The sequence below is a fragment of the Micromonospora rosaria genome, assembly GCF_001567585.1.
GTDB classification, from domain to species: Bacteria; Actinomycetota; Actinomycetes; order Mycobacteriales; family Micromonosporaceae; genus Micromonospora; species Micromonospora rosaria.
Genome location: NZ_LRQV01000028.1, coordinates 1 through 57671, shown reverse-complemented (window position 1 = coordinate 57671; position 57671 = coordinate 1). Strand labels below are relative to the sequence as shown.

50 protein-coding genes (1 of these 50 running past the window's edge) are annotated in these 57671 nt (G+C 74.2%); 17 read left to right on the top strand and 33 right to left on the bottom strand.

All coding sequences use genetic code 11. The features are described 5' to 3' along the window. The 6 genes from AWW66_RS10760 to AWW66_RS10735 form a co-directional block, all read right to left on the bottom strand. Positions 1-202: the 5' end (the start) of a nucleoside/nucleotide kinase family protein gene (locus tag AWW66_RS10760; RefSeq protein ID WP_067363617.1), read on the bottom strand. The gene continues 437 nt to the left of window position 1, outside the view; 202 of the gene's 639 nt are visible here — the first part of the coding sequence; the start codon lies at positions 200-202; its stop codon lies beyond the left edge, outside the window. Positions 203-331: 129 nt separating this feature from the next. Then, positions 332-940: a winged helix-turn-helix domain-containing protein gene (locus tag AWW66_RS10755; protein WP_067363579.1), complete on the bottom strand. Its 609-nt coding sequence runs from the start codon at positions 938-940 to the stop codon at positions 332-334. 310 nt (positions 941-1250) lie between these two features. Further along, positions 1251-1841 carry a winged helix-turn-helix domain-containing protein gene (locus AWW66_RS10750; protein ID WP_067363577.1) on the bottom strand — a complete coding sequence of 197 codons (591 nt, stop codon included), beginning with the start codon at positions 1839-1841 and terminating at the stop codon, positions 1251-1253. Positions 1842-1894: 53 nt separating this feature from the next. Further along, positions 1895-2389: a rhodanese-like domain-containing protein gene (locus AWW66_RS10745; RefSeq protein ID WP_211271908.1), complete on the bottom strand. Its 495-nt coding sequence runs from the start codon at positions 2387-2389 to the stop codon at positions 1895-1897. A gap of 53 nt (positions 2390-2442) precedes the next feature. Next, positions 2443-2904, bottom strand: coding sequence for a cysteine dioxygenase (locus AWW66_RS10740; RefSeq protein WP_067363574.1), 462 nt, complete (start codon positions 2902-2904; stop codon positions 2443-2445). Between the two features lie 190 nt (positions 2905-3094). Then, positions 3095-3475 (bottom strand): cupin domain-containing protein, encoded by a 381-nt coding sequence (locus AWW66_RS10735; RefSeq protein WP_067363571.1) that lies wholly within the window; start codon positions 3473-3475, stop codon positions 3095-3097. Positions 3476-3526: 51 nt separating this feature from the next. Between AWW66_RS10735 and AWW66_RS10730 the strand changes: the two genes are divergently transcribed. Beyond that, positions 3527-3919, top strand: a complete 393-nt coding sequence (locus tag AWW66_RS10730; protein WP_067363568.1) for an ankyrin repeat domain-containing protein — start codon at positions 3527-3529, stop codon at positions 3917-3919. Between the two features lie 105 nt (positions 3920-4024). Further along, on the top strand, positions 4025-4972 hold the full coding sequence (locus AWW66_RS10725; protein ID WP_067363565.1) for a DUF3500 domain-containing protein: 948 nt from the start codon (positions 4025-4027) through the stop codon (positions 4970-4972). 113 nt (positions 4973-5085) lie between these two features. On the opposite strand, the gene AWW66_RS10720 is transcribed toward AWW66_RS10725, so the two are convergent. The 5 genes from AWW66_RS10720 to AWW66_RS10700 form a co-directional block, all read right to left on the bottom strand. After that, positions 5086-5583, bottom strand: a complete 498-nt coding sequence (locus tag AWW66_RS10720; RefSeq protein WP_067363562.1) for a DUF2231 domain-containing protein — start codon at positions 5581-5583, stop codon at positions 5086-5088. 169 nt (positions 5584-5752) lie between these two features. Further along, positions 5753-6493 carry a GAF and ANTAR domain-containing protein gene (locus AWW66_RS10715; RefSeq protein WP_067363612.1) on the bottom strand — a complete coding sequence of 247 codons (741 nt, stop codon included), beginning with the start codon at positions 6491-6493 and terminating at the stop codon, positions 5753-5755. A gap of 191 nt (positions 6494-6684) precedes the next feature. Beyond that, positions 6685-8976, bottom strand: a complete 2292-nt coding sequence (gene secA2 / locus AWW66_RS10710) for an accessory Sec system translocase SecA2 (RefSeq protein ID WP_067363559.1) — start codon at positions 8974-8976, stop codon at positions 6685-6687. Positions 8977-9092: 116 nt separating this feature from the next. Further along, the gene (locus tag AWW66_RS10705; RefSeq protein WP_067363556.1) at positions 9093-10181 is read right to left on the bottom strand and encodes a zinc-binding dehydrogenase; all 1089 of its coding nucleotides are present in this window, start codon (positions 10179-10181) and stop codon (positions 9093-9095) included. Next, entirely contained in the window at positions 10174-11184 is a 1011-nt protein-coding gene (locus tag AWW66_RS10700) for a Gfo/Idh/MocA family protein (protein WP_067363553.1), read from the bottom strand. The genes AWW66_RS10705 and AWW66_RS10700 overlap by 8 nt, the downstream gene beginning before the upstream one ends. A 247-nt stretch (positions 11185-11431) precedes the next feature. Between AWW66_RS10700 and AWW66_RS10695 the strand changes: the two genes are divergently transcribed. From AWW66_RS10695 to ctaD, 5 genes are all read left to right on the top strand, one after another. Continuing rightward, positions 11432-12412 carry a glucosyl-3-phosphoglycerate synthase gene (locus tag AWW66_RS10695; RefSeq protein ID WP_245648152.1) on the top strand — a complete coding sequence of 327 codons (981 nt, stop codon included), beginning with the start codon at positions 11432-11434 and terminating at the stop codon, positions 12410-12412. Positions 12413-12449: 37 nt separating this feature from the next. Next, positions 12450-13610 carry a glycosyltransferase gene (locus tag AWW66_RS10690; protein ID WP_067363547.1) on the top strand — a complete coding sequence of 387 codons (1161 nt, stop codon included), beginning with the start codon at positions 12450-12452 and terminating at the stop codon, positions 13608-13610. Positions 13611-13774: 164 nt separating this feature from the next. After that, positions 13775-14263, top strand: coding sequence for a DUF4383 domain-containing protein (locus AWW66_RS10685; RefSeq protein ID WP_067363544.1), 489 nt, complete (start codon positions 13775-13777; stop codon positions 14261-14263). Positions 14264-14415: 152 nt separating this feature from the next. Continuing rightward, on the top strand, positions 14416-15144 hold the full coding sequence (locus tag AWW66_RS10680) for an ATP-binding protein (protein ID WP_067363541.1): 729 nt from the start codon (positions 14416-14418) through the stop codon (positions 15142-15144). A gap of 95 nt (positions 15145-15239) precedes the next feature. Beyond that, a complete protein-coding gene (ctaD, locus tag AWW66_RS10675; protein ID WP_067363538.1) occupies positions 15240-17243 on the top strand; it encodes an aa3-type cytochrome oxidase subunit I in 2004 nt (667 codons plus the stop codon). A gap of 101 nt (positions 17244-17344) precedes the next feature. Here the strand turns inward: ctaD and AWW66_RS10670 are convergent, their stop codons facing one another. From AWW66_RS10670 to AWW66_RS10660, 3 genes are all read right to left on the bottom strand, one after another. Next, a complete protein-coding gene (locus AWW66_RS10670; RefSeq protein WP_067363535.1) occupies positions 17345-18217 on the bottom strand; it encodes a SigB/SigF/SigG family RNA polymerase sigma factor in 873 nt (290 codons plus the stop codon). A 273-nt stretch (positions 18218-18490) separates the two neighbouring features. Then, positions 18491-19882 (bottom strand): hypothetical protein, encoded by a 1392-nt coding sequence (locus AWW66_RS10665; protein ID WP_067363609.1) that lies wholly within the window; start codon positions 19880-19882, stop codon positions 18491-18493. 281 nt (positions 19883-20163) lie between these two features. After that, complete coding sequence (locus AWW66_RS10660) at positions 20164-21279, bottom strand: baeRF2 domain-containing protein (RefSeq protein WP_067363532.1); 1116 nt, start codon at positions 21277-21279, stop codon at positions 20164-20166. A gap of 271 nt (positions 21280-21550) precedes the next feature. Here AWW66_RS10660 and AWW66_RS10655 point away from each other — a divergent pair, with 271 nt between their 5' ends. Next, positions 21551-22099 carry a hypothetical protein gene (locus AWW66_RS10655; protein WP_067363529.1) on the top strand — a complete coding sequence of 183 codons (549 nt, stop codon included), beginning with the start codon at positions 21551-21553 and terminating at the stop codon, positions 22097-22099. 19 nt (positions 22100-22118) lie between these two features. Here the strand turns inward: AWW66_RS10655 and AWW66_RS10650 are convergent, their stop codons facing one another. The 3 genes from AWW66_RS10650 to AWW66_RS10640 all read right to left on the bottom strand — a co-directional run bounded on the left by AWW66_RS10650 (position 22119) and on the right by AWW66_RS10640 (position 26926). Next, positions 22119-22706, bottom strand: a complete 588-nt coding sequence (locus AWW66_RS10650; protein ID WP_157527363.1) for a hypothetical protein — start codon at positions 22704-22706, stop codon at positions 22119-22121. Positions 22707-22763: 57 nt separating this feature from the next. Continuing rightward, positions 22764-26480 (bottom strand): hypothetical protein, encoded by a 3717-nt coding sequence (locus AWW66_RS10645; protein ID WP_067363523.1) that lies wholly within the window; start codon positions 26478-26480, stop codon positions 22764-22766. A 104-nt stretch (positions 26481-26584) separates the two neighbouring features. Continuing rightward, positions 26585-26926 carry a DUF3817 domain-containing protein gene (locus AWW66_RS10640; protein WP_067363606.1) on the bottom strand — a complete coding sequence of 114 codons (342 nt, stop codon included), beginning with the start codon at positions 26924-26926 and terminating at the stop codon, positions 26585-26587. A gap of 177 nt (positions 26927-27103) precedes the next feature. Here AWW66_RS10640 and AWW66_RS10635 point away from each other — a divergent pair, with 177 nt between their 5' ends. Both AWW66_RS10635 and AWW66_RS10630 read left to right on the top strand, forming a co-directional pair. Beyond that, the gene (locus AWW66_RS10635) at positions 27104-28582 is read left to right on the top strand and encodes a glutamate-cysteine ligase family protein (RefSeq protein ID WP_067363603.1); all 1479 of its coding nucleotides are present in this window, start codon (positions 27104-27106) and stop codon (positions 28580-28582) included. 36 nt (positions 28583-28618) lie between these two features. Further along, entirely contained in the window at positions 28619-29041 is a 423-nt protein-coding gene (locus AWW66_RS10630) for an SUKH-4 family immunity protein (protein ID WP_169807092.1), read from the top strand. Here AWW66_RS10630 and bla read toward each other — a convergent pair. From bla to glgX, 5 genes are read right to left on the bottom strand one after another with little or no spacing between them, the layout of a single operon-like run. After that, complete coding sequence (gene bla, locus AWW66_RS10625; RefSeq protein ID WP_067363521.1) at positions 29026-30015, bottom strand: class A beta-lactamase; 990 nt, start codon at positions 30013-30015, stop codon at positions 29026-29028. The two genes, AWW66_RS10630 and bla, sit on opposite strands and share 16 nt — an antisense overlap. Positions 30016-30073: 58 nt before the next feature. Next, on the bottom strand, positions 30074-30820 hold the full coding sequence (locus AWW66_RS10620) for a class I SAM-dependent DNA methyltransferase (protein ID WP_245648148.1): 747 nt from the start codon (positions 30818-30820) through the stop codon (positions 30074-30076). Between the two features lie 53 nt (positions 30821-30873). After that, on the bottom strand, positions 30874-32607 hold the full coding sequence (gene treZ / locus AWW66_RS10615; protein ID WP_067363518.1) for a malto-oligosyltrehalose trehalohydrolase: 1734 nt from the start codon (positions 32605-32607) through the stop codon (positions 30874-30876). Further along, positions 32604-34946: a malto-oligosyltrehalose synthase gene (gene treY / locus AWW66_RS10610; RefSeq protein WP_067363515.1), complete on the bottom strand. Its 2343-nt coding sequence runs from the start codon at positions 34944-34946 to the stop codon at positions 32604-32606. Before treY ends, treZ begins: the two co-directional genes overlap by 4 nt. Then, positions 34943-37090: a glycogen debranching protein GlgX gene (glgX, locus tag AWW66_RS10605; protein WP_067363512.1), complete on the bottom strand. Its 2148-nt coding sequence runs from the start codon at positions 37088-37090 to the stop codon at positions 34943-34945. The genes treY and glgX overlap by 4 nt, the downstream gene beginning before the upstream one ends. Before the next feature lie 305 nt (positions 37091-37395). Between glgX and AWW66_RS10600 the strand changes: the two genes are divergently transcribed. From AWW66_RS10600 to AWW66_RS10585, 4 genes are all read left to right on the top strand, one after another. Then, positions 37396-38802, top strand: a complete 1407-nt coding sequence (locus AWW66_RS10600; protein WP_067363509.1) for a glycosyltransferase family 4 protein — start codon at positions 37396-37398, stop codon at positions 38800-38802. A 256-nt stretch (positions 38803-39058) separates the two neighbouring features. Beyond that, a complete protein-coding gene (locus AWW66_RS10595) occupies positions 39059-39715 on the top strand; it encodes a response regulator transcription factor (protein WP_067363505.1) in 657 nt (218 codons plus the stop codon). A 151-nt stretch (positions 39716-39866) separates the two neighbouring features. Next, entirely contained in the window at positions 39867-41987 is a 2121-nt protein-coding gene (locus AWW66_RS10590; protein ID WP_067363502.1) for a M14 family zinc carboxypeptidase, read from the top strand. Positions 41988-42075: 88 nt separating this feature from the next. Continuing rightward, positions 42076-42768, top strand: a complete 693-nt coding sequence (locus AWW66_RS10585; protein WP_157527359.1) for a fasciclin domain-containing protein — start codon at positions 42076-42078, stop codon at positions 42766-42768. 286 nt (positions 42769-43054) lie between these two features. On the opposite strand, the gene AWW66_RS10580 is transcribed toward AWW66_RS10585, so the two are convergent. The 6 genes from AWW66_RS10580 to AWW66_RS10560 form a co-directional block, all read right to left on the bottom strand. Next, positions 43055-44338, bottom strand: a complete 1284-nt coding sequence (locus tag AWW66_RS10580; RefSeq protein ID WP_067363496.1) for a citrate synthase — start codon at positions 44336-44338, stop codon at positions 43055-43057. A gap of 348 nt (positions 44339-44686) precedes the next feature. Beyond that, positions 44687-46777: a sulfatase-like hydrolase/transferase gene (locus tag AWW66_RS10575; RefSeq protein ID WP_342671917.1), complete on the bottom strand. Its 2091-nt coding sequence runs from the start codon at positions 46775-46777 to the stop codon at positions 44687-44689. Continuing rightward, positions 46770-48194, bottom strand: a complete 1425-nt coding sequence (locus AWW66_RS10570) for a class I SAM-dependent methyltransferase (protein WP_067363493.1) — start codon at positions 48192-48194, stop codon at positions 46770-46772. The genes AWW66_RS10575 and AWW66_RS10570 overlap by 8 nt, the downstream gene beginning before the upstream one ends. A gap of 17 nt (positions 48195-48211) precedes the next feature. Further along, on the bottom strand, positions 48212-48361 hold the full coding sequence (locus tag AWW66_RS34340; RefSeq protein WP_169807091.1) for a hypothetical protein: 150 nt from the start codon (positions 48359-48361) through the stop codon (positions 48212-48214). A 306-nt stretch (positions 48362-48667) separates the two neighbouring features. After that, on the bottom strand, positions 48668-50110 hold the full coding sequence (locus AWW66_RS10565; protein WP_067363594.1) for a sensor histidine kinase: 1443 nt from the start codon (positions 50108-50110) through the stop codon (positions 48668-48670). Between the two features lie 67 nt (positions 50111-50177). Beyond that, positions 50178-50924, bottom strand: a complete 747-nt coding sequence (locus AWW66_RS10560; protein WP_067363490.1) for a response regulator transcription factor — start codon at positions 50922-50924, stop codon at positions 50178-50180. A gap of 225 nt (positions 50925-51149) precedes the next feature. On the opposite strand from AWW66_RS10560, the gene AWW66_RS10555 reads away from it, so the two are divergent. The 3 genes from AWW66_RS10555 to AWW66_RS10545 all read left to right on the top strand — a co-directional run bounded on the left by AWW66_RS10555 (position 51150) and on the right by AWW66_RS10545 (position 53755). Then, positions 51150-52091: a serine/threonine-protein kinase gene (locus tag AWW66_RS10555; protein WP_067363486.1), complete on the top strand. Its 942-nt coding sequence runs from the start codon at positions 51150-51152 to the stop codon at positions 52089-52091. Between the two features lie 75 nt (positions 52092-52166). Continuing rightward, positions 52167-52592 (top strand): OsmC family protein, encoded by a 426-nt coding sequence (locus tag AWW66_RS10550; protein ID WP_067363483.1) that lies wholly within the window; start codon positions 52167-52169, stop codon positions 52590-52592. A gap of 290 nt (positions 52593-52882) precedes the next feature. Then, positions 52883-53755, top strand: coding sequence for a hypothetical protein (locus AWW66_RS10545; RefSeq protein WP_067363480.1), 873 nt, complete (start codon positions 52883-52885; stop codon positions 53753-53755). Positions 53756-53787: 32 nt separating this feature from the next. Here AWW66_RS10545 and AWW66_RS10540 read toward each other — a convergent pair whose 3' ends face one another. The 5 genes from AWW66_RS10540 to AWW66_RS10520 all read right to left on the bottom strand — a co-directional run. Continuing rightward, positions 53788-54312, bottom strand: a complete 525-nt coding sequence (locus tag AWW66_RS10540) for an ATPase (protein WP_067363478.1) — start codon at positions 54310-54312, stop codon at positions 53788-53790. 147 nt (positions 54313-54459) lie between these two features. Further along, positions 54460-54906, bottom strand: a complete 447-nt coding sequence (locus AWW66_RS10535; protein ID WP_067363475.1) for a response regulator — start codon at positions 54904-54906, stop codon at positions 54460-54462. Positions 54907-54976: 70 nt separating this feature from the next. Then, on the bottom strand, positions 54977-55324 hold the full coding sequence (locus AWW66_RS10530) for an STAS domain-containing protein (RefSeq protein ID WP_067363472.1): 348 nt from the start codon (positions 55322-55324) through the stop codon (positions 54977-54979). A gap of 88 nt (positions 55325-55412) precedes the next feature. Further along, positions 55413-56462 (bottom strand): cobalamin B12-binding domain-containing protein, encoded by a 1050-nt coding sequence (locus tag AWW66_RS10525; RefSeq protein WP_067363469.1) that lies wholly within the window; start codon positions 56460-56462, stop codon positions 55413-55415. Continuing rightward, positions 56459-57671, bottom strand: a 1213-nt coding sequence (locus AWW66_RS10520) for a PP2C family protein-serine/threonine phosphatase (RefSeq protein WP_067363466.1), incomplete at its 5' end; no start/stop codon positions are given. The genes AWW66_RS10525 and AWW66_RS10520, both read right to left, overlap by 4 nt.

Genomic DNA, 57671 nt, shown 5'->3' with positions numbered 1-57671 from the left:
GCAGGAAGTCGGCGGTGCGCACGTGCAGCACCGGGCGGCCCCGGGCCCGCAGCGGGTCGACCAGGGCGGCGGCGAGCCGCTCCGGCTCGGCGGCGGGAGCGCCGTCGACGGCCACCCGCAGCCGTCCGGGCACTGTCGTGTCGGCGAGCCGGTCGGTCAGCTCGGCGACGAGCCGGTCGGGCGAGATCGGACGTACGCGCATGACGGCCATGGTGCCCGGCACACCGTGCGTGCGGCGGGCCGGTCGGTGCGGCCGGGTCGGTTGTGGCGGCCGGCCCAGGGGATGCGGCGGGCTCAGCCCGCTGCGGTCGGCCCAGCCGGTACGGCGGGCTCAGCCGGTGCGGTCGATGGTGACCCGGGCGTCGTCGGCCAGCCGGTACCCGACGCCGTAGACGGTGGTGACCAGGGGCACGTCCACGCCCACCTTGCCGCGCAGCCGGCGCACGTGCACGTCGACCGTGCGCACCCCGGCGTGCTCGTACCCCCAGACGGCGTTGAGCAGTTGCAGCCGGGTGAAGACCCGACGGGGGTGGGCGACCAGGTGCAGCAGCAGGTCGAACTCCAGCCGGGTCAGCGGCAGCGGCTCGTTGTCGCGCAGCACGGAGCGGGACGAGGCGAGGATGTGCAGGGCCGGGGTAGCCGGGGTGAGCGGGCGGGCGCCGGACCGGCTGGCGGGCACCGTCTCGGCCCGCCGGTCGGCGGCGGCGCCGCTGCTGGTGACGGTGCACTCGCCCCGCTCCATCAGCTCCCGGGCCGCCTCGATCAGCCGACGGGCCGGCCCGGTCAGCGACTCCTCGTTGGCCAGGGGAATGGAGAACGTGAGGGTGAGCACGGGAGCCGAACTGGTGGCCGGGCGGCGCTGGCCGCCGGGGGGACGGCCCGGTACCGCGGGTTGGGACGTATGCCATCCGGCGCGCGACGAAGCGGGGCTGACCGACATGGTCCTCCTTGGCTGGTGCGGGTTATCTCCCCACGGCCCGGGACGCCGCTGCATCGATGCTTCCCGGCGCCCGTGCGAGGGTCAAGTGCCGGCTACGTTGCATGACTGTGACAATTGACGAACACACCGGAGCCGACTGCTCGCTCTGCGTACGAGGCCAGATGATTACAGCAGAGTCGTCAACGTGAACGGACCGGGGGGTACCCCCACGCCGTGGAACCCCCCGCCCACCAGGTGAGACACCGGTCGGGACACGGGTGGGCGCCCCGGAACCGGTGGCTCCGGAACGCCCACGACGTGCCGCCGACTGTCACATCCGACGGTCGATACTGATCCGCGCCTCGTCGGCGATGCGGTAGCCGACCCCGTGCACGGTGGTGACCAACGGGGTGTCCCCGCCGAGCTTCGCCCGCAGCCGGCGCACGTGCACGTCCACGGTGCGGGCCACGGCGTGCTCGTAGCCCCAGACGTTGCTCAGCAACTGCAACCGGGTGAAGACCCGACGGGGGTGCTCGGCGAGGAAGAGCAGCAGGTCGAACTCGATCCGGGTGAGCGAGACCTCCCGCCCGCCCTGGTACACGGTGCGCAGTCCGACCTGGATGCGCAGCGCGTCGGGGTGCTCGACGGCCGGTTCCGGCCCGGCCTGCGCCGGCCGGGGGCCGGGCAGGGCCGGCGCGACGGGCGGCGGCTCGGTGGCGGCCGGCACGCCCGTCGTCGCCTCCCCGGCGGCGGCCAGCTCGTGCAGCAACTCGACGAGCCGGGCCAACCCCGGGCTCAGCGGGCCGGGTGTCAGGTTCACGGTGACGGTGAGCGTCGAGGTGGACCGGGGCCGCACCGCCGCGACCCGGTCGGTGCGACGGCCCGGTGACTGCGGGCGCGACGAGATGGCGACGACGGACATGGAGCCTCCTGGAGATGGCGGTGCCGTCCGCCACGCCCGGTGAAGCGTGGCGGTCAGCGGCGGAACGCCGGACCGGCGGTCACCGGCGACGCGACAGACGGGGAGCGGTGGACCGGGGCGGGGCCGAGGGCGGGCAGCCCGGCGATCCGCCAGGCGACGAAGCCACCGACCACGTCGGTGGCGCGGTGCAGGCCGAGGTCCTGGAGCGCGGCGGCGGCCAGGGACGAGGTGTAGCCCTCCTGGCAGATGATCACCACGGCCAGGTCGTAGTCGGTCACGTTCGGCAGCCGGGCGGAGCAGCGCGGGTCGAACCGCCACTCCAGCACGTTGCGCTCGACGATCAGCGAGCCCGGCACGGTGCCGTGCGCGGCGCGCTGGGCGGCGGGGCGGATGTCGACGAGCACCGCCCCGCCCCGGTACGCCAGATGGGCCTGCTCGGGGTCGAGCCGGCGCAGCCGGGTGCGGGCGGCGGCGAGGATCTGGTCGATCCCCCGGGAACCTGGTGGCGGTGGACAGGAGGCCGCAGGGGTGTCGGTGTGCGTCATCATCGGATCCTTTCCTGACGGCGGGTGGGGCGCTCCGGCGGGTGCGGGTGGTCGGCTCACCACGCCACGCCCGCCTCGGCCACCTCCGCGACCCGCAGCCGGCCGTCGGCGAGGTGGTAGCGGGTCATCCGGCGCAGCGCGGGGCGGTAGACGTGCACGCTCACCGCCGGCTCGTCGCCCCGGTTGGTCACCAGGTGGACGTGCCGGGGGCCGAAGCGCCGGCCCGCGCCGGCGGCGAGCCGGTGCGGACGCAGCACCCCGCCGCCGACCGTCTCCTCGGTGAGCACTCCGGAGACCACGAGGAAGGCGCCCGACGATCCGCCGTGGTCGTGCAGGTCGGTGCCCTGACCGGGCAGCCAGCTCAACGCCCACACCTCGTGGTCGTCGGCGACCGCCAGCCGGGAGTACCACCGCTGCACCGGGTCGTAGCACACCGGTGTCGGCCAGGTGTGCGGCGCGGCGGCGTACCGGCGGGCGATGGCGAGCAGGTCGGGGTCACGCTGGCGGATGCTGATCATGTCGGTCCTCGCGGAGCGGAGCTGTGCTTGCCGCACCAGCTTAGTGGGCAAAACCTATAGACTTAGTAGGGAATACCACATGCCGGGACGACTGTCCAGTCGACACGACGGGCGGCGCGGCGGCCCCGGAGCCCGCCCCGGGCCGCGCCGCCGCCCCGGCGCACCGGTCACGGGCCCGCCGGGGCCCTGGTCAGGCCCGGACGACCGGCGGCCCCACCCGGTACCCGGGCACCGACGGCCAGCGCACGGTGAGCAGCACCGACTCCCGTTCCGCGTACCAGGTGTGGTCCACCCCACGGCCCCAGACGACGTAGTCGCCGGCGGCGGCGAGCAGCACCGTCCGGTCCGGCAACTCCACCCGGAACCGTCCACTGACCAGCACCAGCAGCGTGGTACGCCGCTCCCCCGTCGCCCAGCGTTCCCGGGACTCGCCGGCCCGGTGCACGCCCCACTTCACCTCGACGTCGGCGCTGTGTCGCACCTCACCGGCGGGCATGAAGTGGCCGAGCAACCAGCCGCCGTTCGTCGCGCCGTCCACTCCGGCGTTGCCGACGTACACCGTCTCGTCCATGATCCTCCCGGCTTCCGGGCTGGGACCGTACCAGGGGACTAGCCTGGGTCGGTGAGCGACGAACTCGACACTGAGGCGCTGGCCTTCGCCCACCGGATGTTCGACCTGGCCCGCGCCGGCAGCACCGGTGAACTGGCCGGGCAGATCGATGCCGGCCTGCCCGTCGACCTGACCAACGACAAGGGCGACACGCTGCTGATCCTGGCGGCGTACCACGCCCGTCCGGACACTGTCGCGGCGCTGCTGGCCCGCGGCGCGGACCCGCGCCGAATCAACGACCGGGGGCAGAGCGCGCTGGCCGCCGCGGTCTTCCGGCGCGACGCCGAGGCGGTGCGGGCCCTGCTGGCCGCCGGCGCGGACCCGGAGCACGGCGACCCGTCCGCCGTCGACACCGCCCGCTTCTTCGACCTGCCGGAGATGCTCGCCCTGCTCCGCGCCGGCTGACCGCCGCCCGGCGGGTCGCGCCGCACCCGGTCCGCGCGCCCGTGCCCCGGCCGGTCCGCGCGGCGGTCGCCGGTGGACGGGGCCGGTCTCCGGTATACAGAGTGCGTGGAGGATCCCGTACCGGAGCAGATGCGCGCCGCCGGCACAGCGCTGCTGGCGGCGGTGGACGGCCCCGCCGGCGAGCGCGCCCGGTACGCCTTCACCGACGACGCCGCCCGACGCTGGCTGGAGTACCGGCCCCGGCCCCGGCCCGGGGTCTGCCTGGCCGACCTGGACCCGGCCGGGCGCAAGGCCGCCCACCGGTTGCTGGCCACCGCGCTGAGCCCGGCCGCGTACGCCCAGGCGATGGCGGTCGTCGCGCTGGAGGAGGTGCTGGACCGGGCGGAGGGCTGGCGACGCGGCCGGCACAGCGGCGACTACTGGGTGGCCGTCTTCGGTGACCCCGCGCGCGACGACCGCTGGGCCTGGCGGTTCGAGGGGCACCACCTGTCGGTGAGCATGACCGTGGTGGACGACCAGGTCTCCCCCGCCCCGATCTTCCTCGGCGCGAACCCGGCCACGGTCCGGCACGGCGGCCGAACGGTGCTGCGTCCTCTGGGCCCCGAGGAGGACCTGGCCCGCACCCTGCTGGAGACGATGGGCCCGGCCGGACGGGCCGCCGCGATCGTCGCCGACGAGGCCCCGGCGGACATCGTCAGCGCCACCCGACCGACGGCGCCCGGCCCGATCGAACCGCTCGGGGTGCCGGCGACCCGCCTCACGCCGGGCGGGCGGGCCCTGCTCACCCACCTGGTCGCGCTCTACCTGGACCGGCTGCCCGTGGAGCTGGCGCAGCGGGAGGCCGCCCGGATCGACGGCGGCGAGCTGCACTTCGCCTGGGCCGGGTCGGAGGCGCCCGGGCGGCGGCACTACTACCGGGTACAGGGTGACGACCTGCTGATCGAGTACGACAACACCAGCCCCGACGGCAACCACGCGCACACCGTCCTGCGCCGCCCGGCCAGCGACTTCGGCGCCGACGTCCTCGCCGAGCACCGGGCCGCGGCCCACTGACCCGCGCCGCACCGACGGGGTCGCACGCAACCGGTGGCCCCGCGCGGATGGTGCGGTCAGAGCCGGATGGTGCGGTCAGCGGTGGTGGGTGTGGTCAGCGGCGGTGGGTGCGGTCAGAGGCGGTGGGTGCTCAGCTCCACGGTGGCGTCGACCCCGCCGATCGCCTCGAACGTGCCCGCCTCGGCCCGCCCGGACTCGAACTGCCGGACCAGCCGCGAGCCCAGCCCGACACCCACCGCGCCGACGGCGAGGGCGACCAGTTCGACGGCGAGCAGCGTCCCGGAGGCCCCCCGGTTCGACGCCTCCGCCCGGATCAGACAGGCCAGCAGGAAGAGGCCGGCCATCGCGGCGTTGACCAGGTTGAAGGTGACCGCGGTGCGCCGGGTGCGCCCGCCGGGCACGTCCCACAGGTCGACCATGCCGGCGACCGTGGCCAACGCGGCGGCGACCAGCGCGGCGACGGCGGTCCAGTAGCCCACCTCGCCGAGGAAGACCGGGCCGCCGGCGAGGTCGGCCAGGTCGAAGACGGTCGCACTGACGAAGAGCCCGAACGGGAACGTCACCAGCATCGGTTGGATCGGATGGCCGTGCACCCGCAGCCGGCTCTCCATCGTGTACCTCCCCAGGTATCGTCTCAGCCCACGACCTCTGGTGCTACCCGGGCACCGGATGGCGAAAACCGTGCCGGACCACCCCGACCAGGCCGACCGGACGGCCGGCGGGCCACGACAGCCGGCAGCGCGGACGGCCGGACACGGCCGGCGGCGCGGACCGGCCCGGTCAGCTCTCCCGGGGTCGGGAGACCGTGGCGACCAGCCGCTCGGCGACCTCGCGCAGCGGGATGTCCAGCGAGGAGGCGGCGCTGCGCAGCACCTCGAGGGCCTCGGGCGCGGGGCAGCCCCGCTGGGTCATGATCACCCCGATCGCCTGCCCCACCACCCCCTCGGTGAGCAGGGCCGCGTCGCTCTCCCCGGTCCGGGCGCTCTGCCGGGCCCGGTCCCGGACCGCCGCCAGGAGCAGACCGGCGTGCTCGGCGAGGAGCATCGCGGTGAGCTGCCGGCGCGCGGTCAGCACGTGCGGCCGGTCGGCGTACAGGTTGACCGCGCCGATCACGTGGTCGTCGACGTCCACCGGCGCGGCGACCACCCCGTGCACGCCCAGCGCCCGTGCCCGCCGGGTCCAGGCCGGCCAGCGGTCCTCGGCGGCGAGGTCGGCGGAGAGCACCATCTCCCGGCGGCGGATCGCGCTCATCGCCGGCGTGTCCGGCCCGTGTCGCAGGTCGTCGAGTTCGGCCAGCCTCGGCTCGGACCCGGCCACCCCGGCCGGCTCCCCGGCCCGCAGGGTGGTGAAGCCGCACCAGGTGACCCCCGGTACCGCGTCGCGGGCGACGCGGACCAGTCGGGTCAACGCCTCGTCGAAGTCGGTCACGGCGATCAGGCCGGCGGTCAGCTCGCGCAACAGCGCGGCCGTCTCCAACACGCCGAGGTTCTCCTCGAGCGGTTCTCGGATGTCCAGGTTCACCGCGCCGCGGCCCCCCACGTCACCGCGCTCCGCGCGGTACCGGCGTACGTTGCCCAGACCTGTGTCATGTCCCGCTCTCTTTCCCGACTGCTCGGACCCGGCCTACTACCCTCGCAGACATCGGTCGAAACAGTGGTAAAAGGGGCCCCGACCTGGCGGGAATGCGCTAGGTCGGGGCCCCGACGAGCAGATCAGCGGGCGGCGCTGAGCCGCCGGCCGACCGAGGCGATGAGCCGGTCGAGCTCGGAGCCGAACGGGTTGTCGTGCACCAGGTACGTCCAGGTGGCGCTCGGACGGACCAGCTTGGCGGCGTCCGGCTCCCAGTCCTCGTCGAACTCGGTCTCGGTGAAGGTCTCGATGGTCCGGCGTTCGATCTCCGGGACCAGGTTGTTGAAGGCGGGCACCGCCGCCCGGTGGAACTCGTCGAGCGGGTCCAGGCGGCCCAGCGCGCGCAGGTGCACGCCCTCCCGGACCTCGGAGAGCTCGGCCAGGTGCTCCGCCCAGAGCCGGTCGAGGTGGAACAGGGCGATCGACCGGGCCACCCGGGCGAGCAGGTCCTCGTCCATCTCGCCGGCCTTCTCCGGCTGACGGTCCAGCAGCATCAGCGCGGCCACGTCGCTGGTCAGCAGCCGCTCGCGGCGCTCGGCCAGGGCCTTGCGCTGCTGCTCGATCACCACGCTGTACCGCCAGGTGTTGCGGTGGATCTCGTGGTTGACGCCCTCGGCCACCCGCTGGGCGTGCTCTACCGCGTAGTCCACCTGGCTGTCGGTGACCAGGCCGTCGGCGTTCATCCGGGGTGAGGCCGGCACGGTGTCGCCGGCGTGCCGGACGACCAGGTCGTCCTCCAGGCTGACGAAGAAGACCGACCCGCCCGGATCGCCCTGCCGGCCGGCCCGGCCGCGGAGCTGGTCGTCGACCCGGCGGCTGTCGTGCCGGCCGCTGCCGATGACGTACAGGCCGCCGAGGTCGGCCACCCGTTCGCGGTCGGCCTGGTCGCTGCCGCCGAGGCGGATGTCCACGCCCCGGCCGGCCATCTGGGTGGAGACGGTGACCGCGCCGTACGCGCCGGCCTCGGCGATGATCGCCGCCTCCTCGTCGTCGTTCTTGGCGTTGAGCACCACGCTGGGCACCCCGGCGGTCTCCAGCGCGGCGGCCAGCCCTTCCGACTCCTTGACGTCGAGGGTGCCGACGAGCACCGGGCGGCCCGCCTCGTGGCAGCGCCGGATCTCGTCGACCAGCGCCTCCTCCTTCTCCGCCCGGGTGGCGTAGATGCGGTCCGGCTCGTCCTCCCGGATGCACGGGGTGTTCGGCGGGATCACCGCCACTTCCAGGGAGAAGAACTCCCGGAGCTGGTCACCGACGAGCACCGCGGTCGCGGTCATCCCGCACTTGCGCGGGTAGAGCCCGATGTACGCCTGCACCGCGACGGTGCCCAGCACCTCCCCCTCGGCGGTGGCGTCGAGCCCCTCCTTGGCCTCCACGGCCGCTTGGAGGCCGTCCGGCCAGCGGCGGCGCTGGGCGACCCGGCCGCGCATCTCGTCGATCAGCTCGACGGAGCCGTCCCGCACGATGTAGTCGACGTCGCGGTGCAGCAGGGCGTGCGCGTGCAGCGCCACGTTCACCGCGGAGAGCTGCGCGACGTGCTCCTCGGCGTACAGGTCGATGTCGCCCAGCTTGGCCTCGACGGCGGCCAGGCCGGCGCTGGTGAGCGCGGCGCTGCGGCCGTCCTCGGCGACGGTGTAGTGCGGGCCCTTGCGCAGCCCGCGCACCAGCGCGGCGGCGGCGTGCACCGGGTCCTGCTCACCGGCGACCGCGCCGGCGAGGACCATCGGCACCCGGGCCTCGTCGATGAGGATGGAGTCGGCCTCGTCGACGATGGCGGTGGACAGCGGCGGCTGGACCCGGTCGGCCAGGTCGGTGACGAGCTGGTCGCGGAGGAAGTCGAAGCCGGCCTCGCTGACCGCGACGTAGGTGACGTCCCGGGCGTACGCCTCCCGCCGCTCCTGCGGGGTGGACGCCTCGTTGACCCAGCCCACGGTGAGCCCGAGCAGGGTGTAGACCGGCTCCATCCACTCGGCGTCCCGGCGGGCCAGGTAGTCGTTGACGGTGAGCACGTGCACCGGCCCGTTGCCGAGCCGCACGTGCCCGTACGCGGCGATCGCGGCGGTGAGCGTCTTGCCCTCACCGGTGGCCATCTCGGCGACCTTGCCGGAGAGCAGCGCCATCGCGCCGAGCAGCTGCACGTCGTACGGGCGCTGGTCCAGACCCCGGCGGGCGGCCTCCCGGCCGATCGCGCAGATCTCCGGGTACCGCTCGGCCCGGCCGGCGGCCTCGGTCAACTCGGCGTCGTCGAGCGCGACGAGATCGTCCTCGCGCGCCTCGATCGCCGGCAGCAGCTTCTCCAGCGGGGCCAGGTCGACCGTGGTCCCCGGGCGCTGGAGGAACCGGCGGAACCTGGACTTCAACCGTTGCGACACACCCATGAGCCGCAACGGTACGCGACCCACGCCGGTTGTCACGCCCCCGACCGGACACGATTGGAAGGAAGGACCCCTTGTTAACCGTATGCGTTAACAAGGGGCCCTTCCTTCCCCGCAGCTCAGGGGGTGAGGACGACCTGGAGTTCCTGGCGGCGGCGCTGCGCCAGATCGGTCAGGAGGGCCGGCGCCTGGGCGAACGGGACCACCGCCGACACCAGGTGCGCGCGGATCAGGTCCCCGTGGGCGCGGAGCAGGTCGACGGTCTCGGCGCTGAGCCGGTCCCGGTCCCAGGTCGGGGCCAGCCCGCGCGGCACCCGGCCGATCTGGGCGCAGCGCAGCGACAGCCCGTTGTGGTGGAACTCCTCACCGAGCCGGACCCGCTCCGCGCCGCCCTGGTAGAAGGCCAGGTCGACCACGGTGCCCTGGGGGCGCAGCAGGCGCAGCGCGAGGTGCAGCGCCCAGTCCTGGCCCCGGCACTGGAAGACCACGTCCGCGCCGCGGTCGCCGGGGTGGTGCGCCCAGCGGCTCTTGAGCAGCACGGCGGGGTCGGCCGCGTCCGGGTCGAGGGTCTGCAGGCCGAGCGCCTCGGCCGCCGCGCGCCGCCCGGGGGTCGGGTCGACCACCACCACCGAGGCGGCCCCGTGGTGGCGGGCGAACAGGGCGGTGAGCAGCGCGACCACCCCGGCGCCGACCACCGCGACCCGACGGCCGCGGACCCCGTCGCCGAGCGTGCGCACCCCGGCGCCGTACAGGTCGGCGGCGGCGTGCAGCAGCCCGTTGGCGCAGATCGGGCCCAGGTGCGCCACGTAGACGCCGAGCAACGGGTCGAGGTCGGCGGGGAGCGGGACGAACCGGTCGGCGACGGCGTCGGCCAGGTACCCGGTGCGGTGGCCGTAGGTCAGGGCGCCGACCGTGCCCACCGCCACGGCCGGGGTGGCGCTCGCCACGACCCGGGCGACCTGCATGTACCCCAGCCGGGTGACCGGGTACGCGGGGTCCGCCCGGCCCGGCCGGAACAACCCCAGGTCGGCGTCCCAGGTGCCGGTCAGGTACGGGTTGGTGCCCTTGACGTAGCTCAGCTCGGTGCCGGTGGAGACCCCGCTGTACAGCGTCTCCACCCGGAAGGTCCCGGGGCGGGGCGCGGCGGCGTCCTGCTCGACCAGTTCCACCCGGCCCGGCCCGGCGACCACCACCACCCGGTCACGCATCGCCGACCGGTCCCGCCCCGGCCAGCGCCGCCGGACCGGTCGGCAGGGACACGGCCCGCCCGGTCCGGGCCGACTCGGCCACGGCCAGGGCGAGCCGCTGGGTCCGCAGCGCCTCGGCGTACGGCACCCGGACGTCGTCGCCGACGCCCCGGACCGCGTCGACGAAGGCCCGGTCCACGGCGACCCGGGCGCCGTCCGGGTCGGCGGCCAGGTACCGCTCGCCGGTGGCGTCCCGGACCAGCAGGCCGTCCTCGGCCAGCGACAGCGCCAGCCCGTCGGCGAGGATCTCCAGGCCGGCACGGTGCTTCCAGGTCAGCACGCACGCGGCGGCGAGGGTGCCGACCGCCCCGCTGGTGAAGCGCAGGGTGGCGGCGGTGACCGCGTCGATGTCGGCCCCCTCGACCGCCGCCGGCGGCGCGCCGTCGCCGTACGCGGTCACCTCGGCCACCTCCCCGGCCAGCACCCGGACCAGGTCGAGCACGTGGGCGGCCTGTTCGACGACGGGCCCGCCGGAGCGGTCCCGCCGGGGCCACCACGGCACCGGCGGGACCCGGTCCAGCCAGGCGCCGTTGACCATGCGGACCGGGCGGTCGGCGAGCAGGTCCCGGGCCCGCCGTACGACGTGCAGGTACCGCCAGTGGTGCCCGACGGCGGTGAGCAGACCCCGTCGCCGGACCAGGTCGGCGATCCGCTCGGCGGTGTCCAGGTCCACCGCGACGGGCTTCTCCACGAACATGGGCACCCCGGCGTCGACCACCGTCTCCTCCACCGGCCCGTGCGCGAACGGCGGCACGCAGACGTACACCGCGTCCGGGCCGGCGGCGAGCAGGTCCGCCACGTCGACGAAGGTCCGGCAGCCGTACCCGGCGGCGAGGTCGGCCGCCGCCGACGCGGCCACGTCGGTCACCCCGAGCAGTTCGACGTCGTCGAACCCGGCCAGCACGCGGGCGTGCCGGGCGGCCACCCCGCCGGCCCCCACCAGTCCCACCCGGCACGTCCGCATCAGCTCCGCCCCTCGTCCCGACCCGGCCCCTCTCGTCCCGACCCGGCCCCTGCGGCACAGCACTGCCCGGCAGGCGCGCAACCAAACGTTCACCACCCGGGAATGCGGGGGGTGCCCCCGCCGTGATCAAGTTGGCGTCGGGTATCCGGTTAACGAGGGGGGCGGGCTGGGAACACTGGCTCCGCTCGTTCCGAGCAAATCTGGGGGTGTGCCAGTGCGGGACACAGTGTCGAACGTCTCCCCGGTGGTGGAGGCGTGGGCCACCTATCGGACCACGGCGGCGACGCGGTGGACGCCGCGCCGGCTGCTGCGGGCCAAGGGGGAGAGCCGGGTCAGCGTGGTGCTGCCGGCCCGCAACGAGGAGGCCACCGTCGGCGCGATCGTGTCGACGATCCGGGAACACCTGGTCGACCGGGTGCCGCTGGTCGACGAGCTGATCGTGGTGGACTCCCGCTCCACCGACCGCACCGCCCGGGTGGCCCGCGCCGCCGGGGCCGAGGTGGTCAGCCAGGACGAGATGACCCGGGGACTGCCCCGGCTGACCGGCAAGGGCGACGCGCTGTGGGCGGGGCTGGCCGCCGCCGAGGGCGACGTCGTCGCGTTCGTCGACGCCGACCTGCGGGAGTTCCGGCCGCACTTCGTGACCGGGCTGCTCGGCCCGCTGCTGACCGACCCGTCGGTGGACTTCGTCAAGGGCTTCTACCACCGGCCGCTGGTGGGCACGACCGGGGTCGAGCCCGACGGGGGCGGCCGGGTGACCGAGCTGATGGCCCGCCCCCTGCTCAACCTCTTCTGGCCGGAGCTGGCCGGTTTCGTGCAGCCCCTCGCCGGGGAGTACGCCGGCCGCCGGGAGGTGCTGGCGAGGGTGCCGTTCGTCTCCGGGTACGGGGTGGAGACGGCGATGCTGATCGACCTGCTGGAGCTGGTCGGCCTGGACGCGCTGGCCCAGGTGGACCTCGGCGAGCGCAAGCACCGGCACCAGGACACCGCCGCGCTGGGCCGGATGTCCGCGCAGATCATGCTCACCGCCTGGTCCCGGTTGCAGCGGCGCGGCTGGGCCCTGCCCGGGACCGTGCCGACGCCGCTGCTGACCCAGTTCCGCCGGGGCGGGTCGGACGCGCTGCCCAACCTGGACCGCGAGATCGTGGTCAGCGACGTGGCCGTCGAGGAGCGCCCGCCCCTGGCGGAGCTGCGGCACCGGCTGCCCCGGCGGCGGGTGGCGGCATGACCGGCAGCGACCCGGTCGACCGGGAAAGCCCGGCGCCGTGGGCCTGACCGTTTTGATGAACGCCGGCCCGTGGCTGCCCGTGCCACCCCCCGGCTACGGCGGCATCGAGAACGTGGTCGCCACGCTGGTACCGGAGCTGCGCCGGCTCGGCGTCCGGGTGGTGCTCGCCTCGGTGGAGACCAGCACCCTGCCGGTGGACGAGCGGATCTCGGTCTTCGGCGACGGGCAGTTCCCGGCCCTGCAACGGCCGTACAACCAGGTGTGCGGGATCGCCCAGGCGCACCTGGCCGGGGTGGTCCGGGCGCTGCGCGCCCGCGACGACATCGACCTGGTGCACGACCACGTGGAGGCGGTCGGGCTGGCCACCCTCGCCGCGATGGGCCCGGACGCGCCGCCGGCCCTGCACACCCTGCACTGGGACCTGGCCAAGCACCCGGCCCTCTACGGCCACCTCGACGGCGGTCACCGGGTCCGGGTCAACGGGGTGTCCGCCGCGCAGTTGGCCCGGGCGCCCCGGAGGTTGCGGGAGCACGCCGTCGGTCACGTGCACCTGGCCACGCCGCTGGCCGTCGACGCCGACCGCCGGCCGCCGACGCCCAAGGGCGACCACGTGGTGGTGCTGGGCCGGATCAACCCGGGCAAGGGACAGGACGTGGGGGCCCGGCTGGCCCGCCGGCTGGGCGTGCCGCTGGTGCTGGCCGGTCCGGTCGGGCCGTACCACCGGCCGGCGGACCTGGCCGCCGCCGGGGCCGAGGCGCGGCAGAACCCGGACGTCCGGTTCTTCCACGAGGAGGTGGCTCCACACCTCGACGGGCACCTGGTCCGCTGGGTGGGCACGGTCGCCGGGCAGGAACGCGACGACCTGCTGGCCGGGGCGCGGGCCGCGCTGTTCCCGTTGCGCTGGGAGGAGCCCGGTGGCACCGCCGTGGTGGAGTCGCTGGCCCTGGGTACGCCGGTGGTGGCGACCGGGCGGGGCTGCCTGCCGGAGCTGGTCGAGCACGGCCGGACCGGGCTGCTGGCCGCCGACGAGGAGGAGCTGGGTGACCTGCTGCTGGCCGCCAGCGTGCTGGACCCCCGGGAGTGCCGCCGGGAGGCGGCCGTCCGGTTCACCCCGGCGGTGATGGCCCGCCGGTACGTCGAGTTGTACGAGCGGGTCCGCACCCCCGCCGCCCCGGTCGGCGACCTCCAGCCGGCCTGACCGCCGTACCCGCCGGGTCCCGTCCTCCGGTCCGACGCCGCCGGCGCCCGCGGTCGGTGGCCGGGGGCGAGCAGGAGCGTCCGGCGCGGGCGGTGAGGTTACTCGGCGCGGAGGCGGGGAACGCGGCGCCCGACGAGCCAGCCGGTGGCGAGGAGGGCGGGGCGATGACGGGGTCGACGGCGCACGCGCGGGCCCGACGCAACCCGGCCGACGGCCAGCCCCCGGTACGGCGGGCGGCCCGGGTGGTCGCGGTGGTCTTCCTGCTCGTCGGGGTGCTCGGTTTCGTGCCCGGTGTGACCAGCGACTTCGGTGACCTGCGGTTCGCCGGCCACGGCTCCGGCGCCCGGCTGCTCGGTGTCTTCCAGGTCTCCGTGCTGCACAACGTCGTGCACCTGCTGTTCGGGCTGGCCGGACTGGCGCTGGCCCGGACCGTCGCCGGCGCCCGGGGGTACCTGGTCGGTGGCGGCGCGATCTACCTGGTGCTCTGGGTGTACGGCCTGGCGGTCGACCACGCCAGCACGGCGAACGTCCTGCCGGTCAACGACGCCGACAACTGGCTGCACCTGGGGCTGGGCGTGGGCATGCTCCTGCTCGGCCTGCTCGCCGCCCGCGCCGCGCCCCGGCACCTGGCCCGCAACCCTCGCCAACGGTGACGCCCGGGTGACCGTGTCCGGTCCCAGCGCGGGTGTGTGTCGCCCTCCCGACGTCCGGTTTCACCCCGCCGGACGTCGGGTAGTTCGCAGGCCTCCGACGAGGGCAGTCGGGTAGTTCGCAGGCCACCGACGAGGGCGATAGCGAGGGCACGATGTCGAGCCGGATCACCTGCACGGTCCACGACGAGTCACCGGTGACCGTGGTCCGGCTCCGCGGCGACCTCGACGTGGACACCATGCGGTCGGTGCACACCGTGTTGACGCGCTGCCTCGCCACGCAGCCGGACGCCCTCGTCGTCGACCTGGCCCGGGTCCGGGTCGCCGACCGGCTGGCGCTGTCGGTCTTCGCGGCGATCTGCCGGCAGGCCGCCGACTGGCCGGCCGTGCCGATGGTGCTCTGCTCCCCGCCCCCGGCGGCGGCGACCTGGCTGGCGGAGTCGACCACCTGTCGGGTGGTGCCGGTCCGCCCGAACTGCGCGGCGGCGACCCGGATGGCCGGCGCCGAGGCGTCACCGCGGCTGCGGGCCCGGCTGGAGCCGGTGACCGGCGCCTGCCGACGGGCCCGGGAGCTGGTCGGCGAGGCCTGCGGCCGGTGGAACCTGCCGGAGCTGGTCGGCCCGGCCTCCCTGGTGCTCAGCGAGCTGGTGGGCAACGTGGTGCGGCACGCCGGCACGTCGATGCAGGTCACGCTGACCCTGCGGCGGCCGTACCTGCACGTCGCGGTCTCCGACGGCAGCCGGCTGGCGGCCCGGCCCGGCCGGCCCGACCTGCGGGCCGAGGGCGGCCGGGGGTTGCTGCTGGTCCGCGAGCTGGCCCAGCGGTGGGGCAGTTCGCCAGTACCGGACGGCAAGGTGGTCTGGGCGATACTGCCCACCGGCTGACGATATGCGCCAATTTTCGGCTCTCGCCTGGTTTCATGGGCAGAGGGGCGGGTAGGCACGCCCGTCCGTTCTGTCTCCACGACGGGGTGAGAGCCATGCCGAAGCGGGTAACCACGGAACCCGGACAGGACCGGGGCCCGGCGATCCTGGCGCCGGCCCGGTTCGGCGGCTTCCCCGGCCCGGTCCGCCCGGCGCTGCCCGGCAACCACCTGGCCAAACTGCTCCGCACCACCGACGCGAAGCAGATCGGGCTGCTCTACCTGACCACCTCGTTCGTCTTCTTCCTCATCGGCGGCGTGCTGGCGCTGCTGGTCCGGGCCGAGCTGGGCCGCCCCCGCATGCAGTTCCTCTCCCCCGAGCAGTACAATCAGGCGTTCACCATGCACGGCACGATCATGCTGCTGCTCTTCGCCACCCCGCTGGTGTTCGCCTTCGGCAACTACATCGTCCCGTTGCAGATCGGCGCGCCCGACGTGGCGTTCCCCCGGCTGAACGCGCTCGCGTACTGGTTGTACCTGTTCGGCGGGACCATCGTCACCGCCGGCTTCTTCACCCCCGGCGGCGCGGCCGACTTCGGCTGGTTCGCGTACACGCCGCTGAGTCTGTCGCAGCACAGTCCGGGCGTCGGTGGCAACATGTGGATCGTCGGCCTGGTCATCTCCGGGTTGGGCACCATCCTCGGCGCGGTCAACCTGATCACCACGACGCTCACCCTGCGCGCCCCCGGCATGACCATGTTCCGGATGCCGATCTTCACCTGGAACCTGCTGCTGACCAGCGTCCTGGTGATCCTGGTCTTCCCGCTGCTGGCCGCCGCGCTGATGGCGCTGCTCGCCGACCGGATCCTGCACGCCCAGGTGTACGACGCGGCGACCGGCGGACCGTTGCTCTGGCAGCACCTGTTCTGGTTCTTCGGCCATCCCGAGGTGTACATCGTCGCGCTGCCGTTCTTCGGCATCATCACCGAGATCATCCCGGTCTTCGCGCGCAAGCCGATCTTCGGGTACACCGGCCTGGTGCTCGCCACCATCGCGATCACCGTCCTGTCGATGAGCGTGTGGGCGCACCACATGTTCGGCACCGGCCAGGTGCTGCTGCCGTTCTTCAGCTTCCTCAGCTACCTGATCGCGGTGCCCACCGGGGTGAAGTTCTTCAACTGGATCGGGACGATGTGGAAGGGGCAGCTCACCTTCGAGACCCCGATGCTGTTCGCCGTCGGCTTCCTGGTCACCTTCCTGCTCGGTGGCCTCACCGGCGTGCTGCTGGCCAGCCCGCCGGTGGACTTCCAGGTCACCGACTCGTACTTCGTGGTGGCCCACTTCCACTACGTGCTCTTCGGCACCATCGTCTTCGCCGCCTTCGGCGGGGTGTACTTCTGGTTCCCGAAGATGACCGGGCGGCTGCTCGACGAGCGGCTGGGCAAGGCGCACTTCTGGACGATGTTCGTCGGTTTCCACGCCACCTTCCTGGTGCAGCACTGGCTGGGGGCGGAGGGGATGCCCCGCCGCTACGCCGACTACCTGGAGAGCGACGGCTGGACCGTACTCAACATGATCTCCACGGTCGGGTCCTTCGTGCTCGGCCTCTCCACCCTGTTCTTCATGTACAACGTGTGGCGGTCGTGGCGGTACGGGGCGATGGTGTCGGTGGACGACCCGTGGGGTTTCGGCAACTCGCTGGAGTGGGCCACCACCTGCCCGCCGCCGCTGCGCAACTTCGACCGGATGCCCCGGATCCGCTCCGAGCGGCCCGCCTTCGACGCCAAGTACGGCCCGCTCGTCGCCGACCTGGGCCGGGACCTGCCGCAACGCACCACCCTCCCGCCCCAGGAGTTCCACGAGGAGTTCCACCGGGAACGGCACGCACCGGAGTCCCCGGCCGCCGAGGGGGCGCACGGCGCCCGGGAGGCGGTGGCGTACCACCCCGCGCCCCAGTCCGGCGCCCGGCCGGTGGAGGTACCGGAACCGGAGGAGGTCCGCCGGCCCAGCTTCGAGCAGACCGACGAGCCGGAGGTGGGGGCGCTGGGCGCGGAGCGCGAGCCGCAGCCCAACGAGCGCTGGCGTCACCCGCACAGCCGGGGCGACACCCCCGAGCACTGAGCGCCCCCCGGTGCACGGAGGGGCCCCCTGTTAACACCCCCGGTGGTGAGAGGGGGACCCCTCTCTACCGGATGCGTTAACAGGGGGCCCTTCCTTACCCCTCAGCGGTCGCGGACCGGGGTGGGGGTGCGGGCGGTCGGCTCGGTCTCGGCGGCGCCGTTCTGCCAGGGTGGCGGGGTGTCGGCGAGCATCGCCTGGCGCAGCCAGGTCAGCGCGCGCGACAACAGCCGCGACACGTGCATCTGGGAGATGCCGAACCGGGCGGCGATCTCGGCCTGCGTCTGGTTGCCGTAGAAGCGCATGGCCAGGATTCGCCGCTCCCGCCAGGGCAGCCGGTGCAGCAGCCCCGAGACGGTGACCCGGTCGTCGACCGACTCGAGGGCGTTGTCCGACTCGCCGACCAGGTCGCCGAACTCGGCGGAGCTCTCCCCGCCGACCGGGGCGTTGAGCGAGGCCGGACTGTACCCGGCGGCGGACTCCAGGGCGGCCAGGATCTCCTCCTCCGGGGTGTCCAGCCGCTCGGCCAGTTCGGCCACGCTGGGGGCCCGGGACAGCTCGCTGGTGAGCGCGGCGGTGGCCTGCCCGACCTCCAGGATCAGGTCCCGCAGCCGGCGGGGCACGTGCACCCCCCAGGTGCGGTCCCGGAAGTGCCGCTTGATCTCGCCGACGATGGTGATGGCCGCGTACGCGGTGAAGGACCCCCGCTCCGGGTCGTACCGGTCGACGGCGTTGACCAGCCCCAGCCGGGCCACCTGCTCCAGGTCCTCCAGCGGCTCGCCCCGCCCCCGGTACCGGCGGGCGAGCCGACCGGCGAAGGGCAGCGCGAAGCGGACCAGGTCGTCGCGGGCCTCCTGCCGCCGGTGCGGGGGCAGCCCCTCGATCCGGGCCGCGTACGCCAGCGCCGCGGCGTCCAGGTCCTCCAGGCCACGCTCGTTCGTCGGCGGTGGTGTGGTCGTGCTGGTCTGTCCGAACATCCGCGCCTCCCTCAGGAAGGTCCCCGCCCGGATCGGAACCGGTTGTGCGCATGGTCGGGCCACGCACCGGGCCGGAAGTGGGTCACGTGGCTGATTCCGCAGCCGGAGCACCAGCGGCGCCTGCTGACGCCGGGCGGCGACGACGCACGGCAGCCAGTGCTGACACGCCGTCGCGGCCTGCGGTGTTCCCGCTCCGTAGGTACTCAATCACGAGACCCGGGATCGCGAGGATGTTTCGGTGGGGTTGGTCCCGGGCTGTTCGGCCGGGCCGGGTCAGCAGAGCGCGAGCCCCTGGTGGGGGCCGTCCTCGCGCAACGCGGCCAGCGCCGCGCCGACCGGCAGGGGCGGCGGGACGGGCAGGTCGTACGGCTGGGCGCGGAGCACCTCGGTGGCCCGGCGGGTGGGTACCGCGGTGACCGGGTAGCCCCGGGCCGCGGTGCGGTCCAGCGCCCGGCGACGCCGGCCGAAGGCGGCCACGGCGAGCCACTGCGGCAGGCCGGCCAGCGCCGGTGAGCGGACGCCGGGCGGCTCGGGAAGGACGTCCACCGAGGTGAACGGGGCACTGCCGGCCAGCCACCACTCGGCGCCGGCCACCGCCCGCCGGGTGGCGTTCTCGCACCAGTACGGCACCAGTCCGGCCCGGAGCACCTGCCAGGGGTCGAGCAGCCGGCCGCACTCCACGACCAATCGGTCGCCGGTCTTGCCCGCCGTGCGCAGCCACCGCCGGTACAGGTCGGCGACGGTGGCGCTGAGCGCCTCCGGCTGCGGGACCAGCACCTGGTGCAGCGGGTGTCCGCGCCGGCCGGTCCACTCCCGGACGCTGTGGACGAAACCGGACTCCACGCCGTGCTCGGCGTCACCCCGGGCGCAGGAGACCTCGGGCGGCTCCCAGCGGGCGTCGTCGCCCCCGGCGGCGCGCAGCACCTGGCGCAGCGCGTGGCTGTCCGGGTGGAAGTCGACCGGGTCCAAGCCGCTGGCGGGGCAGCCGACCTGGAAGCTGTGCCCGGAGCCGACGTCGAGCACCGGCCAGGTCCGGCCGTCGCGCAGCACCAGCACCGGGGCCTGCGGCGCCAGCCGGTCGGCCAGGAACCGCCGGTACGCCCCGGGCAGGTGCCGCCAGCGCACCGACAGCGCCACGGTCGAGCCGGCGAGGGTGCCCCGGCTGGCCGGGCAGTGCACCTGACGGACGTGCACGTCGGCGTTGCCGGCGAGCAACCGGGCGGCCAGCGCCGTGCCGTGGTCGAGGGCGGCTCCGGGTCGGTCCACGGTCCCCTCCGGCCACCGCACGGTCACCTCGAAGCCGGTGGGCAGCCAGGGCATGCCGAGCGCCACCGCCAGGTGCACGGCCGCGCCGTGCGGGGAGCCGAGCAGCACCCCCGGGTAGCGGCGGCGCGGGTACTGCTCGGCGAGCCACCGGGCGACCCGGTCGCCGTCGACCTCGGCGACCTGGGCCGGGCTGAGCGCCGCCCGGCCGGCGGCGCGGGCCACCGCCGTACGGCGGACCGCCTCCGGCGCGGCGGCGATCCGGGCGAGCGTCGCCGGCTGGCCGAGGTCCGCGCAGTCGGTGCCGCGCAGCGCGCGGGCCGTCGCGGCGACCAGCACCCGGGCCGTACTGCCCGGGGCCACCACCCGGTCGCCGGTCAGGCCGGTACCGCCGGCGACCAGCCCCGCCGGTCCCTCGCGGACCGGCTCCACCTTGCCTCGTTCGCTCACCACGGGCCCCGGCTTCCCACCGCGATGGGGTTCAAACAGGGCATAGGCCGCTGGCCGGGATAATCCGTTGATCACGAGCATCCACCGGCCACCACGGCGTCCCCACCCCACCCCACCCCGCGCGATCATGCACTTCGGGCCCTCAGAGTGCGGCTTTTGTCCCTGTTGTCGGGGCGGCGAGTGCACGATCGCGGGGAAGGGCCGCGTCCGCTTCGTCACGGGCGCGGTGGGGCTCAGGCGCTTCGGCCGGGGGTGGCGGGGTCGACGTAGCGCAGCACCGCGCCGACGCCGTCGGCCAGGTCCGGCGCCTCGCCGGGTGCCAGCACGGTCAGCTCGGCGTCGGTGCCGGCCAGCGCGCGCAGCAGCGCGGCGTCGGCGCGGACCTGCTGCGGTTCGCCGCCCCCGGTGAGCCGCTCCGGGTCGGTGGCGATGTCGGTCGGCGCCGACCCGATCCAGAGCTGGCCGGTGGCGGACGGGTCGTCGACGATCAGCATCGTGTCGACCTGGTTGCGTTGCAGCGCGTCGACCACCGCGTCCAGCCCCGCGCCGACGTCCTCCTGCATGCCGAACCGGTCCAGGGTGGCGTCCACCCGCGCCTGCGCGGCCTCGGCGATGACCTGCACGGTCACGTCGTCCATCGCGGCCGGGTCGGCGCCGCCGGTGCGGGCGCCCGCGTCGGTGCGGACCAGCACGTCCTGCCAGCGCCGGGGCAGTTGGGCGGCGATCACGCCGGTGGCCCGGATGTCGCCGGCGAGCACCACCACCTCCGCGTTGACCTTCTCGGCCAGCTCGGCGGTGGCCGCCGCGGTGTCCCCGGCGTTGTGGTGCCAGGCCTCGTCGGCGGCGCGCTGGTAGCGCGACTGCGACCAGCCACCCGGGTTGGCCCGGCGCAGCGGGTAGCTCTCCCGGCCCCGGACGGTCGCCCGGCGGGGCAGTTCCCCGGCGCCCACCGCGATCGCGTCCGCGCCGGTGCGGTCGGCCAGCACCCGTACCCAGGCGACCTGTTCGCCGCGCTGGGCCACCAGCGGCATGGTGTGCGGCAGCGGCGCGACGCTGGCCAGGTCCCGCAGCGGTGGCGCGGAGAGGTACTCGGAGAGCACCACCCGGCCCCGGGTGGCGAAGACGGCGATGCCGTAGTCGCCGGCCATCGGGGTGTGACCACGGACCACCTGTTCGATCGCGTCGACGGTGGCGGCGTCGGCCCCCTGCCCGAGCAGGTCGCCCTTGAGGGCCCGCCAGCGCAGGTCCAGCGCGGGACGCGAGTCCTGGGTGTCCCGGGAGGCGTCCAGGTAGACCGAGCACCACGGCCCGGCACGGTCGTACAGCGGGCGCAGGAAGGACAGGTGCATGCTCGACCCCTTTCCAGCTCGACCCTGCGCTTACCCGCGCCGGTGGCGGAGTCACCTGACCGCCACGCGAACATGACTCGCGTTCACTCATGTCCTTCCGGCCCGCGAACCGATACGATCGGTACCGGAAACCGGACTCTCGGTGGCATCCGGTGCTCCCGGGGGCATCCGGTGCTCCCGGGGGCATCCGGTGTTCTCGGTGGCATCCGGTGTTCTCGGTGGCATCCGGTGTTCTCGGTGGCACACGACTCACGGCGGCGCACGGCTCTCGGTGGTGACCATGGACAGCGACCTCGAGTACAAGCGGATCGCCCGCCCCACGCAGCGCATCTTCACCGGCCGGGTGGTCCGGCTGATGGACGGCTACACCCGCGAGCTGAAGGTCGGCCAGCCGGTGCTGGTCGCCGTGGTGACCGCCGCCAGCGTGATGGGCCTGCTGCTGCTGGCGATCCGCTCGCTGCTGTCCAGCGCCGCGGGCGGCGGTGGCCGGCGGAGCTGGAAGGAACTGCGCAAGGGCCCCGAGTTCCTGGTCACGCCGCTGCGGCTGCGCGACCGCGACAACCGGCTCTTCGAGGTGGAGCTGCACGGGCACCTGGCCCAGAGCGCCCTGCACCCGGCGGACTGGGTGCAGATCACGCTCAAGCCGCAGGACCCGGACCTGCCGCCCCGGGTGGAGCAGATCGTCAACCTCACCACCGGTCAGCTGCTCCGGCCGCGCCACGCCACCCTCTGGAGCCACCTCGGCCCGCCGCTGCTGCTCCAGGCCATCCTGGGGGCGCTGATCGTCCTCGCGGTCGTCGTGCTGCTCGTGCTGGTCTGAGGCACCCCGGCCCGCCCCGTCAGGGTGATTCCGGTTCGGCCCGGAACACGACCGTCACGCTGAACGTCGTCCCGTCGACCTGGTACGCGTAGCAGCCGGGACCGCCGACCACGGTGGTGCCGGGCAGGTCGCTGTCCGGGTGGGTCAGCACCGCGTGGTGCCCGCCGTCGCGGGGATCGCCGAGGTACGAGAACTCCGCGGCGGCGGTGCCCGGCCCGTCGATCCGGGCCGCCCGGACCAGCACCGGCCCGGTGTAGCCACTGGCGATCCACCGGACCTTCGTCCGGTACGAGCCGTCCGCCTGCCGGTCGTGGGCGCGCAGCCGCAGCACGGTGCCGTCGCCGAAGTAGTCGGCGACCGGGTACACCGGCCCGGGCCCGAGCACCCGGCTCGCCTGGTCGGCCCGGGACCAGGGCTGCGGCGCGCTGGTCGGGCACGCCCCACCCGGGCCCACCTCGGGCAGCCGGAGCGGAGACACGGCCAGCGCCGCCGGGGTGCCGGACACCGGCGGTGACGCGGGGGTCGGGGCGGGGATCGGCGCGGTGTCACAGGCCGCCACGGCCGACAGCAGCGCGGCGACGGTCACCACCGGCAGGACTCTGCGCACCCCCGCAGTATCGACCATCACCGACGTGCCGCGCGACCCCGCTCCGGCCGGGCGCGCTCAGCCGGCGGTGACGGTGAGCGCCCCGGTCAGGTACGTGTACGCGACGGTGAGGGCGCCCTTGTCGGCACCGTCGGCGACCGCGCCGACAAGGGCGAGCGTGGCCAGGTCGGAGTTCTTCAGGAGGGTTCCCAGCCCGCCGGCGGCCTGCTGCCCGACCGGGGTGGCCGTGGCGTAGTTGACGGTGTGGGCGGCCGTGGCCGACTGTTCGCCGGCCGTCACGGTGACCGAGACCCGTTTCGCGCCCACCGGCACCGACAGCGTGGCGAGATGACCGGAGAGGGTCCGCCGCAGCGGGCTCAGCACCGTGCCCAGATCCACGTCGAAACCCGGGTGGGTGCCGACGGCCGGCACGTCCAGCCGGGTCCGCACGGTCGCCGGGAAGGCGGTGCGTCGGCCCTCGATCGCCAGGGCGTACTGCCCCGGCGGCAGCGCCACCTCGACCGTCCCCACCCCGACGACGGTGGTGTACGGCACCCGCTCCGTCACCCCGCCGCCGGTGAGGACGGCGTCGAACTCCCCGTTCAGGCGTTCGCCGCTGCCGGCGTGGGTGTGGTGGAAGGTGACCCTGACCCGGTCCGGCTCGGGCCGGGTCCACCTACGGAGGATCTCGTCGCGGACCCTGGCCTGCTCGGCGGGCGAGAGCATCGCCCCGCTCGCCGCCAGGCGGCGCAGGTCGGCCTCGAGGTCGGCGGCGCGGCCGGCCGATTCGAGCGCCGAGCGGGCGGCGGCCTCCTGGGCCGGGGTCTTGGCCTCGGTGAGGGCCTTGAGCGCGGCGGCCTCGCGGCTGTGCTGTGCGGTGGCGAGGTCGGTCTCGTACTTCTGCTGGAGCTCCTTGGCCTTCCGCGCGGCCTCGGCGATGCCGATGGAGTTGTCCGACAGCTTCTTCAGCAGGTCGGCGACCTCGGCCCGGCCGGACATGTCGCGGAAGATGTTCGGGGTGGCGAAGGCGGTCAGCGCCGCGGCCAGGCCGGTGGGGTCGGGCGCCGCGGTGGGCGCGACGATGGAGACCACCGAGGACGGGAACGAGGTCGGGGTGGTGGCCGGGGGTGCCTGCGGCGTCGGGCTGACCGGGGTGGCCGGATTGATGTCCGGCGCCGTGACGGGCAGCGGGTGCTGGTCCCACTGCCAGAACCGGGTGTTGTCGATCTCCTCCGAGATGGTGCAGTGGCCGAGTTTGCCCTCGGCGAAGACCCCCCGGGTGGGGAAGGTGACCAGCCGCTCGGTCCGGGCAGCCGGGTCCACGTCGGGCGCCTCGCCGTCGAGCAGTGCGTACGCCACGGCGGAGCCGAAGACGTCGAGCGGCCTCGGGTCGAGGTGGTCGAGGTAGTTGCCGGTGATCCAGTCGCGGCCCTCGAACTCGACGGCGATCTCGTTCGGGTGCCGGGACAGCGCGATCACGGTGTCGTAGTACGTGCCGTGCCGCCGGATGTGGTCGAGCAGCCCCTGGCACGCGGCGCGCTCCTCCGGGGTGAGCAGGAATCTCGGTGCCGGGAGGCCGGGCACCTGCCCCGGCTCCCGGTCCGGCTGGGGCGGCGTGATGGTGGTGAACGTGTTGTTGCCCGAGTCGTCGTGGTCCTGCCCGTCGCGGTACTTGCCGAACATCAGCTTGTACTCGGTGGGCGGGATGAGCACGACCCGACGCTTGTCGGGCAGGGCGAACGCGCTGACCGCCAGCCAGTGCACCTTCCAGGTGTCGTTGACCGTGTAGATCGAGAAACCGGCCAGGTCACCCCACCGGAGGCCCTTGCCCTCCTCCGCGCCGACCGGGACGAAGGCGAAGAAGAGTGCCCGTTCGCCCCGGGAGCGCAAGCGCCCGCCGGTGTTGAAGTTGGTGGAGGTGTCGTCGCGGACCAGTTCGATGGCGGCCCCGTCGTGCTTGACGGCGTAGATCCGCAGGTGGTTCTCGGAGTCGTTGGTCATCTCGTCGTGCAGGCCGTCGAAGGTCGTCACGTCGAACTCGAACATCGTGAACCGCTGGTCGCGCTCGGTGGTGGGCGGAGGACTCGCGGACGTTCCCGCCCAGGGCTCCTGGTGGCCGTGCCCCCGCCGCTCGCCCAGCAGGGCGACCAGCCGGTCGACCGCGGCGAAGCCGGGCCGCAGGCGCTCGTCACGCAGGTACGGCTCCAGGGCCGGCCGGTGCCGCGACACCGCCGCCGCCCACGTCGCCTCGACCTTCGCCTCGTCCGACGGCGTGTTCGGGTCGGCCGGCGGCTCGTCCTCGGGAAGGACGGCGCCGTGCCGGACCAGCGCGACCGGCCGGCGGCGGACCCAGCTCGTCTCCACCCGGTAGTGCCGCAGCACCTCGTAGTACAGGATCGTGAGCGTGTGACCCCGGTTGTGGTTGGTGAAGGTCCGGGTCTGGATGGTCTCCCGCTCCTCCTGCCGGGACTGGATGACCACCGTGCTGGCCAACTCCCGGTGGGCGGCGCTGGACTGCACGAACCCGTCGGACAGCCGGTGCACGTTCTCGGCGGCCAGAACCCGACTGCCGCTGCTGGTGGAGTAGCTGCCGCCGAGGGCCATGGTGGCACCACCGGCGATGCCGGCGGCCCCGCCGGTGCCGGAGGCGCCGACCGAGCCGGCGGCCCCGCCCAGCACCGTCCCGCCGCGCTGCCACTCCTGGAGGGTGGCGTGCACCGTCTCGGTGATCACCCGGTCCCGGTGGGTACGGTGCAGGAGCTGCTCGCTGAACTCGGTCTCCTCCTGCCGGGCCGACTCGCCGGACCAGGCCCAGTCGACCACGGCCAGCTTGACCGACTCCCCCGGCGCCAGCGGCAGGCTGTACTGGATCTCGCCGAGGGAGTGGCCCAGCGCGTACCAGGTGGCCCGGTACTCGTCCACGTAGCCGAAGCGGACGTCCCCGGGTAGCTCCACCCCGTCCGGCGGCTCGGTCACCCGGACCACCTGCCGGAACCCGAACTCGCGCAGGGCCACCGGAGCGACGACGAGCTTCTCGCAGCCGTCCGCGCCGATCAGCAGGTCGGGCGCGGCGGCGAAAGACCCGGGCGACAGGTACCAGTCGACCAGGGCCGGGTTCTGCATCGAGGGCAGGTTCAGCACCGTCATCGGCGCGAGGTCGACCGGGGCCAGCTCCAGCTTCGCGAAGATCGCGTCACGGGTGAACCGGGCCTGCTGCACCGCGTTGTACCGGCTGCTCTCCCGACCCAGCGGGTACAGGTGGAAGGCGTACTGCGCGCCGGTCCGGCCGGCGCGCAGTAGCTCCCGGTCGATCCGGCGCAGGTCGAACGAGGCGTATCCGGCGTGGTCGGTGGCGAGCGTGCCCAGCGGATACGAGTAGGTGGTCGTGCTGCCCCGGGCCTGGCGGGCGATGCCCAGCCGGTCGAGCGCCTCGGCGACCACCTCGGCGGCGCCGATGCGGCGGGCTTCGTCGCTGAGGTCGACCAGCCGGCGGTCGCGGGCCAGCTCGGCGACCGCCTCGATCAGCTCCTCGCGCCGCTGCCGGGGCAACGCCAGGTAGGTGGGATCGTCCATGGCGCGGGCCAGCGCCTCGCGCAGCAGTGGACCGAGCGCCGGGTGGGTGAACGGCTCGTCGGACAGGGCCCGGATCTCACCGAGGTCCAGCGGCGAGGGCGGGGCGTCCACCACCAGCGAGACCTCGGCGTAGACCGGCATCCGGGCCAGCGGGGCGTGGGTGTCCCGGTTCAGGGCCAGGACGCTGAGGTGGGTCTGGGTGAGGTGACCGATACTGCGCACGGTGCCACCGCCTGCCTTCGGGAAGGTGGCACCCAATCTAGGGCGGCACCGCCCCGGCTCAAGGCTTCGGTAACCTTCCCGTCACCGACGGACGGGGGCGGGGGTCAGCCGACCGGGGTGGGTGCGCGCTGCGGCGTGTCGGCGGAGGTGCCGAGCATCCCCCGGCGGGCCGCCCAGCGCTCGAAGACGATGGTGGCGAAGGGCGGCACCGCGCAGGCCAGCGCGACCCCGGTGGCGAGCAGGCTCCACCGGTGCAGCCGGGCCACGGCCAGGACGAGGAGTCCGTAGACGACGAAGAGCGCGCCGTGGATCGGCCCGAAGATCTGCACCCCGATCTCGTTGCCGGGCGGACCGTACTTGACCGCCATGCCCACCAGCAGGGCCAGCCAGGATCCCGCCTCGGCGATCGCCGCCACCACGAAGAGCCTGGTCACCACGTCGCGCATCGTCACGCTCCCACCTCCGCGCCGGCAATGGTAGCCACCCCGCCCGGGACACGACGCGGCGACCGGCGATTCCGGGAGCGACATCACCCGCACCGTGGGTAAGGAGAACGGTACGTCGGGTCCGTCATGGGCCGTGACGGCACAACTGGCCGCACCGATGGTGACAGGATGGTGACCATGAGCGAGCATGTCGGGGTGCTGACCTTCAGTCGGGAGGACCGGGTCCGCTACCGCGACAAGGTACGGCGGTGCCTCGACGTCTTCGCCGAGATGCTCCGGGAGTCCCGGTTCGACACCGACCGCCCGATGACCGGGCTGGAGCTGGAGCTGAACCTCGTCGACGCCGGCCGGCTGCCGACGATGCGCAACGCCGAGGTGCTGGCCGCCATCGCCGACCCGAGCTTCCAGACCGAGCTGGGCCAGTTCAACCTGGAGATCAACGTCGCGCCGCGCCGGCTCGCCGGGACCGGCCTGGCCGCGTTCGAGGAGAGCGTCCGGGCCAGCCTCAACGCCGCCGACCGGGCCGCGCGTGGGGTCGGCGCGCAGTTGGTGATGATCGGCATCCTGCCCACCCTGCGCCCCGAGCACCTGACCGCCGGCACGCTCTCGGCCAGTCCCCGGTACCAGCAGCTCAACGAGCAGATCTTCGCCGCGCGGGGCGAGGACCTGCGGATCTCGATCAACGGGGTGGAGCGGCTCGCGGTCACCGCCGACGCCATCACCCCCGAGGCGGCCTGCACCAGCACCCAGTTCCACCTCCAGGTCAGTCCGGCCCAGTTCGCCGACTACTGGAACGCCGCCCAGGTGATCGCCGGGTGTCAGGTGGCGCTCGGGGCGAACTCCCCGCTGTTCTTCGGCCGGGAGCTGTGGCGGGAGACCCGGATCCCGCTGTTCCAGCAGGCCACCGACACCCGGGCCGAGGAGATCAAGGCCCAGGGGGTACGCCCCCGGGTGTGGTTCGGGGAGCGCTGGATCACCAGCGTGTTCGACCTGTTCGAGGAGAACGTCCGGTACTTTCCGGCGCTACTGCCGGTCTGCGACCCGGAGGACCCGGCGACCGCCCTGGCCAGCGGGGACGTGCCGAAGCTGGCGGAGCTGCGGCTGCACAACGGCACCGTCTACCGGTGGAACCGCCCGGTCTACGACGTGCTGCGGGGCCGCCCGCACCTGCGGGTGGAGAACCGCGTCCTGCCGGCCGGGCCGACCGTGCTGGACACCATCGCCAACGGGGCGTTCTACTTCGGGCTGGTCCGCGCCCTGGCCGAAGCCGACCGTCCACTGTGGTCGCAGATGTCGTTCAGCGCCGCCGAGGAGAACTTCGTCACCGGCGCCCGGCACGGCATCGACGCGCACGTCTTCTGGCCCGGCCTGGGCTACCTGCCGGTGACCGAGCTGGTGCTGCGCCGGCTGCTGCCGCTGGCCCACCACGGTCTGGACCGGTGGGGCGTCGACCCGGCCGAGCGGGACCGGCTGCTCGGCATCATCGAGCAGCGCTGCCTCACCGGGCGCAACGGGGCGAGCTGGCAGGTGGCGACCCTGCACCGGCTGGAGTCGGCCGACCACCTGGACCGCCCGGCGGCGCTGCGTGAGGTGGTCCGCCACTACGTGGAGCTGATGCACAGCAACCGGCCGGTCCACGAGTGGCCGATCCCGTGACCGGCCGCAGTGGAGGGTCCGGCTAGAGTCCTGCGGGTGGCGACCGACACCGCGGCGATCGACTCCGCGCTGACTCTGCTCCGGGCGACCGGCGACACCCTCCCCTACCCGGGCACCTGGCTCCCGGCGCCCCGGCCCGAGCCGGCCGGGCTGGTGCTGGCCGAGGACGAGGGGCTGTCCCGGCTCGTCGTCGCGACCGACACCGGCGCGGTGTCGCTGGTCGACGACGAGGGCGCCGACCTGGTCAACTCGACCCTGGCCGCCTTCGTCGCCTGCGCCGAGGCGTTCCGGGCCGCGCAGGTCGCCGCCGAGGCGATCGACGACGAGGCCGACGAGGAGTTGGCGGCGCTCGGCGAGCAGGTGACCGAGCGGTTCCGGGAGATCGACCCGGCGGCGGTCGCCCACGAGAACACCTTCTGGTCGGTGGCCGCCGAGGAACTCGGCTACGGGCTGCTCTGAGCCGACCGGGGCGCTCCGGAGGCCGGGCGCAGCGCGCCGACGGCCACCCGGGCCGCCTCGGCGATCAGCGCGTCGTCGTGCGGGGCGTCGACGGTGTCCCGACGGGAGAGCACCGCCAGGACGATCGGGGCCCCGTCGGGGGGCCAGAGCACGGCGATGTCGTTGCGGGTGCCGTACCCGCCGGAGCCGGTCTTGTCCCCCACCTGCCAGCCGGCCGGCACCCCGGCCCGGATCAGCGCGTCCCCGGTGGTGTTGCGGCGCAGCAGGTCGACCAGGACGGCCCGGTCCCCGGCGTCGAGGTGGTCGTCCACCGCGTACGTCCGCAGGGAGGTGGCCAGGGCCCGCGGGGTGCTGGTGTCCCGGACGTCGCCCGGGGTCGCCTGGTTGAGGGCGGTCTCGACGCGCGCCGGTGTGGTGACGGTGTCACCGATGCCGCGCAGCGCCCGTTCGAAGCCCCGTGGCCCGCCGAGTTCGGCGAGCAGCAGGTTCCCGGCGGTGTTGTCGCTGTACCGCAGCGCCGCGTCGGCGACCGCCCGCAGGGTCATCCCCTCCGCGACGTGTCTCCCGGTGACCGGCGAGTGGGCCACCAGGTCGGCGCGGCGGTACCGGACCAGGCGGTCGTACTGCGCGTCGGTGGTCGCCTCCAGCACCGCCGCGACCGCGAGCGCCTTGAACGTCGAGGCGTACGCGAACCGCTCGTCGGGCCGGTGTGCCACCGTGCGGCCCGAGCCGGTGTCGACGGCGTACACCCCGAGCCGGGCGCCGAACCGGGCCTCCAGGGCGGCGAACCGGGGACCGGGCGCGGGAGCGCCGGCACCGGTCGTCGGGGCGGTGCCCGGGGTACCGGTCCCGGGAGCGGGGGACGTCCCGGGGGAGGCACCGCCGGACGGCGGCGTCGACGCGCAGCCGGCCACCACGAGCAGGCCGAGGGCGAGGGCGGCGGCGCGGGCGCGGGGCCGGCGGGAGCGGGTCATCTGGTCCTTCCGTCGGTGGGCCGGCCGGCCGTCGCAGGGTGCCGTCCGGCCCGGGAGGCTACCCCGGGAGGCGGTAGACCGACACGTGGGAGCGGGACTCGGCGGTGAACTCGGCGCCGGCCCAGTCGGCGTGCCGGCTCTCCAGCTCGAACCCGGCGAGCTGACCCATCAGGTCCAGCTCGGCCGGCCAGACGTAGCGGTGCGGGCTGCGGAACAACGAGGCCTGCCGGCTGCCGTCGAACCGGAAGTGGTGCGACACGACGTGCTGGCGCAGCAGGTCGTAGGTGTCCAGACCGATGTAGCCGGGCTGGGTCAGCCAGACCGTGGCCTCCCGGCCGGGCGGGAGCGCCCGCAGCTCGGGCACCCAGAGCTCGATCACGAACCGGCCGCCGGGGGCGAGGTGCCGGGCCGCGTTGCGGAAGCAGGCGACCTGCTCGGCCTGGGTGAGCAGGTTGGAGATGGTGTTGAAGACCAGGTAGACCAGGGCGTACTCGCCGGGGGCGGTGGCGGTGGCCATGTCCCCGACGACGACCGGGATCGTCGCCTCGTCCACCTTCGCGCGCAGTCGCTCGATCATCGGCTCGGACAGTTCGATGCCGGTGACCGGTACGCCCCTGCCGGCCAGCGGCACCGCCACCCGCCCGGTGCCGACGGCGAACTCCAGCGCCGGCCCGCCGGCCGCCAGCTCGGCGAGCCGGTCGACGGTCGGGTCGAGGACCTCCGGCGCGAACATGCCGATCCCCGGTGTGTCGTACTGCGCGGCGGTCTCGGCGTCCCAGGTCTCGTCCTGTCGGATATCGCTCACGATCACCATGCTCCTCCCGCTGTCCACCGATTTTCGCCGCGGGTCCGCCACCGTCAGAGCGCGACCACGGCGGCCGTCTCGGCGGGCAGGACCACCCCGTCGCGCATCACCGTGACGCCGGCGCCGGTGGCGAGCAGGACCTGGCGTACCACGCCGGGCAGCGTGATCCGCTGGGCCCGGCCGGCCAGGTTCGCCACCACCAGGCACCGGCCCCGCCGGACGACCACGAACCGGTCGCCGTGCCGGACGTCGACCGTGTCCAGCCGGGGGTCGGACAGGTCGGGGTGGGACTTGCGCAGCGCGATCAGCCGGCGGTGGAACTCGTACAGCTCCCGGTGCTCGGGCTTGTCCAGCTCCGCCCAGTCCAGCCGGGACCGCAGGAACGTCGCCGGGTCCTGGGGGTCGGGCACCTCCCCCGCCGGCCAGCCGTGCTCGGCGAACTCCCGACGCCGGCCGGTGGCCACCGCCCGGGCCAACTCCGGCTCCGGGTGGCTGGTGAAGAACTGCCAGGGGGTGGTGGCCCCCCACTCCTCCCCCATAAAGAGCATCGGGGTGAAGGGGGCGGTGAAGAGCAGGGTCGCCCCGATCCGGAGCATGGCCGGGGTGAGGGTGGCCGAGATCCGGTCCCCGGTGGCCCGGTTGCCGATCTGGTCGTGGTTCTGGAGGTAGGCCACCAGCCGGTGCCCGGGGGTGCGGTGCCGGTCCAGGGGGCGACCGTGCGCCCGGTGACGGAAGCTGGACCGGGTGCCGGTGTGCAGGAAGCCCCCGGTGAGGACCTGACCCAGCCCCTCCAGCGAGCCGAAGTCGGCGTAGTAGCCCTGGCGTTCCCCGGTGAGCAGCGTGTGCAGGGCGTGGTGGGCGTCGTCGTTCCACTGGGCGTGCAGCCCGAGCCCGCCGGCCTCCCGGGGGGTGATCAGGCGGGGGTCGTTGAGGTCGGACTCGGCGATCAGCGACAGCGGCCGACCCAGGTGGGTGGCGAGGGTGTCCACCTCCACGGCCAGCTCCTCCAGCAACGGCACCGCCCGGGTGTCCGGCATCGCGTGCACCGCGTCCAACCGCAGGCCGTCGACGTGGTAGTCGCGCAGCCACATCAGCACGGAGTCGATGATGTAGCGGCGTACCTCGTCGGAGTCCGGGCCGTCGAGGTTGACCGTGCGCCCCCACGTGTTGCTCCGCTCGGTGAGGTACGGCGCGAACATCGGCGCGTAGGCCCCGGAGGGCCCGAAATGGTTGTAGACGACGTCGAGGATCACCCCCAGCCCCTTGCCGTGGGCGGCGTCGACCAGGCGTTTGAGCCCGTCCGGGCCGCCGTACGCCTCGTGCGGGGCGTACCAGCACACGCCGTCGTAACCCCAGTTGTACTCGCCGTTGAAGGCGTTCACCGGCAGCAGTTCGATCAGGTCCACGCCCAGCTCGACGAGGTGGTCGAGGCGGTCGACGGCGGCGTCGAAGGTGCCCTCCGGGGTGAAGGTGCCGACGTGCAGCTCGTACAGGACGCTGCCGGGCAGGTGCCGGCCGGTCCAGCCGCGGTCGGACCAGGCGTACGCGGCGTGGTCGTAGACCCGGCTGGGGCCGTGCACCCCCGCCGGCTGCCAGGGCGAGCGGGGGTCGGGCAGGGGCTGGTCGGCGTCGCCGAGCAGGAAGGCGTAGTCGGTGCCCGGCCCCGCCTCGGGCACCTCCTCCCGCCACCAGCCGTCCGGGTCCCGGGTCATCTCCCGGTCACCCGTACCGGGCAGCCGCAGCCGGACCCGGGCGGCCTGCGGCGCCCACACGCTGAACTCGGTCATCGGGCAGCCTCCACGGACTCGGCGGGCGCCAGCAGTGCGACGGGAAGGGTGGCGAGCAGATCGGCGACGGGCACCCGCGGGTCACTGTAGACCCGCCCGGTGAACAGGTCCGTCATCTCGTGAACCGGCAGTTCCAGGGAGGTGTCCCGCCAGCCACCGGCGCGGGCCAGCCCCAGGGGCAGCCGGGTGGCCACGGCGAGGGCGCCGCCCCGGTCGAAGGCGACCGCGTGCGCCCCGGCCGGTCCGTGCGCCGCCACCGGCCGGTACCCGGTGAACAGCTCCGGGTGCTCCCGGCGCAGCCGCAGCGTCCGGGAGACCACCAGCAGCTTCGCCGCCCCGTCGGCGTCCACGGGCGGCAGCCAGCCGGCGTCGAGGCGGGCCAGCAGCTCCCGGCGGGCCGCGAAGTCGACCGGCCGCCGGTTGTCCGGGTCGACCAGGGAGTTGTCCCACAGCTCGGTGCCCTGGTAGGTGTCCGGCACCCCCGGCATGGCGAGCTGCACCAGCTTCTGGCCCAGCGCGTTGGACCAGCCGGCCGGGGTGATCTCGGCGGCGAACGCGGTCAGCTCGGCGTGCAGCGCCGGGTCGTCGTACATCCGGTCCACCACGGCGTGCAGGGCGTCCTCGAACGCGGGGTCGGGGTCGGCCCAACTGGTGGCCACCGACGCCTCCCGGGCGGCCTTGGTCACGTACGCGTGCAGCCGGTCCCGGTCGATCGGCCAGGCCCCCACGGCGGTCTGCCAGAGCAGGTGCGCGAAGGCCGGGTCGGGCAGCGGCGCGGCGGCGGTGAAGGCGGTGACCCGCTCGGCCCAGCGCCGGGGCAGCTCGGCGAGGACGGCCAGCCGGGCCCGCACGTCCTCGCCGCGTTTGGTGTCGTGGGTGGAGAGCGTGGTCATCGACGTCGGCCAGCGGGCCTGCCGGGCGGCGGCGAACCGGTGGAACTCGGCCGGGGTGACCCCGAAGTGGGCCGGGGTGCCGCCGACCTCGTTGAGCGCGACGAACCGGCTCCACCGGTAGTAGGCGGTGTCCTCCACCCCCTTGGCCATCACCGCGCCGGTCAGTTGCGGGAAACGCCGGGCCAGTTCGTCGGCCGGGTCGCGCAGCCGGCGGGTGACCGCGTCCAGCGCCCCGGTCAGCTCGGGTCGGCGGCGGCCGGCCTCGGCGCGGGCGACGGCCAGGTGCCGGGCCCCGTGCGGCGGGTACCCCCGGTAGACGGGGAAGCAGGCGGCCAGCTCGGCCAGGGCGGCCCGCGCCGGCGCGGGCTCCACCTCGGGCACCAGGGCGGCCAGCCGGGTCAGCTCGGCGGCGAGCAGCCGGGTGGCCGCCTCCCACTTGCTGCGGTGGGTGAGGTCCTGCCAGGAGGTGTGCCGCCCGGTGAGCCGGGCGTCCAGCGCGGTGAAGTGCCCCTCGGCCGCCGGGTCGACGAAGAGGCCGCAGACCGGGGCGAGGGCGTCGTAGCCGGTGGTGCCGTCGACCGGCCAGTCCGGCAGCTCCTCGCCGTACTCCAGGATCTTCTCCACCACCAGCCAGACCCCGGGCGCGGCGGCGCGCAGCCGGGCCAGGTAGTCGGCCGGGTCGCGCAGCCCGTCCGGGTGGTCGACCCGGATGCCGTCGACCTCGCCGGCGGCCACCCAGCGCAGCACCTCGGCGTGGGTGGCGGCGAAGACCTCCGGGTCCTCCACCCGCAGCCCGGCCAGGTCGGACACGGCGAAGAACCGACGGTACGTCAGCTCGGCGTCGCCGCGCCGCCAGGAGACCAGCTCGTAGTGCTGCCGGTCGTGCACCTGCGCGGGGCTGCCCCCGCCGGTGCCGTCGGCGATCGGGAACCGGTGCTCGTGGTAGCGCAGTTCCCCGTCGACGACCGTGAGGTCGGCCAGCGCGTCCGGGTCGTCGGCGAGCACCGGCAGCAGCAGCCGGCCCCGGTCCCAGTCGATGTCGAACCACCGGGCGTACGCCGAGTCGCGGCCCCGGCGCAGCACGTCCCACCAGGCCGGGTTGGCCGCCGGTCGGGCCACCCCGGCGTGGTTGGGCACGATGTCGACCACCAGCCCCAGCCCGGCGGCGCTCAGCGCCCGGACCAGCCGGACCCGGGCCGCCTCGCCGCCCAGCTCCGGGTTGACGGCCCGGTGGTCGACCACGTCGTAGCCGTGCGCGGAGCCGGGGGTGGCGGTCAGCAGCGGCGCGCTGTACAGGTGGGTGACGCCCAGGGCGGCCAGGTAGTCGGTCAGGGCGGCGGTGGTGTCCAGGTCGAAACCGGGGCGGACCTGCACCCGGTAGGTGGCGCCGACCCGACCGCCGGCCGGGTGCGCGCCGGTGGCGTCGGGCGGGGTGGTCGGACTCATCGGGCCGTGTCCTCCGTGGCCGGCGCGGTCGCGGCGCGTTCGAGGACCACCAGGGAGCGGTCCGGCACGGTGATCGCGCCGCCCGCCTCGACCGTCGCCGTCTTCCCCGGGTCCGGTTCCGCGGTGCTGATCACCAGGTCCCAGCGCGGGCCGAACTCGACGCCGGGGAGGGTGAAGTCCAGCGGCGCGTCGTGGGCGTTGAAGCAGAGGATGAAGGAGGTGTCCGTGTGGCGCTGGCCGTACGGGCCGCGCTCGGGGATGCCGTCGCCGTTGACGAACAGCAGCACCGAGCGGCCGAAGTCGTTGCCCCAGTCCTCGCCGGTCATCTCCCGCCCGTCCGGGGTGTACCAGGCCAGGTCGGGCAGGGGCTCCCCGGCGCCGCGCGGGCGGACCTTCTCGCCGCTGAAGAAGCGCCGCCGGCGGAACACCGGGTGCGCGGCCCGGAAGGCGGTCAGCCGCCGGACGAAGTCCAGCAGGTCGCTGTCGACCTCGTCCCAGTTCACCCAGGCCAGCTCGCTGTCCTGGCAGTACGCGTTGTTGTTGCCGTGCTGGGTGCGGCCCAGCTCGTCGCCGTGGCCGAGCATCGGCACCCCCTGCGAGAGCAGCAGCGTGGCCAGGAAGTTACGCCGCTGCCGGGCGCGCAGGGCGCGCACCCCGGGGTCGTCGGTGGGACCCTCCGCCCCGCAGTTCCAGGACCGGTTGTGGCTCTCGCCGTCGCGGTTCTCCTCGCCGTTGGCCTCGTTGTGCTTGTCGTTGTACGACACCAGGTCGGTCAGGGTGAAGCCGTCGTGGCAGGTGACGAAGTTGATGCTGTGGAAGGGCCGGCGCCCGTCGTCCTGGTACAGGTCGGCGGAGCCGGAGATGCGGGAGGCGAACTCGGCCAGGGTGGCCGGCTCGCCGCGCCAGAAGTCCCGCACGGTGTCGCGGTACTTGCCGTTCCACTCGGTCCAGACCGGGGGGAAGTTGCCGACCTGGTAGCCACCGGGGCCCACGTCCCACGGCTCGGCGATCAGCTTGACCCGGCTGACCACCGGGTCCTGCTGGACCACCTCGAAGAAGGTGGAGAGGCGGTCGACCTCGTAGAACTCCCGGGCCAGGGTGGCGGCCAGGTCGAACCGGAACCCGTCGACGTGCATCTCCTGCACCCAGTACCGCAACGAGTCCATGATCAGTTGCAGCGAGTGCGGGTGCCGGACGTTGAGGCTGTTCCCGGTGCCGGTGTAGTCGACGTGGTACCGCCGGTCCTCTTCCGAGAGCCGGTAGTAGCTGGCGTTGTCCACCCCCTTGAAGCTGAGGGTGGGGCCCAGGTGGTTGCCCTCGGCGGTGTGGTTGTAGACCACGTCGAGGATGACCTCGATGCCGGCGGCGTGCAGGGCCTTGACCATGCCCCGGAACTCCTGCACCTGCTGGCCGAGGCGGCCCATCGCCGAGTAGCCGTGGTGCGGGGCGAAGAAGCCGATGGTGTTGTAACCCCAGTAGTTGCGCAACCCCAGGTCGTGCAGGCGGTGGTCGTGCACGAACTCGTGCACCGGCATCAGCTCGACGGCGGTGACCCCGAGCCGCTGGAAGTAGTCGATCATCGCCGGGGTGGCCAGCGCCGCGTACGTGCCGCGCAGCTCCTCGGGGATGCCGGGGTGGCGCATGGTCAGCCCGCGCACGTGCGTCTCGTAGATCACCGAGCGGTGGTACGGGATCCGGGGCGGCTTGTCGTTGCCCCAGTCGAAGTACGGGTTCACCACCACGGACTTGGGCATGAACGGCGCCGAGTCGGTGGTGGACATGGTGTCCGGGTCACCCAGCTCGTAGTCGTAGACCGCCGGGTTCCAGGTGACCTCCCCGTCGACCGCCTTGGCGTACGGGTCCAGCAGCAGCTTGTGCGGGTTGCAGCGGGGCCCGTTGCCCGGGTCGTACGGCCCGTGCACCCGGTACCCGTAGCGCTGTCCGGGCTCGATGCCGGGGATGTACGCGTGCCAGACGTGGGCGTCCACCTCCCGCAGGGGGATCCGGCGCTCCGCCCCGGTGTCCCACTCGTCGAACAGGCACAGCTCGACGGCCTCGGCGACCTCCGAGAAGATCGCGAAGTTGGTGCCCATCCCGTCGTACGTCGCTCCCAGGGGGTAACGCTCGCCCGGCCAGACCAGCATGTCGCTCCTTCAGGCCCATGTCTCGAAGCGCCCGGCGCAGACCGCCGGAACGCACGCCGGTTATGCCCCCCACCGCCGTGCGCCAATCCACCCGCTCCGGCGGCGGGGCGAAATCCACCCGTCCGCCCCCGGAAGGTGTCGTCCGTCACCTTCGGCCCGTCCGGGATGCGCTATCCCCCGGGATGCCTTTTCCTGTTCGCGGGAGCGCGTCGCGCGTCTCCCGATCGGCCCTGCGCCACCCCTCCACCACCTGTTCCGCCGGCGACCACGTCGGCGCACACCACCCTGCACGGACGGAGACCGATGTGACGACCTTGCGGGTCGGCGAGCACCTCGCACCCCCGATGGACCGGACCTGCCGGCCCACCCCGACCTCCCGCCACCAGGTCCCGCAGCAGCCGGCCGGCTCGGGCGGGGCCGGGCGCCGGCGCCGCATCCTGATGCTGTCCTGGGAGTACCCGCCGGTGCTCGTCGGCGGACTCGGCCGCCACGTCCACGCCCTCTCCGTCGCCCTCGCCGCCGCCGGCCACGACGTCACCGTCGTCACCCGCCACACCGACGGCGCACCCCACGAGGAGTACGCCGACGGCGTCCGCATCCTCCGCGCCGCCGAGGACCCCGTCACCTTCCCCCTGGCCACCAGCAGCCTCCTCGCCTGGACCATGGCCTTCAACCACACCCTCACCCGCGCCGCCCTACGCGCCGCCGACACCGGCACCTACGACGTCATCCACGCCCACGACTGGCTCGTCGCCCACACCGCGATGACGCTGCGGGACCACCTGGACATCCCGCTGGTCAGCACCATCCACGCCACCGAGGCCGGGCGGCACCAGGGCTGGCTGCCCGAGGAGATGAACCGCACCATCCACGGCGTCGAGCAGTGGCTGGCCGCCGAGTCCGGCCGGGTGATCGTCTGCTCCGGGTACATGCGCGACGAGGTGGGGGCGTTGTTCGACGTGCCGGCCGAGCGGGTGGACGTGGTGCCCAACGGGGTCGAGCCGCACCGGTGGCGGGTGCCGACCTCGGCGGTCACCTCGGCCCGCGCCCGGTTCGCCGGGGACGGGCCGCTGGTCACCTTCGTCGGCCGGCTGGTCTACGAGAAGGGCGTGCAGCACCTCCTCGCCGGCCTGCCCCGGCTGCGGGAACGCCACCCGGGGCTGCGCGTGGTGATCGCCGGGGACGGGCCGTACCGGGCGGAACTGGAGGCGGACGTGCACCGCCTCGGCCTCGGTGCCGCGGTGAGCATGCCGGGCTTCCTCGGCGGCACCGACCTGCCGGCGGTGATGGCCGCCTCGGACTGCTTCGCGGTGCCGAGCATCTACGAGCCGTTCGGCATGGTGGCCCTGGAGGGCGCCGCCGCCGGCGCTCCGCTCGCCGTCGCGGCCACCGGCGGACTGGCCGAGATCGTCGAGCCGGGCGTGACCGGGATGACCTTCGCCCCGCAGGACCCCGACGGGCTCACCGAGGCGGTGCACGCGCTGCTGTCGGACACCGAGCGGGCCCGCGCCCTGGCCCGCCGGGCCCGCGCCATGGTGCACGAGCAGTACGGCTGGTCGGCGATCGCGCACCGCACGGCGACCGCGTACGCGACCGCCATCGCCGGGGACACCGCCTTCACCGCCGCCCGCGCCGAGGTACGGATGGCGCGCGGGCACGACCGGGCCCCGATCCCTGCGGGCAACCTGCTCGTCGCCGCCGGGCTGCGCTGACACCGGCGGCGGCCCGGGACCGGTCACCACCGCCCCGGGGCCGCCGCCCGCCGGGAGGACGCCGGGCAGCCGGGCGGGATCGCGCCACCACCCGCCCGGCCGGCGTCACCCGGCCACCGATCACCCGTGCGACCCCTCGCCGTAGCCGCGTCGATGCAGGTCATGTTGCGGTCACGATCTTCCGTCCGCCCTGGTCAGGGCCCTGCTGATCGGCCAGACTCGCAGCAGGTCCGGGCCGGAGCCGAGGGGGACGTGGGTGCGGGTTCTTCTGGTTGAGGACGACCTGCGTGTCGCGTCCGCCCTCTGCGCGGCGCTGCGCCGACGTGGGCACGAGGTCATCCAGGCGATGACGGCCGCGGAGGCGGTCGCGGCGGACCCGGTCGACCTCATCCTGCTCGACCTCACCCTGCCCGACCGGGACGGCCTGGAGGTGTGCCGGCGCATCCGCCAGCAGGACGAGAACGTCGCCATCATCGCGGTGACCGCCCGCGCCGAGGAGTGGGACCGGGTGGCCGGACTGCGCGCCGGAGCCGACGACTACGTGGTGAAGCCGTTCTCGATGGTGGAGTTGCAGGCGCGCATCGAGGCGGTGATGCGACGGGCGGCGCGGGCCGCCCGCACGACCGCCGCGTTGCAGGTCGGCACCCTGCGCATCGACGTCAACGCCCGGCGGGTCTGGGTCGCCGACCGGGAGGTCAGCCTGGCCCGCAAGGAGTTCGACCTGCTGGTCGCCCTGGCCCGGCAGGCCGGCACCGTGGTGCCCCGGGACCGGCTGCAACTGGACGTCTGGCAGACCACCTGGACCACCCGGCACACCCTCGACGTGCACGTCGCGGCGCTGCGCGGCAAGCTCGACGACGCCGGCCTGGTGGAGACGGTCCGCGGCGTCGGCTACCGGCTGCGCACGGGCTGAGACCGGGTGTCGCCGACCGCGCCACCACGGACCGGCGAACAGGGCGCGAATCTCAGATGATCCTCAAGATTCGCAGGCCGGGGGCCCGCGCCGGGCCGGCTGCCGGTTCGCTGGGGGCACCCCAGCCATCCCCTCCTGTTTGGAGATCCCTTTGAGATACAGACGGACCAGGGCAGGTGTGCTCTCCGCGCTGCTCGCCGCCACCCTCGCGGCGACCATGGCGCCGGCGCAGGCCCAGGCCGAACCGGCGGGTGCCGCCGCCCAGGCGGAGCCCAACCAGGTTCAGGGCCTCGCGGTCGTCCAGGGCGACGGGTACGCGACGCTGTCGTGGACCCCGGTCGACGGGGCCACCGACTACCAGATCGAGCGGACCCCGGTCGCCGAGGACGGCACGGCCACCGGTACGGCGGTGATCACGGGCGTGTGGCGTCCGAACCGCCAGATCAACAACTCCGAGCCCACCTTCGCCGACGCCGGGTTCGCCCCGGGCAACCGGTTCCAGTGGCGGGTCCGTGCCCGCGTCGGCAGCGAGGCCCAGCCGTACTCGACGCCGGTCGCCGGCCTCACCAACGCCCACTGGGGCGACCCGGACACCCCGGGCCAGAACCTGCGCACCCAGTGGGAGAACACCCTGGGCGCCCAGTACACCAGCGACGTCAACGAGTACGCCTACACCCAGGCGGTCGACGAGCTGAGCGAGCGGGTCCGGGTGGTGGAGATCGGCCGGACCATCCAGAACCGGCCGATCAACATGTTCGTCGTCGGCTACCCCACTCCCCCGGCGACCCCGGAGGCGGTGGCCGCGACGAACCCCCTGCTGGTCAACTGCAACGTCCACGGCAACGAGCCGGGTGACCGCGAGGCCTGCCTGATCATGGCGCGGCAGCTCGCCTTCACCGACGACGCCAAGACCCTCGACCTGCTGTCGAAGACCACCATGCTGATCCTGCCGACCCTCAACGGGGACGGCCGGGCCACCGGCGCTCGGGGCAACTCCACCGGTCAGGACCTGAACCGGGACTACTCCCTGATCCGTCAGCCGGAGACCCGCGCCTTCGTCGAGATGGTGCGCGACTACCGGCCGATCGCCGGCTACGACGGCCACGAGTACGGCAACGCCAACACCGGTGACCTGCCGATGCTGCCGCCGCGCCACCAGAACGTGGCGCAGGGGATCTTCGACGAGTCGCAGAACATGATCGAAGGCCACATGTACAGCCAGGGCGCCAAGGACGGCTGGTGGGCCTGCCCGTACGGCTGCACCGGCGCCAGCGTCGGCCTGGGTGAGGAAACCATCCTGCGCAACACCCTGGGCCTGAAGAACGTGGTCAACTCGCTGCTGGAGCTGCGCAGCTCCGGTGGCCCGACCCGCCCGGACGAGAGCAACACCGCCAACAACCGTCGGCGGAAGACCTACTCGGCGCTGTGGACCTTCAACCAGTTCCTGCAGTACCACGGGGCGAACACCAAGGCCATCACCACGGCCCGCGCGGAGGCGATCACCTTCCAGTCGACCAACACCGGCCGGATCGTCTTCCGGGGCTCCCGTCCGATCGAGGCCTACCCGGCCCCGCACCCGGGCGAGACCCCGCCGCCGCTGGACGCTCCCACCCCCGAGCGGATCCTCCAGCAGCCGCCGTGCGCGTACAAGCTGACCGAGGAGCAGTACCACGGTGAGCGCACCGACGGCCCCGCCGGCCAGCGCACCACCGTGGCCCAGCGGCTCGCCGCGCACGGCTGGAAGGTGATCAAGCTCGCCGACGGCTACCTGGTCCCGCTGGCCCAGCCCGAGCGGGGTCTGGTGCCCCTGCTGCTCGACGGGCAGGCCGTCGAGGGCCTGGTCGCCGGCGAGCGGGTGATGCCGACCCGCACCGGTACGCACAACGGTCCGCTGACGCTGACCGGCGTGAACTGCATCGACGGCGCCACCCTGCGCGGCCCGCTGCGGGTCCAGCCGGGTGCCACCCTGATCATGACCGGCACCTCGGTCAACGGCCCGATCGACGTCACCGGCGCCGCCGGTGTCTTCCTCGGCGGCAACACCGTCAACGGCCCGGTCCGGGTCGTCGGCACCACCGGCCCGGTGAACGTGGTCGGCAACAAGGTGAGCGGCCCGGTCGACGTGCTGAACACCCAGGGTGCGGCTGCCCTGGTGGCCGGCAACACCGTCAACGGCCCGCTGGGCTGCTCCGGCAACGCCACGACGCCGGTCAACCTGGAGGTCGCCAACTCGGTGTCGGGTCCGAAGTTCAACCAGTGCTCGCGCCTGTGAGCGACTGACCCCGCCCCGTCGGGCACCGGCAGGTCGGCCCCGCGCCGGCCTGCCGGTCCCCCGTACCGGTACTGGAGTGGAGAACACCGTGTCCGACACCGTCCTTCCGGGTCCGTACCCCGGGCCCCCGTCCCGGACCCGCCGGCTCCGCCGCCGGGCGGTGACCGGGGCGGCCCTGTCCCTGCTGATCGCGCTCACCGGGTGCACCAGCTCGACGGAGGAGGACTCCTCCCCGGCGGGCCGGGGCGCGGACACCACCCCGGTCGCGGTCACCGGCCCGCTCTGCGACGTGCTGCCCGCCGGCGACGAGCCGGGCAACCCGGCCTCCCTGGTGGGTCAGACCCCTGACCAGGCCCTCACCTGGATCCCCGTGCTCACCACCTTCGAGGCGGCGGTCCGGGCGACCGGGATGGCCGAGGAGTTGTCGGCCGCCGACGGGGTCACCATCCTCGCCCCGACCGACGACGCCTTCAAGGCCAAGTTCTCCACCGCCAACGTGGACGAGCTGCTGCTGAAGGAGACCGAGACCCTGCGGGGGCTGCTGCGCGAGCACGTGGTCACCGGGGCCCACTCGGTCACCGACCTGGTCGCCGCCGGCACCGTGCGGACCCTCGCCGGCACCGACCTCGCCGTGACGCCCGCCGACTCCGGGGCCCGGGTGGCCGAGAAGGCGGAGACGGTCTGCGCCGACTACCGCGCCGGCGCGGCCCGGATCCACGTGGTCAACAAGGTCCTCGGGAGCCTGCCGGACACCGCCCACGAGGAGGAGCACCACCACTGAGTACCCCCTTCGGCCGGGCCGGGGCGATCCCTCCGGCCCGGCCGAACGGTGCTCAGCAGTCGACGTACGAGCCGCCGTCGACCAGGTGGTGGTCGAACACCCAGCCGGAGTAGCATGTCGCTCCCCCGTGACGAGCGCCCGGACGGTGACCGGGCGTCCACGGAGAGCACCGATCATCGATCGACGAACGTACGTGTCCGACCGGGTCCGGTCGGCCCCGTACACCGAAAGGCCGCCGGCCCCTGGTAGGGGCGGCGGCCTTTCGGTACCGGCGGTGGTCGGGTGGTCAGCGCTCGGCGAAGGGGACGTACGACCGCTCAGGAGCGCCGGTGTAGAGCTGGCGCGGGCGGCCGATCTTGGTCTCCGGGTCGCCGATCATCTCCCGCCACTGGGCGATCCAGCCGGGCAGCCGGCCCAGCGCGAAGAGCACGGTGAACATCTTCGTCGGGAAGCCCATGGCCTTGTAGATCAGGCCGGTGTAGAAGTCGACGTTCGGGTAGAGCCGCCGGGAGACGAAGAAGTCGTCGGCGAGGGCGATCTCCTCCAGCTGCATCGCGATGTCCAACAGCGGGTCCGGCCTCTCCATCCGGCCGAGCACGTCCTGGGCGGCCTTCTTCACGATGGCGGCCCGCGGGTCGTAGTTCTTGTAGACCCGGTGGCCGAAGCCCATCAGCTTGACGCCGTCCTCCTTGTTCTTCACCCTGCGGACGAAGGACTGGACGTCACCGCCGTCGGCCTGGATCTTCTCCAGCATCTCCAGCACGGCCTGGTTGGCGCCGCCGTGCAGCGGCCCGAACAGCGCGTTCACGCCGGCCGAGACGGAGGCGAAGAGGTTGGCGTTGCTGGAGCCGACCAGGCGCACCGTCGACGTGGAGCAGTTCTGCTCGTGGTCGGCGTGCAGGATGAACAGCATGTCCAGCACCTTGGCCATCACCGGGTCGACCTCGTACGGCTCGGCCGGCACGCCGAAGGTCATCCGCAGGAAGTTCTCCACGTACCCGAGGGAGTTGTCCGGGTACAGCAGCGGCTGACCGATCGACTTCTTGTTGGCGTACGAGGCGATGGTCGGCACCTTGGCCATCAGCCGGACCGTGGACATCTCCACGTGCTCGGTGTCGAACGGGTCCAGGCTGTCCTGGTAGAAGGTGCTGATCGCGCTCACCGCCGAGGAGAGCACGGCCATCGGGTGGGCGTCCCGGGGGAAGCCGTCGAAGAAGCGGCGCATCTCCTCGTGCAGCAACGAGTGCCGTCGGATGCGCTCGGAGAACTCGGTGAGCTGGGTCTCGCTGGGCAGCTCGCCGTAGATGAGCAGGTACGAGACCTCCAGGAAGGTGGATTTCTCGGCCAACTCCTCGATCGGGTAACCCCGGTACCGCAGGATGCCCGCGTCACCGTCGATATAGGTGATCGCGGAGGAGCAGGATGCGGTGTTGACGAAACCGGGGTCGTAGGTGACCAGACCGGTCTCTTTCAGGAGCTTGCTCACGACAGCCCCGGGGGGGCCCTCGACCGCGTTCTGCACCGGCATCGAGAGCTGCCCACCGGGGTGATCGAGCTTGACTTCCGTCATGTGGTTCCTCGCTTCGCCGGCAGATCTACGTTGAATTGCCTTCGCTTTTACCGTAAACGCGGTTCCGGAGGTACCGCTCGCCGTGGTTCTGGGGTGAGGTATGCGTCACCCGATTCCCGACCGGTAGGATCGGAAAACCTCTGTCCGCCGGAGCCGGGCAGACGCCGCAAGACCCTTCGGGTACCCCGCCTGCGGACGGAAAACCTTCCGCCGGAGCGGCCCTCGGCCGGTGGCGGCGCCCCGCGGCGACCGGGGTCGAATATCGGGATAAGGCAGCGCTAAACGGGCGCACGTGGCGCCCTTTTTCCACCCATTGACCCTCGCGGCCGACAGCAGTGTCGACAGGAGTCAGGACAGGGCGAGGCGGTGCAGGCCACCGTCGGCGGCGACCTGGTAGACGTCCAGCCGGTTGGCGCCGGCGTGGAAGAGCCGGTCGTCGGCGACGAAGGCGGCGAACCGGCGCCCGCCGGGGTCCGGGGGCACCACCGGGACGACCGCGCCGACCCGGCCGTTGACGGCCACCGCGAGCAGGGTCCCGTCGGGTACCCGGTCCGGCACGGTGCCCCAGACCAGGGCCGGCAGCCGCCCCTCGGCCGGGTCGACGGCGGCGAACGCGGACAGGTCGGCCACCCGGGCGGTACCCCTGACCGGCTGGTCGCCGACGGTCGTGCCGACCAGCGGGTGCGGTGCCGGCGTCGGCGGCGGCACGGGCACCCCGCCGGGGATGGTGACCGGCTCACCCGGCCGGTCGTAGAAGCGCTTCTCGGCCCGTTCCCGTGGCGACTGGCGGGCGGAGCGGCCGTCCACCGACCACGGCACCCGGATCCCGACCACGTCGAGGACGGTCGGCAGCAGGTCGACGTGCTCCCAGTTGCGCTCGTCGATCCGGCCGGTGCGCTGCCCGGGTTCCTTGACGAACAACGGCACCCCGGCCACCTGGCCCGGCTCGGCGCGGATCGCGCCCATCCCCCGCCCCTGCGCCCCCCGGGTGAAGCTCACCCCGTGGTCGGCGGTGACCACCAGCAGCGCCTGGTCGTACAGGCCGGTGGCGCGCAGCGTGCGCAGCGTCTCGCCGATCAGCCGGTCGGTGTACCCGAGCTGCGCCAGGTGCCGCTGCCGGGCCAGGTCTACCCAGCCGGCGCCCTCGTTGGGCAGGTCCTCCGGGGCGTCGTAGCGGGCCCCCGACGGCAGGTACGTCCACGGCGCGTGCGGCATCAGCAGGTGCAGGAAGTGCAGCGTCGGCCGGGCGGTCGGGCGCAGGCCGGCGAGGAAGCTGGTGAACCGGGCCGGCTGGCTCTCGTTGAGCCGGTCCCAGCGGAACGTCGGGTCGGTCGGGGCGGGCTCCGCCGCGTCCAGGCCCGCCTCGGCGCGGGTGGGCTCGCGGTACGACTCCTCCGGGTCGACCCGGCTGTCCCACGGGGCGGCGATCCGCCCGAGCAGCTCGGCACTGCGCCGGGCCAGCACGCCGAGCCCCTGCTCCGGGCGGGTCGGCTGGTCGCAGCGGCTGGGCGGGCAGAGCCGGGTGATGCTCTCCTGCGCGCGGATGTCGTACCGGCCGCCCAGGGCGGTGAAGAGGTTGTCCGGGTACCGCGAGTAGTGCGGGGCGCCCGCCGTCGCCGGGTACCGGCCGGTGAGCATCGCCGGCAGCGCGTACGGGGTCCAGCCGCTGATCCCGGTCGCGGCGGGGTACCAGGTCGAGCCCGCCGCCAGCGCGGCGAAGTGCGGATACCGCTCGGCGTCGATCCGACCGTCCGGGCCGAGCAGGGAGACCAGCGGGAACTCGTCGAGGATCAGCAGCACCACCGGCGGCCGGACCCCCGGCCCGTGGGCCACCCCGGCCACGCCGCCGGAGCCGCGCGGCAGGACCACCGTCGAGGCGGGCGAGACGAGCACGAAGAGCGCGACGAAGACCAACGGCCCGACCGCCGCCACCCGCAGCACCCGCCCCAGCACGCCGAACCGCCGGTACGCGTACGTGCCGGCGGCGCCCAGCACGAGCGCCGCCGCCAGCAGCGGTACCCCGCGCAGGGGCGTGCCGTGCCGCCCGACCTGGACCGCCAGCGCGGCCACCAGCAGCCCGAGCAGCAGGGTGTGCCCGGCTTCGCGGGCGGCCCGGCCGGCCAGCCGGCTCGCCGCGCCGAGCAGCCCCAGCCCGGCGGTGGGCAGCAGCGCGATCAGCGCCACCAGCGCCGCGACGTCGCCGGGGCCGGCACCGTGGAACAGGAAGAAGTCGGGGCTGCGGCCCAGCACGTCCAGCAGCGGTTGGGTGACCACCAGCCCGACCAGGGCGGTCAGCTCCAGCAGCCGGCGCAGCTCGACCCGCCAGGCCGCCGCCCCACCGCCCCCGGCTCCCTCGCCGCCCTGCGTGACCTCAGGGGCCTGAACGCCCCCGGTGGCCCCGGCGACCGGGGCGGCGGGCACCGGGGTCGGCTCAGCCACCCACGGCCACCTGGTAGAGCGTCCGGGTGCCCGAGGGGAGGTCCTGCCGCCGCTCGACGCGGCAGCGGGCGGCCAGCAGCGCCTCGAACGCCTCCCGCCGGTAGTCGGGGAAGAGTCCGTCGGGCTTGTTGTCGAGCAGCCGCCGGGCCATCGGATCGTCCGGGTGGACGAACTCCACGACCAGGCGACCGCCCGGCGCGACGGCGTCGAGGAGCCAGTCGAGCACCGCCGGCAGCGGCACGTTGCGGCCGAGCGCCAGGTGGTGCACCACGGCCAGGGCGAGGACCACGTCCGCCCGCGCCCGCGCGCCGAAGCCGGCCCGCTCGACGCCGCGCCAGCCGCCGCCGGGTGACGGGTCGGCGAGGTCCATCACCAGCGGCAGGATCCGCCGGTCGTGCTCGGTCCGCAGCGTCCGGTAGAGCGTGTCGACCACGTCCGGGTCCTGCTCGACGGCGACGACGTAGTCGGCGTGACAGGCGGCGATCCGGGCGTACCGGCCGTCGTTGGCGCCGAGGTCGAGCACCAGGCGGGGCGAGCCGGCGGTGGTCAGCGCCAGCTCCACGAACCGCTCCTTGGCCACCCGGTCGGCACCGGAGTACCCGCAGGTGCGCTGGTAGTCCGCCCACGGGCTGGCGGCCGGCGCCCGGTCGAGCCGGCGGACCAGCCGCTCGACCCCCCGGACGGTGGCCAGCGACAGCTCGCGGGTGTACCCCGCGGCACGCAGTTGGGCCCGGACGTCGGTGGTGCTGGACCGGGCGTTGCGCGCCTGCATCGCGCCGTGCAGGTGCACGTGCGTCGGTACGCCCCGGTGCAGCCGGCGGGGGCCGGTGAAGAGCCGGCGCATCTGGTCGGGCTCGATCCCGTCGACCTGGGCCCGCAGCCAGGGCCGGAAGTCCAGCCCGAGGTGGGCGGTGAGCAGCAGCGGATAGAGCAGCGTCTGGCAGAACTGCCGGTACCCGGCCCAGGGCTCGCCGTCGCGCAGCGGCTCGAACGAGCCGACGTCGATGAAGACCGGCGCGGCCCCGCGCCACTGGAGGTTGTACGCCGACCCGTCCTTGGTGGTGAAGTCGGCCGCCAACGCCGTACGCAGGATCTCCAGGTGCAGCAGCGCGGCGTCGCGCAGCATCGAGAAGGACCACTCGTACGGGTGGGAGACGAACGGGATGCGCTCGTGCCGCAGCACGGCGGCCCAGGTCACGCCGGCCGGCACCCGGGACGGGTCGACGGGTTCGGTGCCGCAGACCTTCCCCTCGGCCAGCAGCGCCGGGAAGAAGTCGGTGGCGGCCAGCGCGCGCCACTGCTCGGCGGCGCGGGGGTCGAGCCCGCGCAGCACCTCGGAGCCGGCGTAGAAGACCTGGTTGCCGGGGTCGCGGAAGGAGGCGGGCTCGACGCGGGTGGGGGACTCGGAGATCGACATCGCCAGCGCCGACCGGGTCAGCTCTGGTCGGTGCGCTGCCGGCGGAACCGGGCGACGAGTCGTCGCCAGTAGAGCTTCGTGGCCACCACCACGCCGGCCGCCCCACCGACCACCGCCTGCACGATCAGGCTGCCGGAACCCGCATCCAGGTAGGCCAGGTCGATCACCGGTCGCTCCCTTCCCTCGCCGTCGCGCCGTGCCGACGCCTCCGATCCCCCGCGTACCGAGCTTTTGTCACGATTGCGGAGTGGTTGTCTCTTTGACACCGTACGCGAGGCTTCCCCGCGCTGGGGCCGACACGGACGACTAGCCCGCCCTGTTTCACCCCACCCCCACCCCCACCCCACCGCACACCCACCCCCGCCACACCCCCGCCGCGCGATCATGCACGAACGGCCCGTGTATCTCGGGCATTCACCGCATATCGGGGACCGCAACTGCAAGATCGCGGGGGTGGGGTGGGGTGGGGGCGGCTAGGTGTGCGTGGGGGGTTCGGGGGGGCCGGGCAGCCGGACCCGGAACTCGGTGCGGCCCGGCCGACTGTCCACGTCGACCGTGCCGTGGTGGGCCTCCACCACGGCCGCCACGATGGCCAGGCCGAGCCCGGTACTGCCGTGCGCCCGGGACCGGGAGCTGTCGCCCCGGGCGAACCGTTCGAAGACCTCGGGTTGCAGCTCGGCCGGGATGCCCGGACCGTCGTCGGTGACGCCGAGCCAGGCCCCGGCGGGGTCGACGCCCAGCCGGGTGGTGACCGTCGTCCCGGCCGGCGTGTGCACCCGGGCGTTGGCCAGCAGGTTCGCCACCACCTGGTGCAGCCGGGCCGCGTCGCCGGCGACGGTCACCGCCTCGTCGGGCAGGTCGAGCTGCCAGTGGTGCTCGGGGCCGGCGACGTGCGCGTCGCTGACCGCGTCGACGACCAGGGCGCTCAGGTCGACCGGGCCGGTGGCGAGCGGGCGGCCGGAGTCGAGCCGGGCCAGCAGCAGCAGGTCGTCGACGAGGCTGGTCATCCGGGTGCTCTCCGACTCGACCCGGCGCAGCGCGTGTGCCACGTCCGGCGGCACCTCGGCCCGGCCCCGCCGGGCCACCTCGGCGTACCCCCGGATGGCCGCCAGCGGGGTGCGCAGCTCGTGGCTGGCGTCGGCGACGAACTGGCGGACCCGGGTCTCGCTGGCCTGCCGGGCGGCGAGCGCGGCGGCGACGTGCCCGAGCATCCGGTTGAGCGCGGCGCCGACCTGCCCGACCTCGGTGCGCGGGTCGGTGTCGGCGGCCGGTACCCGCACCGACAGCGCCACCTCGCCCCGGTCCAGGGGCAGCTCGGTGACCCGGCCGGCGGTGGCGGCCACCCGACGCAACGGGCGCAGGGTGGCCCGCACGATCAGCGCGCCGGCGCTGCCGACGACGAGCAGGCCGGCGGTGACGAGGCCGGCCTGGGCGGCGACCATCCACCAGACGGTCTCCTGCACCCCGGCCAGCGGCAGGCCGAAGGCCCGGACGCTGCCGTCGGTCATCTGCCGGGCGACCACCCGGTAGTCGCCCAGCTCGCCGAGGTGGCGGGTCCGGGGACGGCCGTCGGTCGGCAGACCGGCCAGGGGGGACAGCGCGGCGACCGGCACCGCCTCCTCGGCCCGGCCGGTGGTGAGGGTCCGGGCCGCCACGACCTGGCCGGCCGAGACCTGGGCGACGATGGTGCCCGGCGGGAAGCCGGGCGGGATGCCCAGCAGGTCCCAGCGCCGGTTCGGGGGCATCGGTTCCCGCCCCTCCGGCCAGCGGCTCTCCGGGCGGAGCTGGTCGTCGACCTGGTTGATCAGCACCTGCCGCAGGGCGACCGTGGTGACCGCGCCGATGCCGACGCTGACCAGGGCCAGCAGCATGACCACGGTGGCCACCAGCCGGGCCCGCAGCGACCGGCCGGCCAGCCACCGCCGCACCCGGCCGGCGGGCACGGGCGGCGGCACCGCCGGGGCCGGCGGGGGTACGGTCGGCTCAGTCGGCGGGCTTGAGGACATAGCCCGCGCCCCGCAAGGTGTGGATCATCGGCTTGCGGCCGGCGTCGATCTTCTTCCGCAGGTACGAGATGTAGAGCTCCACGACGTTGGCCTGGCCGCCGAAGTCGTAGTTCCACACCCGGTCCAGGATCTGCGCCTTGCTGAGCACCCGGCGCGGGTTGCGCATCAGGTACCGCAGCAGCTCGAACTCGGTGGCGGTGAGCGTGACCAGCTGCCCGTCCCGGCGCACCTCGTGGCTGTCCTCGTCGAGGGTGAGGTCACCGACGGTCAGCACCGCGTCCGGACGGGCGGCCACGGCGAGCCCGGAGCGGCGCAGCAGGGCCCGCAGCCGGGCGATCACCTCCTCCAGGCTGAACGGTTTGGTGACGTAGTCGTCGCCGCCGACGGTGAGGCCGGCGATCCGCTCCTCCACGGCGTCCCGGGCGGTCAGGAAGAGCACCGGCACCGTCGGGGTGTGCTCGCGCAGCCGGCGCAGCACCTGGAAGCCGTCCAGGTCGGGCAGCATCACGTCGAGGACCACCACGTCCGGCTCGAACTGGCGGGCGGTGCTCAGCGCGGTCATCCCGTTGCCGGCGGCGCGGACCTGCCAGCCCTCGTACCGCAGGGCCATCGACAGCAGGTCGGTCAGGGTGGACTCGTCGTCGACCACCAGCACCCGCACCGGGGTGCCGTCGGGGCGGCTCAGCTCGATCCGACCCTGCTCGACCTGCCAGTTCATGACCATGCCCCCATCGTGGGCGGGTTCGCTGTGCGGCGCCTCTGCCGTTCCTGTGTACCAGCTGTGGGGGCCGGGGCGGGGCGGTTCACCCCGGATCACGCCCGGACACCGCCGCGCACCGGCCCCGCCGGCCCGTCGGGGCCACGGTTTGCCCTGTTGACGGGAGGGGTACCGCGAGCGGTGGTACCGCGCCCGACCCCCTGGCGCGGTGACGGAGCGAAGGAGCGGTCGATGAGGACGCTGGACGGCCGGTACCGGCTCGAACAGCGCATCGGCATCGGTGGCATGTCGGAGGTGTGGCACGCCCACGACATGGTGCTGGACCGGCCGGTCGCGGTGAAGTTGATGTCGGCCGGCCGCGACGGTGACGGCGTACCCATGGAGCAGGTCCGCACCGAGGCGCGGTCGGCGGCCCGTCTGGTGCACCCGAACGTGGCCAGCGTGCACGACTTCGGCACCGCGTCGACGCTGCCCGGCAGCCCGGTGCCGTACCTGGTGATGGAGCTGGCCGAGGGTGAGACGCTGGCGGCGCACCTGCGGGCCGGGCCGTTGGACTGGCGGATCGCGGTCCGGGTCTGCGCCGAGGTCTGCGCGGCCCTCGCCGCCGCGCACGCGCACGGCATCGTGCACCGGGACGTGAAGCCGGCGAACGTGATGTTGACCCCGTCGGGCGTCAAGGTCCTCGACTTCGGCATCGCCACCGCCGTCGGCGCCCCGGACACCACCCCCGACGGGGTGGTGCTGGGCACCCCGGCGTACCTCGCGCCGGAGCAGTTCGAGCGGGGGCCGGTCACCCCGGCCGCCGACATGTACGCCCTCGGTGTCCTGCTGTACTACTGCCTCACCGGCCGGCTGCCGTACGCGGCCGACACCGCGACCCAGCTCATCGGGGAGCGGCGGCGGCACGCGCCGGAGCCGCTGCCGGAGATCGAGGGCCTGCCGCCGGAGGTGGCCGACCTGTGCCGGCGGTGCCTGGCCGACGACCCCACCGAGCGCCCGGGCAGCCTGGTGGCGGCGCTCCTGCTGGCGGAGGCGGTCGACGCCCGGGTGTACGTGCCGATGCTCCAACCCACCCCGCCGGCGCAGCGGATCTCCCCGTGGACCGAACGGGCGGCCACCGAGGCCACCCAGGCCGCCCCGCTGACCGACCCGTCCATCACCCGGCAGCCCTGACCGCTGGTCCCGGTGCCGGGTGTTTCGCCGGGTGGGGGGCGGGTAGCCGCTGCGGAGAGGGACGGGAGGAACGCGATGCCGGAGCCACATTCCTGGTTGCACGCTGCCACCGCGACCGCCGAGGGCGGGCACGTCCGCACCGACGACGGCGAGCTCTCCACCGCGCTGGCGTCCCCGCTGGCGCCACACTGCACCGGGCTGACGCCGGAACAACTGCTGGCCGCGGCGTTCGCGTCCTGCCTGCACCACGCGGCGGTGGAGGCGGCCGGGGAGATCACCGACGAGGCGCACACCGTGCAGGTCCGGGCCGAGGCGCGGCTCGGCCGCGACGACGACGGCCGGTACCGGGCCGACGTGCACGCCTCGATCTCCTCCACCGGGTTGACCCCCGGGCAGTTGACCGAACTGGTGGAGCACGCCGACCGGCTCTGGCCGTTCTCCAGCGGCGACAGCACCCGGCACCGGCTCACGGTGACCCGGGCGCAGAACGGCGGGCGCTGACCCCACCGCCGGGGCGGGCCGGCCCGGCCGGGCCATCCGCGCCTCGGCCGGTGAGCGGGGGTGCATCGGCCGAACGGGGGACCCCGGGGGCAGGTGGCGAGCGGGCCGGATAGCCGGACCACTTGCCACCTTTTCCACCTTATTGTGGATTTTTCCGACATGTGGCTTCGGTGTCGGCCAGGCGGTTTGGGTTCGACCGCGCGGAATCGGGGCGCCGACCGGAGCGGATTGTGACCCATGCCACTGAGCAGGCCGATGGCAATCGCCGCCCCACTTTCTAGCCTCGGCGGGTGCATCCCGACGACCCCTTCGCCCAGAAGCTGACCGAGACCCCGACCGATGGCCGCCCGGACGACCCGGCATCCCCCGTACGGCCGACCCGGCGGCACCGGACGCCGGCACGTCGTGGGGCGGCGCTGTTCGCCTCGACCCCGCTACGGGTCGCCCTCGCCACCGGCGTCACCTGCTGCCTCGGCGTGGCCGCCCTCGCCGGAGTCCGCGCCACCGAGGACGAGCCCGCCGGTGAGCCGGTCCGCGAGGCGCTGATCGACCGCGCCGTCGAGGCGGACCAGCGGGCCTCCCGGGCGCTGGACCGCTCCCCCACGCCCAGCCCCGTCCCGACCCGCCCGAGCGCCTCCGCCACGGCCACGGCCACCCCCAGCCCGACGAAGACCACGGCGAAGCCGAAGCCGAAGACCACGCCCGCGAAGCCGACCACCCCGCCCCGCCCCCGACCGGTGGCCGGGCTGACCCAGGTGCAGATGGACAACGCCAAGGTGATCGTGGACGTCGGCGCCGACCTGAAGATGCCCCGCCGGGCCCTGGTGGTGGCGGTGGCCACCGCGATGCAGGAGAGCAACCTGTACAACCTGGCCAGCGACGTGCTGCCCGAGTCACACCAGTACACCGACCAGGGCAGCGGCTCGGACCACGACTCGGTCGGACTGTTCCAGCAGCGGCCCAGCAGCGGCTGGGGCACCGTCCGCGACCTGATGCGCCCCGCGCACGCCGCGCAGCTGTTCTACGAGGCGCTGCGGCAGATCCCCGGTTGGCAGTCGCTGAGCATCGCCGCCGCCGCCCAGGCCGTGCAGATCTCGGCCTTCCCCGATGCGTACGCCCAACACGAGCAGCGGGCGAGCACGGTGGTCACGGCGCTGACCTGACCGGCCCCACCCGGCCCGCCGGTCTCGGCCGGTCACCGCACCCGGGTACCGTGGTCGGCCCGGGGTTCGGTGGCCGCGTCGGCATCGGGGGCGGCGGCCCGGGTGGCCGGTACGCCGGTGGCGGCGGCAGCGGTCGGCGTGTCCGCCGGCACCGGCTCGACCACCACCCCGCCGAGGATCTCGTCCACCCGCTCCGCGCGGCGACGCCGCGCCTGCAGCGCCGCCTCGAAGTCACGGCGGGCCTGGACCGCCTCGGCGTACACCCGTTCCCGGAGCTGGCGGGCCTCCTGCCGGGCGACGTCCAGCTCGGCGCGGGCCTGGGCCAGCAGGTCGGCCGCCTGCCGGTCGAGGTCGCCCGGCGCCGGCCCGGCCGGGCCCTGCCGGTCGAGGCGGGCCCGCAGCCGGACCGCCTCCTGGCGGACCTGGTCCCACTCCCGGCCGGCGTCGGCGGCGCCCTCCGCCCACGCCGACAGCCGGGCCAACCCGACGCCCAGTTCGTTCAGGCAGGAATCCACCTGCCGCTGGTCGTAGCCGTTCGCAACGACGGAGAACCTCATTCTGTCGCCCCCCAGGCAGCCGAAAGTCTCTTCCCCCACCTGCGATCCTCGACGGCGCGGCGCGCCGCCGAGGCGGTTCGGGAAAAATGTTCAGCATCCGAGCGGCGACCGACCCGGCGAACCGGGCGGCGCGGACGGAACCGCCCGTCAGGAGCGCTTGGGCAGCACCACGACCCGGCCGAAGAACTCGTCGATCCGGCGCACCACGTCGTTGAAGTCGTCCAGGTCGATCGGCTTCGTCACGTACGCGTTGGCCTGGAGGGTGTAGCTGCCGACGATGTCGGTGTCGGCGTTGGACGTGGTCAGCACGACGATCGGGATGGTCCGCAGGTCCTCGTCCTGCTTGACCGCGCCGAGCACCTGCCGCCCGTCCATCCGTGGCATGTTCAGGTCGAGCAGGATCACGTCCGGCCGGGCCGCGTCGGTGTGCCGCCCCTCCCGGCGGAGGAACTCCATCGCCTCCTGGCCGTCGCTGACCACGTTGATGACCTTGTCGACGTCCGAGTCCGCCAGGGCCTCCTCGATCATCAGGACGTCACCGGGGTCGTCGTCAACCACCAGGATGCGAACCGGGCTCGGGGCTCCTACACCCATGACTACCTGCCTCATCTCGGCGGAAAACGGATGACCTCACGGTCACCTGCTGGCGGGGAAATCTAGCCCATCACGGCGTGGACCGTGACGGCGGGTCGCCCCGCCATGTCTCGTAGCGCAGGACCTCCCAGAGGCCGGTCACCCGCAGCACCCGTTCGACCCGGCCGGTCGCCCCGGTCACCCGCAGCCAGCCGCCGTCGGCGGCGGCCCGGTTGTCCCCCCGGACGAAGGCCGCGATCCCGGTGGAGTCGCAGAACAGCAGGTCACTGAGGTCGAGCAGCAACTGGCGCTCACCGGCGTCGGCGAGCTGGTCCAGCACGGTGGTGAGCGCCGGGGCGGTGCTCATGTCCAGCTCACCGCCGAGCCGCAGGCGCACCCCGCCACCGTCCCGGGGGGCGTACGTGACGGTGAACGTCAACGTGGTCCCTTTCGCTTCGCCGCAGGGCCGATCCTTGCAGTGTGGCAAGTATACGCAAACCCACCCGACGGACCCGGGAACCGACCGGTCAGTGCCGGCGGGTGCCGCCCTGCCCGGACACCCGGGCCCGCCCCGCCGCCAGGTACGCCGCCGCGCGCGGGAAGTCCCGCAGCCGCTGTCCATAGTGGCCCAGGGTCAGCCCCACGGCGGCGGCCGGCACCCCCCGGCTGGCCAGCAGCGCCAGCAGCCAGTCGACGAACTCGGTGAAGAGCGAGGCGTCGGCCACGTAGACCGCCGCGGCCAGGAAGTCCACGATGTAGCCGAGATCGCTGACGGTCGAGTCGAGCTGCGCGGGAGTGTACTCCCGGGAGCGCGGATACCGGTCGTACAGGTCGGTCAACGCGCTGTCGACCAGTTCGCCGCGCCGCTTGACCAGGCTCGCGTACTCGTCGTCGGCCAGGTGTGACAGGTCGGCGGGGGGCACCTGGCGCAACGCCCGATCGTCGGCGACCAGGGCGGCGGCCGAGGGCGCGTCACCGGCCCAGGTCACCCCGAGCGTCCGCGCCCAGCGCCCGTCCGCGGCGAAGCCCCGCCCGCCGACCACTACCGGCACGTCGGAGCGGCGGCACGCCTCGATCACCCGGTGCGCGTACGGCAGCCGCATCGGCAGCGCACAGCCCAGCGCCACCGCGTGCGCGTCGTACCGGTGCAGGTAGGACACCAGGTGCGCGGCGGGGACGCTGGCGCCGAGGAAGGTCACCTGCCAGCCGCGCAGCCGCAGTACCTCGGCGACCAGCCGGGTGGGCAGCGCGTGCCACTCGCCGTCCAGGCAGGCCACCACCACCCGCTCCCCGGTCGGCCGGGCGTCGGCGGTGGCCGCCACGGCGGCGACCACCCGCTCGCTGATGTGGGTGGCGGCGTGTTCCTGGGCGACGCTCCACTCGTTGCGCGCCCACCGCTCCCCCACCTCGGCCTGGGCGGGCGCGACCAGGTCGAGCAGGATCCGCTCGGCCGGTACGCCGCCGGCCAGCAGGTCCAGCGCCACGTCGATCGCGGCGTACTCGTCGGCCTCCGCCAGACAGTGCACGAAGGCGGGAAAGGCCTCGGCCGTCGTGCTCGCGGTCGTCGGGGCGCTCACGCCGTCGTCTCCCTCTCGTCGTGGTGTCCCCGGGCGGGGGCGGGCACCGCGTGCAGGTGGCGGACCGGGCGGGGGTTCGTGCCGACCGCGCGCAGCGCCAGCACCGCGATGTCGTCGTGGTCACCGTGGGCGAGCCAGTCGCAGGTGACCTGCTCGACCCGCTCGGCCAGGGCCGGCGCGGGCATCCGGTGGCAGCCGCCGACCGCGGTCAGCAGCCGCTCGGTGCCGAACTGCTCGTCGCCCCGGCGACCGCCGCGCGCCTCGGTCACCCCGTCGCTGTACAGCAGGCAGGTCTCGCCCGGCTCCAGCCGGACGCTCACCTCGCCGACGCGCGGGTCCGGCACCACGCCGATCAACATCCCGCGCAACGGCACCGGCTCGACCGCGCCGGAGGCGCGCAGCACCAGCGGCGGCAGGTGACCACCGCCGGCCAGGGTCAACGTCAGGCTGCCGTCCCGGTGCGGGCGCACCACGCCCAGCACGATGGTGGCGAACCGGCCCTGGCCGTGCGCCAGGGTCGTCTCCAGCAGCGCGTCGTTGAGCAGCCGCAGCAACCGGGCCGGGTGCGACTCCACCCGGTGCAGCGCCTGTAGGCACTGGCGGAGCTGGCCGGTGAAGACCGCCGCCTCCACGCCCTTGCCGGAGACGTCCCCGAGGAAGAAGACCGAGCCGCCGTCGGCCAGTCGGTGCGCGCCGTAGAAGTCGCCGCCGATGCGCAGCCCGGCCTGGGCCGGCCGGTAGGCCGTACCCCACTGCACGCCGGTGGTCTCGACCGGCTCCACCGGGACCAGGCTGGCCTGCAACGTGTCGGCCACCTCGGCCTGGTCGCGGTAGAGCATCGCGGTGGTCAGCGCCGCCCCGGCGCGGGCGGCGAAGGCGCGGACCAGGTCGACGTCGGCCTCGTCGTACCAGCGGGTCGCCCGCCGGGCCACCAGCAGCACCCCGGCGGGGGCCTCCCGGCCGGGCAGCGGGACGACCCGGGCGCACGCCTCGGTGGCGGGCAGGCCGGGCAGCCAACCCGCCGCGACCGCCTGCTCGACCAGCCAGTCCACCGCGTGCGGCTCGCCGCCGTCGAGGCCCTCGGCGATGGCCGGCGGCAGGTCGGCCACGGCGAGCATGCCACTGTCGACGGTGGGCACCTCGTCCTCGGTCCGCAGGGCCCGCCACCAGCGGGCCCGCCCGGAGCGGGGGGCGAGCACCAGCACCGCG

Coding starts and splice junctions, on each gene's coding strand:
- secA2 (WP_067363559.1), bottom strand. CDS start 8,976: ATGGGTGTGTCGCAACGGTTGAAGTCCAGGTTCCGCCGGTTCCTCCAG.
- AWW66_RS10685 (WP_067363544.1), top strand. CDS start 13,775: ATGACGGGGTCGACGGCGCACGCGCGGGCCCGACGCAACCCGGCCGAC.
- AWW66_RS10680 (WP_067363541.1), top strand. CDS start 14,416: ATGTCGAGCCGGATCACCTGCACGGTCCACGACGAGTCACCGGTGACC.
- AWW66_RS10560 (WP_067363490.1), bottom strand. CDS start 50,924: ATGGTCATGAACTGGCAGGTCGAGCAGGGTCGGATCGAGCTGAGCCGC.
- AWW66_RS10555 (WP_067363486.1), top strand. CDS start 51,150: ATGAGGACGCTGGACGGCCGGTACCGGCTCGAACAGCGCATCGGCATC.
- treY (WP_067363515.1), bottom strand. CDS start 34,946: ATGAGTCCGACCACCCCGCCCGACGCCACCGGCGCGCACCCGGCCGGC.
- AWW66_RS10635 (WP_067363603.1), top strand. CDS start 27,104: ATGAGCGAGCATGTCGGGGTGCTGACCTTCAGTCGGGAGGACCGGGTC.
- AWW66_RS10540 (WP_067363478.1), bottom strand. CDS start 54,312: ATGAGGTTCTCCGTCGTTGCGAACGGCTACGACCAGCGGCAGGTGGAT.
- AWW66_RS10745 (WP_211271908.1), bottom strand. CDS start 2,389: ATGATGACGCACACCGACACCCCTGCGGCCTCCTGTCCACCGCCACCA.
- AWW66_RS10670 (WP_067363535.1), bottom strand. CDS start 18,217: ATGTTCGGACAGACCAGCACGACCACACCACCGCCGACGAACGAGCGT.
- AWW66_RS10705 (WP_067363556.1), bottom strand. CDS start 10,181: ATGCGTGACCGGGTGGTGGTGGTCGCCGGGCCGGGCCGGGTGGAACTG.
- ctaD (WP_067363538.1), top strand. CDS start 15,240: ATGCCGAAGCGGGTAACCACGGAACCCGGACAGGACCGGGGCCCGGCG.
- AWW66_RS10740 (WP_067363574.1), bottom strand. CDS start 2,904: ATGATCAGCATCCGCCAGCGTGACCCCGACCTGCTCGCCATCGCCCGC.
- glgX (WP_067363512.1), bottom strand. CDS start 37,090: ATGCTGGTCTGGCCGGGCGAGCGTTACCCCCTGGGAGCGACGTACGAC.
- AWW66_RS10750 (WP_067363577.1), bottom strand. CDS start 1,841: ATGTCCGTCGTCGCCATCTCGTCGCGCCCGCAGTCACCGGGCCGTCGC.
- AWW66_RS10735 (WP_067363571.1), bottom strand. CDS start 3,475: ATGGACGAGACGGTGTACGTCGGCAACGCCGGAGTGGACGGCGCGACG.
- bla (WP_067363521.1), bottom strand. CDS start 30,015: ATGACCCGCTCCCGCCGGCCCCGCGCCCGCGCCGCCGCCCTCGCCCTC.
- AWW66_RS10535 (WP_067363475.1), bottom strand. CDS start 54,906: ATGGGTGTAGGAGCCCCGAGCCCGGTTCGCATCCTGGTGGTTGACGAC.
- AWW66_RS10550 (WP_067363483.1), top strand. CDS start 52,167: ATGCCGGAGCCACATTCCTGGTTGCACGCTGCCACCGCGACCGCCGAG.
- AWW66_RS10700 (WP_067363553.1), bottom strand. CDS start 11,184: ATGCGGACGTGCCGGGTGGGACTGGTGGGGGCCGGCGGGGTGGCCGCC.
- AWW66_RS10640 (WP_067363606.1), bottom strand. CDS start 26,926: ATGCGCGACGTGGTGACCAGGCTCTTCGTGGTGGCGGCGATCGCCGAG.
- AWW66_RS10755 (WP_067363579.1), bottom strand. CDS start 940: ATGTCGGTCAGCCCCGCTTCGTCGCGCGCCGGATGGCATACGTCCCAA.
- AWW66_RS10580 (WP_067363496.1), bottom strand. CDS start 44,338: ATGACGGAAGTCAAGCTCGATCACCCCGGTGGGCAGCTCTCGATGCCG.
- treZ (WP_067363518.1), bottom strand. CDS start 32,607: ATGACCGAGTTCAGCGTGTGGGCGCCGCAGGCCGCCCGGGTCCGGCTG.
- AWW66_RS10570 (WP_067363493.1), bottom strand. CDS start 48,194: ATGTCGATCTCCGAGTCCCCCACCCGCGTCGAGCCCGCCTCCTTCCGC.
- AWW66_RS10720 (WP_067363562.1), bottom strand. CDS start 5,583: ATGGAGAGCCGGCTGCGGGTGCACGGCCATCCGATCCAACCGATGCTG.
- AWW66_RS10660 (WP_067363532.1), bottom strand. CDS start 21,279: ATGCACCTGTCCTTCCTGCGCCCGCTGTACGACCGTGCCGGGCCGTGG.